Source organism: Microbacterium hominis NBRC 15708, assembly GCF_001592125.1.
Lineage (GTDB): Bacteria > Actinomycetota > Actinomycetes > Actinomycetales > Microbacteriaceae > Microbacterium > Microbacterium hominis.
Genome location: NZ_BCWI01000005.1, coordinates 1 through 57,671 on the forward strand (window position 1 = coordinate 1; position 57,671 = coordinate 57,671).

The 57,671-nt window shown below is 72.1% G+C and carries 49 protein-coding genes; 20 read left to right on the plus strand and 29 right to left on the minus strand.

Going from position 1 to position 57,671, the window contains the following annotated elements:
* Positions 1–47: 47 nt before the first annotated feature.
* Together aspS and MHO01S_RS05615 are read left to right on the plus strand one after the other, a co-directional pair.
* Positions 48–1,403, plus strand: a complete 1,356-nt coding sequence (gene aspS / locus MHO01S_RS05610) for an aspartate--tRNA(Asn) ligase (RefSeq protein WP_060961071.1) — start codon at positions 48–50, stop codon at positions 1,401–1,403.
* Between the two features lie 37 nt (positions 1,404–1,440).
* Entirely contained in the window at positions 1,441–2,241 is an 801-nt protein-coding gene (locus tag MHO01S_RS05615) for a tyrosine-protein phosphatase (RefSeq protein WP_060961070.1), read from the plus strand.
* Here MHO01S_RS05615 and MHO01S_RS05620 read toward each other — a convergent pair.
* The 5 genes from MHO01S_RS05620 to MHO01S_RS05635 form a co-directional block, all read right to left on the minus strand.
* Positions 2,238–2,534 (minus strand): Dabb family protein, encoded by a 297-nt coding sequence (locus tag MHO01S_RS05620; RefSeq protein WP_060961069.1) that lies wholly within the window; start codon positions 2,532–2,534, stop codon positions 2,238–2,240. The genes MHO01S_RS05615 and MHO01S_RS05620 overlap by 4 nt on opposite strands.
* A complete protein-coding gene (locus MHO01S_RS05625) occupies positions 2,531–2,824 on the minus strand; it encodes a glutaredoxin family protein (protein ID WP_174524661.1) in 294 nt (97 codons plus the stop codon). The genes MHO01S_RS05620 and MHO01S_RS05625 overlap by 4 nt, the downstream gene beginning before the upstream one ends.
* A gap of 110 nt (positions 2,825–2,934) precedes the next feature.
* Entirely contained in the window at positions 2,935–3,033 is a 99-nt protein-coding gene (locus tag MHO01S_RS16265; RefSeq protein ID WP_003792170.1) for a 30S ribosomal protein bS22, read from the minus strand.
* Positions 3,034–3,115: 82 nt separating this feature from the next.
* Positions 3,116–3,307 carry a helix-turn-helix domain-containing protein gene (locus MHO01S_RS05630; RefSeq protein ID WP_060961067.1) on the minus strand — a complete coding sequence of 64 codons (192 nt, stop codon included), beginning with the start codon at positions 3,305–3,307 and terminating at the stop codon, positions 3,116–3,118.
* Between the two features lie 132 nt (positions 3,308–3,439).
* A complete protein-coding gene (locus tag MHO01S_RS05635; protein ID WP_060961066.1) occupies positions 3,440–3,847 on the minus strand; it encodes an ArsR/SmtB family transcription factor in 408 nt (135 codons plus the stop codon).
* A gap of 70 nt (positions 3,848–3,917) precedes the next feature.
* Here MHO01S_RS05635 and MHO01S_RS05640 point away from each other — a divergent pair, with 70 nt between their 5' ends.
* The 3 genes from MHO01S_RS05640 (at position 3,918) to MHO01S_RS05650 (ending at position 7,208) form a co-directional block, all read left to right on the plus strand.
* Positions 3,918–5,360 carry a TrkH family potassium uptake protein gene (locus MHO01S_RS05640; protein WP_060961065.1) on the plus strand — a complete coding sequence of 481 codons (1,443 nt, stop codon included), beginning with the start codon at positions 3,918–3,920 and terminating at the stop codon, positions 5,358–5,360.
* Positions 5,353–6,024: a potassium channel family protein gene (locus tag MHO01S_RS05645; RefSeq protein WP_005049780.1), complete on the plus strand. Its 672-nt coding sequence runs from the start codon at positions 5,353–5,355 to the stop codon at positions 6,022–6,024. The genes MHO01S_RS05640 and MHO01S_RS05645 overlap by 8 nt, the downstream gene beginning before the upstream one ends.
* A 188-nt stretch (positions 6,025–6,212) precedes the next feature.
* Positions 6,213–7,208: a hypothetical protein gene (locus tag MHO01S_RS05650; protein ID WP_061781965.1), complete on the plus strand. Its 996-nt coding sequence runs from the start codon at positions 6,213–6,215 to the stop codon at positions 7,206–7,208.
* Between the two features lie 104 nt (positions 7,209–7,312).
* On the opposite strand, the gene proC is transcribed toward MHO01S_RS05650, so the two are convergent.
* The 3 genes from proC to MHO01S_RS05665 all read right to left on the minus strand — a co-directional run bounded on the left by proC (position 7,313) and on the right by MHO01S_RS05665 (position 9,949).
* Positions 7,313–8,146: a pyrroline-5-carboxylate reductase gene (gene proC, locus MHO01S_RS05655; RefSeq protein ID WP_060961063.1), complete on the minus strand. Its 834-nt coding sequence runs from the start codon at positions 8,144–8,146 to the stop codon at positions 7,313–7,315.
* A gap of 69 nt (positions 8,147–8,215) precedes the next feature.
* On the minus strand, positions 8,216–8,887 hold the full coding sequence (locus MHO01S_RS05660; RefSeq protein WP_157553742.1) for a GntR family transcriptional regulator: 672 nt from the start codon (positions 8,885–8,887) through the stop codon (positions 8,216–8,218).
* Positions 8,888–8,953: 66 nt separating this feature from the next.
* Positions 8,954–9,949 (minus strand): ornithine cyclodeaminase family protein, encoded by a 996-nt coding sequence (locus MHO01S_RS05665; protein WP_061781966.1) that lies wholly within the window; start codon positions 9,947–9,949, stop codon positions 8,954–8,956.
* 245 nt (positions 9,950–10,194) lie between these two features.
* Here MHO01S_RS05665 and MHO01S_RS05670 point away from each other — a divergent pair, with 245 nt between their 5' ends.
* The 8 genes from MHO01S_RS05670 to MHO01S_RS05705 all read left to right on the plus strand — a co-directional run bounded on the left by MHO01S_RS05670 (position 10,195) and on the right by MHO01S_RS05705 (position 18,627).
* Positions 10,195–11,121, plus strand: coding sequence for an ABC transporter permease (locus MHO01S_RS05670; RefSeq protein WP_060961060.1), 927 nt, complete (start codon positions 10,195–10,197; stop codon positions 11,119–11,121).
* Positions 11,118–12,044 (plus strand): ABC transporter permease, encoded by a 927-nt coding sequence (locus MHO01S_RS05675; protein ID WP_060961059.1) that lies wholly within the window; start codon positions 11,118–11,120, stop codon positions 12,042–12,044. Before MHO01S_RS05670 ends, MHO01S_RS05675 begins: the two co-directional genes overlap by 4 nt.
* Entirely contained in the window at positions 12,041–13,054 is a 1,014-nt protein-coding gene (locus MHO01S_RS05680) for an ABC transporter ATP-binding protein (protein WP_061781967.1), read from the plus strand. Before MHO01S_RS05675 ends, MHO01S_RS05680 begins: the two co-directional genes overlap by 4 nt.
* Complete coding sequence (locus MHO01S_RS05685) at positions 13,051–13,899, plus strand: ATP-binding cassette domain-containing protein (protein WP_060961058.1); 849 nt, start codon at positions 13,051–13,053, stop codon at positions 13,897–13,899. The genes MHO01S_RS05680 and MHO01S_RS05685 overlap by 4 nt, the downstream gene beginning before the upstream one ends.
* Positions 13,896–15,428 (plus strand): ABC transporter substrate-binding protein, encoded by a 1,533-nt coding sequence (locus tag MHO01S_RS05690; RefSeq protein WP_061781968.1) that lies wholly within the window; start codon positions 13,896–13,898, stop codon positions 15,426–15,428. The genes MHO01S_RS05685 and MHO01S_RS05690 overlap by 4 nt, the downstream gene beginning before the upstream one ends.
* Before the next feature lie 83 nt (positions 15,429–15,511).
* Positions 15,512–16,732, plus strand: coding sequence for an amidohydrolase family protein (locus tag MHO01S_RS05695; RefSeq protein ID WP_082808038.1), 1,221 nt, complete (start codon positions 15,512–15,514; stop codon positions 16,730–16,732).
* On the plus strand, positions 16,729–17,472 hold the full coding sequence (locus MHO01S_RS05700; RefSeq protein WP_060961056.1) for an aspartate/glutamate racemase family protein: 744 nt from the start codon (positions 16,729–16,731) through the stop codon (positions 17,470–17,472). Before MHO01S_RS05695 ends, MHO01S_RS05700 begins: the two co-directional genes overlap by 4 nt.
* Before the next feature lie 42 nt (positions 17,473–17,514).
* Positions 17,515–18,627 (plus strand): alpha/beta fold hydrolase, encoded by a 1,113-nt coding sequence (locus MHO01S_RS05705; protein WP_060961055.1) that lies wholly within the window; start codon positions 17,515–17,517, stop codon positions 18,625–18,627.
* 30 nt (positions 18,628–18,657) lie between these two features.
* On the opposite strand, the gene tadA is transcribed toward MHO01S_RS05705, so the two are convergent.
* The gene (gene tadA, locus MHO01S_RS05710; RefSeq protein ID WP_060961054.1) at positions 18,658–19,125 is read right to left on the minus strand and encodes a tRNA adenosine(34) deaminase TadA; all 468 of its coding nucleotides are present in this window, start codon (positions 19,123–19,125) and stop codon (positions 18,658–18,660) included.
* Positions 19,126–19,210: 85 nt separating this feature from the next.
* Here tadA and MHO01S_RS05715 point away from each other — a divergent pair, with 85 nt between their 5' ends.
* Genes MHO01S_RS05715 through upp form a run of 5 tightly spaced genes read left to right on the plus strand, consistent with a single transcriptional unit; the run spans position 19,211 to position 22,944 of the window.
* Positions 19,211–19,552: a hypothetical protein gene (locus tag MHO01S_RS05715; protein ID WP_060961053.1), complete on the plus strand. Its 342-nt coding sequence runs from the start codon at positions 19,211–19,213 to the stop codon at positions 19,550–19,552.
* Positions 19,553–19,593: 41 nt separating this feature from the next.
* Complete coding sequence (locus MHO01S_RS05720; protein ID WP_218016047.1) at positions 19,594–20,889, plus strand: putative T7SS-secreted protein; 1,296 nt, start codon at positions 19,594–19,596, stop codon at positions 20,887–20,889.
* Positions 20,886–21,203: a hypothetical protein gene (locus tag MHO01S_RS05725; RefSeq protein ID WP_060961051.1), complete on the plus strand. Its 318-nt coding sequence runs from the start codon at positions 20,886–20,888 to the stop codon at positions 21,201–21,203. The genes MHO01S_RS05720 and MHO01S_RS05725 overlap by 4 nt, the downstream gene beginning before the upstream one ends.
* Positions 21,204–21,213: 10 nt before the next feature.
* The gene (locus MHO01S_RS05730) at positions 21,214–22,302 is read left to right on the plus strand and encodes a hypothetical protein (protein ID WP_060961050.1); all 1,089 of its coding nucleotides are present in this window, start codon (positions 21,214–21,216) and stop codon (positions 22,300–22,302) included.
* Between the two features lie 9 nt (positions 22,303–22,311).
* A complete protein-coding gene (gene upp, locus MHO01S_RS05735) occupies positions 22,312–22,944 on the plus strand; it encodes a uracil phosphoribosyltransferase (RefSeq protein WP_060961049.1) in 633 nt (210 codons plus the stop codon).
* Between the two features lie 87 nt (positions 22,945–23,031).
* Here upp and MHO01S_RS05740 read toward each other — a convergent pair whose 3' ends face one another.
* The 3 genes from MHO01S_RS05740 to MHO01S_RS05750 form a co-directional block, all read right to left on the minus strand.
* The gene (locus MHO01S_RS05740) at positions 23,032–24,033 is read right to left on the minus strand and encodes a magnesium and cobalt transport protein CorA (RefSeq protein WP_060961048.1); all 1,002 of its coding nucleotides are present in this window, start codon (positions 24,031–24,033) and stop codon (positions 23,032–23,034) included.
* A 287-nt stretch (positions 24,034–24,320) separates the two neighbouring features.
* A complete protein-coding gene (locus tag MHO01S_RS05745) occupies positions 24,321–24,620 on the minus strand; it encodes a DUF3467 domain-containing protein (protein ID WP_060961047.1) in 300 nt (99 codons plus the stop codon).
* Positions 24,621–24,693: 73 nt separating this feature from the next.
* Positions 24,694–28,299, minus strand: a complete 3,606-nt coding sequence (locus MHO01S_RS05750; protein WP_061781969.1) for a TM0106 family RecB-like putative nuclease — start codon at positions 28,297–28,299, stop codon at positions 24,694–24,696.
* A gap of 100 nt (positions 28,300–28,399) precedes the next feature.
* Here MHO01S_RS05750 and MHO01S_RS05755 point away from each other — a divergent pair, with 100 nt between their 5' ends.
* Positions 28,400–30,460 (plus strand): NAD(+) synthase, encoded by a 2,061-nt coding sequence (locus MHO01S_RS05755; RefSeq protein WP_061781970.1) that lies wholly within the window; start codon positions 28,400–28,402, stop codon positions 30,458–30,460.
* A gap of 79 nt (positions 30,461–30,539) precedes the next feature.
* On the opposite strand, the gene MHO01S_RS05760 is transcribed toward MHO01S_RS05755, so the two are convergent.
* Complete coding sequence (locus MHO01S_RS05760; protein ID WP_060961045.1) at positions 30,540–31,127, minus strand: 4'-phosphopantetheinyl transferase family protein; 588 nt, start codon at positions 31,125–31,127, stop codon at positions 30,540–30,542.
* A gap of 196 nt (positions 31,128–31,323) precedes the next feature.
* Between MHO01S_RS05760 and MHO01S_RS05765 the strand changes: the two genes are divergently transcribed.
* Positions 31,324–32,301 carry a hypothetical protein gene (locus MHO01S_RS05765; RefSeq protein ID WP_060961044.1) on the plus strand — a complete coding sequence of 326 codons (978 nt, stop codon included), beginning with the start codon at positions 31,324–31,326 and terminating at the stop codon, positions 32,299–32,301.
* Positions 32,302–32,304: 3 nt separating this feature from the next.
* Here MHO01S_RS05765 and MHO01S_RS05770 read toward each other — a convergent pair whose 3' ends face one another.
* From MHO01S_RS05770 to MHO01S_RS05845, 16 genes are all read right to left on the minus strand, one after another.
* A complete protein-coding gene (locus MHO01S_RS05770) occupies positions 32,305–35,322 on the minus strand; it encodes an AAA family ATPase (protein ID WP_061781971.1) in 3,018 nt (1,005 codons plus the stop codon).
* 28 nt (positions 35,323–35,350) lie between these two features.
* On the minus strand, positions 35,351–36,499 hold the full coding sequence (locus tag MHO01S_RS05775; RefSeq protein ID WP_061781972.1) for an exonuclease SbcCD subunit D: 1,149 nt from the start codon (positions 36,497–36,499) through the stop codon (positions 35,351–35,353).
* 55 nt (positions 36,500–36,554) lie between these two features.
* Positions 36,555–38,021 carry an MFS transporter gene (locus MHO01S_RS05780; protein ID WP_061781973.1) on the minus strand — a complete coding sequence of 489 codons (1,467 nt, stop codon included), beginning with the start codon at positions 38,019–38,021 and terminating at the stop codon, positions 36,555–36,557.
* Positions 38,022–38,108: 87 nt separating this feature from the next.
* Positions 38,109–41,090 carry an immunoglobulin-like domain-containing protein gene (locus tag MHO01S_RS05785; protein ID WP_061781974.1) on the minus strand — a complete coding sequence of 994 codons (2,982 nt, stop codon included), beginning with the start codon at positions 41,088–41,090 and terminating at the stop codon, positions 38,109–38,111.
* Positions 41,091–41,142: 52 nt separating this feature from the next.
* Positions 41,143–42,645 carry an L-arabinose isomerase gene (araA, locus tag MHO01S_RS05790; RefSeq protein ID WP_060959390.1) on the minus strand — a complete coding sequence of 501 codons (1,503 nt, stop codon included), beginning with the start codon at positions 42,643–42,645 and terminating at the stop codon, positions 41,143–41,145.
* A gap of 53 nt (positions 42,646–42,698) precedes the next feature.
* Positions 42,699–44,318 (minus strand): xylulokinase, encoded by a 1,620-nt coding sequence (locus tag MHO01S_RS05795; protein WP_061781975.1) that lies wholly within the window; start codon positions 44,316–44,318, stop codon positions 42,699–42,701.
* Positions 44,315–45,040, minus strand: a complete 726-nt coding sequence (locus MHO01S_RS05800; RefSeq protein ID WP_060959388.1) for an L-ribulose-5-phosphate 4-epimerase — start codon at positions 45,038–45,040, stop codon at positions 44,315–44,317. The genes MHO01S_RS05795 and MHO01S_RS05800 overlap by 4 nt, the downstream gene beginning before the upstream one ends.
* A complete protein-coding gene (locus tag MHO01S_RS05805; RefSeq protein ID WP_060959387.1) occupies positions 45,037–46,110 on the minus strand; it encodes an ABC transporter permease in 1,074 nt (357 codons plus the stop codon). Before MHO01S_RS05805 ends, MHO01S_RS05800 begins: the two co-directional genes overlap by 4 nt.
* Complete coding sequence (locus MHO01S_RS05810; protein WP_060959386.1) at positions 46,107–47,177, minus strand: ABC transporter permease; 1,071 nt, start codon at positions 47,175–47,177, stop codon at positions 46,107–46,109. Before MHO01S_RS05810 ends, MHO01S_RS05805 begins: the two co-directional genes overlap by 4 nt.
* Entirely contained in the window at positions 47,174–48,757 is a 1,584-nt protein-coding gene (locus MHO01S_RS05815; RefSeq protein ID WP_060959385.1) for a sugar ABC transporter ATP-binding protein, read from the minus strand. The genes MHO01S_RS05810 and MHO01S_RS05815 overlap by 4 nt, the downstream gene beginning before the upstream one ends.
* A 114-nt stretch (positions 48,758–48,871) precedes the next feature.
* Positions 48,872–49,885, minus strand: coding sequence for an ABC transporter substrate-binding protein (locus tag MHO01S_RS05820; RefSeq protein ID WP_060959384.1), 1,014 nt, complete (start codon positions 49,883–49,885; stop codon positions 48,872–48,874).
* 194 nt (positions 49,886–50,079) lie between these two features.
* Positions 50,080–51,099, minus strand: a complete 1,020-nt coding sequence (locus MHO01S_RS05825; protein ID WP_060959383.1) for a LacI family DNA-binding transcriptional regulator — start codon at positions 51,097–51,099, stop codon at positions 50,080–50,082.
* Between the two features lie 97 nt (positions 51,100–51,196).
* Complete coding sequence (locus MHO01S_RS05830) at positions 51,197–51,433, minus strand: LAVTG motif-containing sortase-dependent surface protein (RefSeq protein WP_061781976.1); 237 nt, start codon at positions 51,431–51,433, stop codon at positions 51,197–51,199.
* Positions 51,426–52,502, minus strand: a complete 1,077-nt coding sequence (locus tag MHO01S_RS05835; RefSeq protein WP_223849507.1) for a WxL protein peptidoglycan domain-containing protein — start codon at positions 52,500–52,502, stop codon at positions 51,426–51,428. Before MHO01S_RS05835 ends, MHO01S_RS05830 begins: the two co-directional genes overlap by 8 nt.
* On the minus strand, positions 52,499–56,827 hold the full coding sequence (locus MHO01S_RS05840) for a family 43 glycosylhydrolase (RefSeq protein WP_061781977.1): 4,329 nt from the start codon (positions 56,825–56,827) through the stop codon (positions 52,499–52,501). Before MHO01S_RS05840 ends, MHO01S_RS05835 begins: the two co-directional genes overlap by 4 nt.
* A 44-nt stretch (positions 56,828–56,871) precedes the next feature.
* A complete protein-coding gene (locus MHO01S_RS05845) occupies positions 56,872–57,510 on the minus strand; it encodes a hypothetical protein (RefSeq protein WP_060959379.1) in 639 nt (212 codons plus the stop codon).
* Between the last annotated feature and the right edge of the window lie 161 nt (positions 57,511–57,671).

The window sequence follows — 57,671 nt, forward strand, 5'->3', positions numbered from 1 at the left end:
AGCGAGCGCAGCGAGTCGAAACGCCGCTCCACGTAGACTGATCCCTCGTGAGTGAACGCACCCTCGTCAGCCAGCTGCAGTCCCGCGAAGACGGCACCGTCTCGGTGTCCGGATGGGTGGAGACCGTCCGCGACCAGAAGAAGGTGCAGTTCGTCATCCTCCGCGACGAGACCGGTGCCGTCCAGCTCGTGAACCCCGCGACCCGTCCCGACCCGGCTCTCCTCGAATCGACGGGCGCCGAGCAGGATGCCGCGGCCCTCGCGCTCACCGCGCTGATCTCGGAGCTGTCGACGGGCACCTTCCTGACGGTCACCGGTCAGCTCAAGCACGACGAGCGGGTCAAGCTCGGCGGCGTCGAGATCAAGATCGCCACCCTGGAGATCGCCGCCGCGGCCCTGCCCGAGACGCCGATCGCCGCCGACAGCGGCCTCGACAAGCGCATGGACTGGCGCTTCATCGACCTGCGCCAGCGCCGCAACAACCTGGTCTTCCGCATCCAGACGACGCTCGAGCACGCGATGCGCACCTACTGGATCGAGCGCGACTACGTCGAGATCCACTCCCCCAAGCTCATGTCCACGCCCGCCGAGGGCAACGCCGAGCTGTTCGCCCTGGAGTACTTCGGCGACCAGACGGCCTACCTCGCGCAGAGCCCGCAGCACTTCAAGCAGATGGCGCAGGCCGCCGGCTTCGGCAAGGTGTTCGAGATCGGCGACGTGTTCCGCGCCGACCCGAGCTTCACGAGCCGCCACGCGACCGAGTTCACCTCGATCGACGCCGAGATCAGCTGGATCGACTCCTACGAGGACGTCGCCGCGATGCAGGAGGAGCTGCTGGCCGCCGCGTTCCAGGCCGTCAAGGACAAGCACGGCGACGAGATCAAGGAGCTGTTCGACATCGACGTCGTCGTGCCGACGCTCCCCTTCCCGCGCATCCCGCTGGCCGAGGCCCGCGAGATCGTGGCGGCGCGCGGCTACGACATCCCCCGCACCGACGGCGACCTCGACCCCGAGGGCGAGCGTCAGATCTCGGCGCATGTGCGGGAGACCTTCGGGCACCAGTTCGTGTTCATCACCGACTACCACCCCGAGATCCGCCCGTTCTACCACATGCGCAACCCCGAGACCGGGCTGACGAACAGCTACGACCTGCTGTTCCAGGGCACCGAGATCACCACGGGCGCGCAGCGCGAGCACCGCATCGACGTGCTGGAGGCGCAGGCGCTCGAGAAGGGCCTGTCACTGGAGGGCCTCGAGCACTACCTCGACTTCTTCCGCTACGGCATCCCGCCCCACGGCGGCTTCGGCATGGGCCTCGCGCGCGTGCTGATGCTCATGCTCGGACAGGACTCCATCCGCGAGGTCACCTTCCTCTTCCGCGGCCCCACGCGCCTGGCGCCCTGAACCGGCCCCTCGAACACGCGGGCCTAGGCTGGATGCCGTGGCACACGCGATCGAGGGACTGCACAACTTCCGCGACACGGGTGGGATGCCGCTGATCGGAGGCGGCACGACGCGAGCCGGCGTGCTGTACCGCTCCGCCGCGCTGGACCGGCTGACCGACGCCGGCCTGGAGGCGCTCGCGGACAGCCCGATCGGCGTCGTCACCGACTTCCGCACGCCCGACGAGCGCCGTGCGGCTCCCGACCGGCTCCCGCCGTCGCGCCCGATCGAGATCCTCGAGCTGTCGCTTCTGGAGGGAGCGATGGCCGAGATGGCGCAGCGGGTGCTGGCCTCCGGCGGCGCGGCCGACCCCGCGCTCGTGGAGCACGCGCTCGCCCAGCTGCCGACCCTCGACCAGCTGTACGTGGGCATGCTGCAGCACGGCGCGGCATCCTTCGCCGAGGTGGCCCGCCGGGTCGGCGCCTCCCGCGACGACGAGCCCACGGCCGTGCTCGTGCACTGCACCGCAGGCAAGGACCGCACGGGCGTCACCGTCGCCCTCCTCCTGGACGCCGCGGGGGTCGAGCGCGACGCGGTCGTCGCCGACTACGCCGCGTCGCAGCAGCACCTCGCCGGCGCCTGGGCCGACGGCATGCTGGCGATGATCTCGTCGCTCGGGATGCCGCTCACCCCGGCCCTGCGCACGCTCGTCACCGAGACCCCGCCCAGCGCGATCCGCGCGGCCCTGGACTGGATCGACCGCACGCACGGAGGGGCCGCGGACTACCTCGCCACGGGCGGCCTGAGCGCGGACGGGATCGATGCGCTGCGCCGGAGGCTACGCGGCGGAGCCTGCTAGACCTCGAGATCCACCGCGACCCGGTCGGCGACGACCGCCCGCACGTAGCCGACGACCGCCTGGTGGTCGGGATGGGTCTGGTAGGCGTCGAGTCCGGCCTGGTCGGCGAAGTCCGCGACGAGCGCGACGTCCCAGTTCGCGCCGCCGACGACGTCCGGGCCGACGGCGATCTCGATGATCGAGGGGACCACGCCGCGCAGGGCCAGCAGGTCGGCGGAGATCTTCTGCGCCTGCGCGGCCTTCTCGACGGGGTCTTCGCTCTTCAGCTTCCACGCGACGACATGGCGGATCATGCGGACTCCTCGGGGGTGGGAGGGACGGGGGATGCCGGTGCGGCGGCGTCCTCGAGCGCCGCACGCAGCCGATCGGGCGACAGGCGCCAGTGCGCGTGCAGCCGGTCGTCGATGAGCACCACGGGGATCTTCTCCCACCACTGCGAATACAGCGCGGGGTCGTCGAGGATCGACAGCTCCTCGACCTCGACGGCATCCTCGGGCAGGTCGGCGACCACGGTCTCGACGATCTCCCGTGCGACGTCGCAGAGGTGGCAGTCGGGCTTGGAGATGATCGTGAGGGTGGTCACGGCATCCATCCTGCCCCACTCCGGCGGGCGGGCAGACACGAAGCGCCCGTCCCGGATCGAAGATCTCGGAGACAGGCGCTCGGTGTCGTTTTGCAGCGTGCCGCGACGAATTACTTCTTGTTGCGGCGCTGGTGGCGAGTCTTGCGAAGCAGCTTGCGGTGCTTCTTCTTCGCCATGCGCTTGCGGCGCTTCTTGATGACAGAACCCACGGAAAACCTCACTATGTCAGGGGTCTGGACGCGGATGGCCGCGTCCGGGAACGGGCATCTCGAAAAATGCCCTCGGATCAGTCTAGCCGACGTCGGCGATGGGACGTCGCACGGCGTCGGTGACGGCCGTCTCGGGCACGCGGTAGCTGCGCCCGAAGCGCACCGCGGGCAGCTCTCCGGCGTGCACCAGCCGGTACACGGTCATCTTCGACACACGCATGATGTCGGCCACCTCGGCGACCGTCAGAAAACGCACGTCAGAAAGGTCCGGCATCCCGATTCCCCCACCGATCCCCGATGCGGTGCCTCCGCATTGCTGTGGAACAACATTAGGGTCTCGGTGCGCCGCGTGTAAACCCGTGTGATCCGTGTGACGGATGAGCAGGACGGTGACGCCCCGCACCGCTCAGCGGCCGGGAAGACGCTTGAGCGCGGTGTCCCAGGCGTGCTTCGCGGATGCCGCGGCCCGCCCGACCAGATCGGCGGCGGCCACCGCGGGCTCGGGCAGGGTCGAGGCGCCCGCCGGCGCGGCCACGAGGTCTTCGTCGAGGAACGGCACGAGCCAGTCGTCGACGGCGTCCAGCGGCGCCGGCGACAGGCTGTAGAAACGGTGCTGGCCCTCTTCGCGGACCGTGACGAGTTCGGCTTCGCGGAGCACCTTGAGGTGCTTCGAGACCGTCGGCTGGCTGACCCCGAGCTCGGTGACGATGTGCGAGACACTCGTCCCGCGCTCGCCCGCGGACGCACGCTCGCGCAGCAGCTGCAGGATGTCCCGACGGGTGCCGTCGGCGATCACGTCGAAGATGTCCGCCATGACGATAGGTTAGCCCGCGCCGCGCTCCGGAGTACCATGACAACGGTTCTTGGGCAGAGAGGGGCGGACCATGACGGGCGACACCGTCGGTGCCCGTGCGTGGCGCTCCCTGCGCGCATCGATGAGCGCGGCCTGGGACGGCCTCCGCGACGCGACGACCTCGTCGCCCTCCCGCTTCGCCGTGGGCATCTTCCTGGCGCTCATCCTGCTGTTCACCGCCCTGTTCTCCCTGCCCGCGGCATCCGCCGACGGCCGGGTCACCCCCTTCGCCGACGCGCTGTTCACGGCCGTGTCGACCATCTGCGTGACCGGCCTGTCGACCGTGAACATGGGCACCCACTGGAGCGCGTTCGGACACGTGCTCGTCTACGTCGGCGTCAACGTCGGCGCGATGGGCGTGCTGACCCTGGCCTCCATCCTCGGACTCGTCATCTCCAAGCGGCTCGGCCTGCGGGCGAAGCTGATCGCCGCCGGAGACACCAACCCGCTGCGCGCCCACGGCGGCCCGGTCAACGAGGGCCAGACCGTGCGGCTCGGCGAGGTGGGTCAGCTGCTGGCGACCGTCGCGCTGTCGACGCTCGTGATCGAGGCGGGCCTCGCGGTGCTGCTCTACCCGTCGCTGCTGGCCAGCGGCGTCGACCCCCTCAGCGCCCTGTGGGAGGCGCCGTACTACGCGGCGATGGCCTTCACCAACACCGGATTCGCCCCCAACGCCGAGGGCATCGCCCCGTTCGCCACCAACTACGTGCTGCTCACGCTGCTCATGGCGGGGGTTTTCCTCGGCTCGATCGGCTTCCCCGTGATCTTCGCGCTGTGGCGCCACCACCTGCACGTGCGCCGCTGGTCGCTGCACGCCAAGCTCACCCTCATCACGACGGTGATCCTGTTCTTCGTCGGCGCCGCCGTCTTCCTGCTGCTCGAGTACGACAACCCGAAGACGTTCGGCGGGATGGATGCCTGGGACACGACCTTCCAGGCCTTCTTCCTGTCGGCCATGACGCGTTCGGGCGGCTTCTCGATCGTCGACATCGGCGAGCTGCACGGATCGTCGCTGGTGGTCGGCTCGATGCTCATGTTCGTGGGGGGCGGCTCGGCATCCACCGCCGGCGGCATCAAGGTGACCACGCTCGCCGTGCTCGCCCTCGCCGTCTGGTCGGAGGCGAAGGGGCGCCCGAGCGTGCAGGCCTTCGGCCGCCGCATCCCCAGCGACGTGCAGCGGGTCGCGCTGTCCGTCGTCGCGTGGGGGTCGACGATCGTCGCGGTGTCGACCATCACGATCGCCCAGATCACGCGATATCCGGTCGAATACGTGCTGTTCGACGTGGTCTCGGGCTTCGCCACCGTGGGACTGTCCACGGGCATCACGCAAGACCTCCCCGACCTCGCCGTCTACGTCATGGCGGCGACGATGTTCATGGGGCGTGTGGGTACCGTCACTCTCGCTGCGGCCGTGGCCGCGACGAGCCGATCGCAGCATTACTCGCTGCCCGTCGAAAGGCCGATCGTTGGTTGAGCAGATCCGGAGCGATGCTCCCGTCCTGGTGATCGGCCTCGGCCGCTTCGGAGCCGCGTGCGCCGGCGAGCTCGACCGACTCGATCGCGAGGTGCTCGCGATCGACGACAACCTCGAGCTCGTGCAGAAGTGGTCCGAGCGCGTGACGCACACGGTGCAGGCCGACGCCAAGAACATCGAGGCGCTCAAGCAGATCGGCGCCCAGGACTTCCAGGTGGCCGTCGTCGCGGTCGGATCCTCCATCGAGGCATCCGTGCTGATCACGGCGAACCTGGTCGACCTCAAGGTGCCGCAGATCTGGGCCAAGGCCGTCTCGCAGTCGCACGGCAAGATCCTCGCCCGCGTCGGAGCGAACCACGTCATCTACCCCGAGCGCGAGGCCGGTGAGCGGGTCGCGCACCTCGTCAGCGGCCGGATGCTCGACTTCATCCGCTTCGACGACGACTTCGTGCTGGCCAAGATGTATCCGCCGAAGTTCATCCGCGGCATCGGCCTGAACGAGTCGGGCGTGCGCTCCAAGTACAGCGTGACGGTGGTCGGGGTGAAGAGCCCGGGCAAACCGTTCCGCTACGCCGAGGCCGACACCGTGGTCACCAACCACGACCTCATCATCGTGTCGGGCACCAACAGCGACATCGAGCGTTTCGCCTCCCTCGACCGCTGACCGCGGCATCCGCGCCCGCGAGAAACCATCTGCGGCGCGAGAAACCCTGCCGTGCGTGCTTTCTCGGCTCGCCGGTGGTTTCTCGCGGCGGCGCGGGGGCTCCTCCCCAGGCGGGGGTGGGAAGGGGTGGCGGCGGGGAGGGTGGGGACGAGCGCGCGGCGCCGCGGGTGGCGGGGCATGATCTGCGGATGCCGCACCTGCTGACCGACCGCGCCATCACCCGGTCACCGCTCCCGCTCGTCACCTCCGCCGAGGCCCGCGTGCTGCGGCTGGCGCTGGCCGGTCCCGGCTTCGCGCGGGTGCGCCGCGGCGTGTACGTGGATGCCGCCGCGGCGGCGCGGCTGGCGCCGTGGCAGCGGTACGCGCTGCGGGTGCACGCCTTCGCGCTCGTCCACCCGGATGCTGTGCTGTGCCTGGAGTCCGCCGCGGTGCTGCTCGGCCTGCCGCTGTTCGGCGAGACGCGCGACATCCACGTGTTCGATCCGGACCGCACGGCGTCCCGCCGGTTCGGCGACGTGTGCGTGCACACCAGCACCGACGCGCGGGAGGTCGTGCCGGTCGACGGCATCCTGTGCACGTCGCCGACGGATGCCGTCATCGACCTCGCCCGCGTGCTCCCACCCGCGCAGGCGCTCGCCGTCGTGGATGCCGCGATCTCGCCCCGACAGGGCGGCGCGCTCGTCGTCGACGACCTCCGGGAGCGGGCCGCGTCGCAGGCCTCCCGCCGGGGCGTCGCGCGGCTGGCGTGGGCCTGGGCGCACGCGGACGCGCGGGCCGAGTCGCCCGGCGAGAGCGTGAGCCGCGCCGTCATCCGCTGGTGCGGCTTCGAAGACCCGGTGCTGCAGGCCGAGTTCCGCTACGAGGGGGTCACCGACCGCACGGACTTCCTGTTCCCGTCGAGCCGCACGGTGGGCGAGAGCGACGGCTGGGGCAAGTACGGCATCGGCGACGGCGACGCGCCCGCGGACGCCGCGCGGCGTTTCCGCGACGAGAAGCGCCGCGAAGACCGGCTGCGCCGCGCGGGGCATCCCGTCGCGCGCTGGGAGATGGCGGATGCGGTGCGGGTCGAGCCGCTGGCGACCGCCCTGCAGCGCGCTGGGGTGCGGCTCGTCCGCCCGCGCGACCGCGCCGGACTGGCGAGCCTGCGCCAGACGCCCCGCGCTCTCCCTCACCGACCGTGGTGAGAAACCACAACGGCGACGACACACACCTGCGGTGGTGGTTTCTCGCGCCGAAGGTGGTTTCTCGCGGGCGAGGGGCGCGGGCGCGGGGAGGGGGCGGCGAGGGGTCAGGCGCCGGCGGCCATCTCCTTCGCGCGGGCGAGAGCGGCGTCGGTCGCCTCCGCGAAGACGCCGTCCAGGCGCGCGCCCTGCAGCACCGCGATGGCGCGCTCGGTCGTGCCCTTCGGGCTGGTCACCCGGCGGCGCAGCTCTGCGGGATCCTCGCCCGTGGCGTCCAGGAGCGCCGCAGCGCCGATGAAGGTCTGCTCGGCCATGAGGCGGGCGTCCGCGTCGGAGAAGCCCTTTCCACGGGCCGCCTCGGCGAGCTCCTCGATCAGCAGGAACACGTAGGCGGGACCCGACCCCGAGATCGTCGACAGCGCGTCGATCTGCGACTCCGGGACCTCGATCACCACGCCGCACGTCTCGAACAGTCGGCGCACGAGGGAGAGGTCGTCGGCGGATGCCGCGGCACCGGCCGACAGTCCCGTGACGGCCTTGCCGACCACCGCGGGGGTGTTCGGCATCGACCGGATGACGGCGACGTCCTCGCCCACGATGGAGGCGAAGGTCGCGAGCGTCACACCCGCGGCGAGGCTCACCACGATCGTGCCCGGTCGCAGGACCGGAGCGATCTCGCGCAGCAGGTCCGGGACCATCACGGGCTTGACGCCGATGAGCACGATGTCCGCCGCGGCGGCGGCCGTGGTGTTGGCGGCGGCATCCTCCTCGAGGGAGAGGCTCGTCACGCCGTCCAGCGCTGCCAGCGGCGCGGCGCTGGCCGCCGTGCGGTTGGTCACGATCACGCGGGGCGCCGCGCCCGAGCGGACGAGGCCCTGCAGGATGGCACCTCCCATCGAGCCGGCACCGAGGATCGCGATCGAGGGAAGCGGAGAGGCCATGCCCCCATCCTCGCAGAGGAACCACCCGCCCCGGGAGCCCGCCGCGGGGGTCTCAGTCTCGGAGGGGTCTCAGTCGCGGGGCTCGTTCAGGATGAGCCGCATCGACGGGGCGCGGCCCTTCTCGATGTGACTGAAGGCGAGGCTCTCGGCGAGGCGGGCGTTGCCGTCCGCGATGGCCGCCAGCAGCTCGTCGTGCTCGTGGGACTGCTCCCGGGCGTCGCGGCCGACGCCGGTCAGGTAGAAGAGCCACACGAGCCGTCCACTGACGACGCGGGTGAGGGAGGTGAGCAGGGTGCTGTCGGCCATCTCGACGATGCGGGCGTGGAAGGCGGCGTGGGCCTCGGCGATCGCGAGCCGCTCGCCGCTCGTGACCGCTTCATGGGCCGACGCGAGAGCCCGGTCCAACACCTCCACGGGGGCGCCCCGGCCGGCGTTCTGGGCCGCGAGGCGCGCGGCGAGCGTCTCGAGGCTCAGCCGCACGTCGAACAGCTCGTCGATCGAGCGCCGGTCCCACCCGACGATCCGGGCGCTGCGGCGCGGCGCCGTCGCGAGGAACCCGTCGACGCCGAGCTGCAGGATCGCGGCCCGCACCGGGATGCGCGACATCTGCAACTCGTCGGCCAGGCGCCCCTCGGTGATCGCGGCGCCGTCGGCGTAGCGCCCCAGGATGATGGCGGTGCGGATGCGGCGGTACGCCGTCGCCGCCAGGGAGTCGTCGGCTGCATCCTGCGCCTCGGACATGCCGTCTCCCCTCACGGTGCCGCTCACGGCGATCCCGTCACGGGCGGACCAGGGCGGCACGCGCGCTCATGAGCGGATCGCGACCATTGTGCCAGCGCCGACGACGCTCGCGCGCCCGCACAGCAGGTGCGCCGCGTAGAGGTCTTGGATGCCGAGGCCCACGGAGTTGAAGACCGTGAGCCCGCCGCGGCCGCGGAGGGGCGGAACGTCGAGCACGTCGCCGAGCGGGACCAGATCCGCCGGATCGAGCGCACCCGCGTCGCACGCGCCGCGCACGTTGCCCGATTCGGCGAGGGCGACCGCCGGATCGTCGACCACGACGGTACGCGCGTGGGCGAAGACGTCCGCCTGCACCTCGCTGAACATCGGCCGCGGCGGCGAGCCGACCGCGTTGAGGTGCACGTCGGCGCGCAGCATCCGACGCGCCAGGAACGGCTGCTCCGCGGGCGTGAGCGTGCAGACCACGTCGGCGTCCTCCAGAGCGCCCTCGCGACTGTCTGTCGTCACGGCGGGGATGCCGTCGGCGCGCAGCGCCGCGACGCATTCGGCGGCGCGCGGAGCGCTGCGCGACCACACGCGCAGCTCCGCGAAGGGGCGCACGCGCATGAGCGCGCGGGCGTGCTCGGCGGCGAGCGGACCGGCCCCGATGAGGGCGGCAACGTGCGCCGCGGGATCCGCGAGGACGTCGGTCGCGAGTGCCGTGACGGCGGCGGTGCGGATGCGGGTGAGCGCCCGTCCGTCGATCATGGCGACGCACTCGGCCGTCGCCGCGTCGAAGACCGCGACGGTCGAGCGCTGGGCGGGCAGTCCCACCGACCGGTTGCGCGGGGCGTCGGCGAGCACCTTGACGGCGAACATCCCGAGCTCTTCGGAGATCGCGCTCATCGGCACGACGGTCGGGGCGTCCGCCGTCCGGTCGGCGGCAGCGGGGAGCGCGTGCGGCCGCGGCTGCACGGCGCGTCCGGTGCGCAGCGCCCGGTGGGCCGCCGCCATCGCCTCGCGCATGCCGTCGGCATCCGCGAGCGCCTCCACGTCGTCGGAGGTCAGGGTGAGTGTCGTCATCGGATCTCCTTTTGGTATCCCAAATGTAGAACGAGGCCACCGCGGTCACATCACCCCGACTCCCGCTCACAACACCCACAGGGTCATCGCGATGCACGAAGAACCGCGCAAAAACGGCACAAAAGCACACTCGGAGACCGATCGCGATGCGCGAAAGAGTTCACTGCACCGAAACCGCGGGACACATCGCCGTAACAGAAGTGGCGGATTCTGTATCCCAGATTGATGACGGAGAGGAGAAGCCGATGGCACGACTGGTCGTAGGACGACTGATTCAGGCCCTGTCGACGATCTTCGTCGTCGTGACGATCGCGTTCGCCCTGGGCCGGCTGAGCGGCAGCCCGGCGGCGCTCCTGCTCAGCGAGAACGCCTCGCGCGAGCAGATCGACGCGCTCAACGCGAGCCTCGGCTTCGACCAGCCGCTGTGGAAGCAGTACCTCGACTACCTCGTCGGCATCGTGACCCGCGGCGACTTCGGCGACTCGTACCGTCAGAGCGGCGTGCCGTCGATGCAGCTCGTCCTGGAACGGGTGCCGGCGTCGCTCCAGCTCGGCGCGGTGGGCCTGGTGGCCGGTGTGATCCTGGCCGCCGTCGCGGCCGTCGCCGTCCACCTGACCCGCAGCCGGGCCCTGCGCACCACCCTGCTGACCGTCGGTGCGGCCCGACAGGCCATCCCGGACTTCTTCTTCGGACTGCTGCTCGTGCTCGTGTTCTCCGTCGCGCTCGGGATGCTGCCCTCGCTCGGCAACCGCGATCCGCTCGCGATCATCATGCCGGCCGCCACCATCGCCACGGCGCAGTTCGTGGTGTACCTGCGGCTGCTCGACAACGCGCTGGGCGAGCAGTCCCGACTCGACTACGCCCGCACGGCCTACGCCCGGGGCGAGAGCCGGTTCCACGTGGTGGTGTCGGAGATGCTCCCCAACGCGGTGCTGCCGGTGATGACCATCGCGGGCATCAGCCTCGGCTCGTTCCTGGGCGGTCTGGTCATCGTGGAGAACGTCTTCGCCTGGCCCGGGCTGGGCCAGCTCATGCTGAGCGCCGTCTACGCCCGCGACTTCCCGGTCGTGCAGTCCGGCCTCATCGTCGTGGCCGCCCTGTTCATCCTCTCCAACGCGCTCGTGGACGTCCTGAGCGCTCTGGTCGACCCGAGAGTGAGGCACCTCGCATGACCGCGCCCATCGCTTCGCCGCCCGCGTCGCCCGCCGAGACGGTCACGCCCGCTCCGCCTGCCGACACCGCCGCACGGTTCACGTGGCCCCGCCTGCGGGCGGCCGAATGGGTGGGCATCGGCATCCTCGCCGTCGTCGCCGCCTTCATCCTGATCGTGCCCCTGCTGCCCGGCAGCGACCCCTACGCACAGGATCTGTCCGCCTCCTTCATCCGTCCCTTCACCGACGGCGCGCACCTGCTGGGCACCGACATGCTGGGCCGCGACCTCGCGAGCCGGCTGGCGCTCGGCGGGCAGGTGTCGCTGGGCATCGTGCTGTTCGTCGTCGCCATCAACGCCTTCATCGGCATGGTCGTCGGCATGATCGCGGGGTATGCGGGCGGACGACTCGACAACCTGCTGATGGGCTGGGCGGACGTACAGCTGGCGATGCCGATCATCCTCGTGCTCATCGCCCTGTCCGCGGCACTGGGCCCCAGCGTCTGGCTGATGGTCATCACACTCGCGGCGACCTACTGGGTCGGCTACGCCCGCGTGGCACGCAGCACCGCGATGTCGCTGAAGAGCCGCGACTTCGTGGTCGCGCCGCGCATCCAGGGCGCCACCGCCCAGTGGATCGTGTCGACCCACATCGCGCCGCATGTCGGCGTGCAGGTGCTCATCCTCGCCTCGGCCGACATCGGCGGCGTGCTGCTGCTCACGTCGTCGTTCGACTACCTCGGGCTGGGCGTGCAGGCCCCGACGCCCTCCTGGGGACTGCTCATCAGCGAGGGGCAGAAGTACGTGCGCGAGGCGCCGTACCTCGCCCTGATCCCCGGCATCGCGATCTTCCTCGTGGTGATCGGCACGAACCTCGTGAGCCAGCGCTTCACCGCCGAGCGCGACCTGTCCACCCTCCGCCGACGGAAGAAGGCCCGCGCATGACCCGGGATGTGCTGCTGAGCGTCGAAAACCTGGTCGTCGGCACGCGCGACGCCGACGGACGCGAGGTGCGTCTCGTCGACGGCGTCTCCTTCCAGATCGCCGAAGGCGAGGTGCTGTGCGTGGTCGGCGAGTCGGGCTCGGGCAAGAGCCTGACGATGGCGGCGGTGCTGGGGCTCCTCCACGCCGGCGTCGAGGTGCTCTCCGGACGGGTCGACTACCGCGGCGAGGACCTGCTGGCCGCCGGCGAGCGCCGTCTGCGCGAGCTGCGCGGACGCCGCCTCGCGATGGTGTTCCAGGATCCGATGACCGCGCTCAACCCGGTCAAGCGCGTGGGCGCCCAGATCGCCCGCGCCGTGCGACGGCACGGCGACGGCGTGAGCCGCGCCGAGGCCGATCGGCGCGCCGCCGCGCTGCTGAGCGCGGTCGGCGTGCCGGATGCCGCGGCGCGCGCCCGCGCCTATCCCCACCAGTGGTCCGGGGGCATGCGCCAGCGCGCCGTCATCGCCGCCGCGATCGCCCACGACCCCGATCTCCTGGTGGCCGACGAGCCCACGACGGCGCTCGATGTCACCATCCAGGCGCAGATCATGCAGCTGCTGGCCGAGGCGCGACAGCGCACCGGTGCGGCGATGGCCCTGATCACGCACGATCTGGGGCTGGTGGCGCAGACCGCCGACCGGATCGTGATCATGTACGCGGGCCGCATCGTGGAGAGCGGGACGGTGTGGGACCTGTTCGCCGCGCCCCGCCATCCCTACACGGCCGGCCTGCTCGCGAGCCTGTTGACCTCCGAGAGCGCGGCCGGGCGCGCCTACGCGATCCCGGGCTCTCCCCCGCAGCCGGCGGCACGCCCGCACGGATGCCCCTTCGCGCCGCGCTGCGAGCTGCCCGCGAAGTCGGCGCTGTGCACCGCCGAACGGCCCGCCCTGCGCCTGGTCGCGCCCGATCACGCCTCCGCCTGCCACCACGCGGACGACGTCTCCGCCCTCGCCGAGGAGGTCGCCGGATGAGCGACGCCGAACCCGTCCTGCAGATCGACGACCTGCACGTGCGATTCACGCGGCGCACCGGATGGCGCCGCCGCCACGTCGTCGACGCCGTCGACGGCGTCTCGCTGACACTGCACCGCGGGGAGACCCTGGGGTTGGTCGGCGAGTCCGGCTGCGGGAAGTCGACGCTCGTGCGCACCGTGTTCGGGCTCAACACCCCGGCATCCGGCGACATCCGCATCCTGGGGCATCGCATCGACGATCTGCCCCCGCTGCAGCGCCGGCGGCTGCGCAACCGCGTGCAGCTGGTGTTCCAGGACCCGTACTCGTCGCTGGATCCGCGACTGAGCGTGCACGACATCGTCGCCGAGCCGCTCACGATCGTGGGGCGCTACTCGAAGGACCGCGTCGTCGAGCTGCTGGAGAGCGTCGGGATCGGCGCCGAGTCGCTGCGGCGCACGCCCGCGCAGTTCTCCGGCGGCCAGCGTCAGCGCATCGGCATCGCGCGCGCCCTCGCGCTGGAGCCGGAGGTGCTCGTGCTCGACGAGCCCGTCTCCGCCCTCGACGTGTCGGTGCAGGCGCAGGTCATCAACCTCCTGCAGGACCTGCAGCGCACCCACGCGCTGTCCTATCTGTTCATCGCGCACGACCTCTCCGTCGTCCGCCTCCTCTCCGACCGCGTCGCGGTGATGCGACAGGGACGCATCGTCGAGATCGGCGAGCGCGACCAGATCTTCGACGATCCCCGCCACGAGTACACGCGCACGCTGCTCGCGGCCATCCCGATCCCCGACCCGCGCCTGCGGGCGGATGCCCCACCCGCACCATCCCCTGCCCTCACCCGAACGAACAGAGGAACGTCATGACCTACCGCTCATCCCGTGTCCGCCGCGCGCTCGCCGCGGCCGCCGCGCTCACCGGCGCCGCGCTGGTGCTGTCCGCCTGCGCGGGCGGCTCGGCGTCGACGGCCGAGACCCGCAACCTGACGATCGGCGTCGTCGCGGAGCCCGAGAAGTCGCCCGACCCGATCGTCGACGGCTCGCTGGCCGGCTACAACATCTACTACAACCTCTTCGACCAGCTCACGGTGCTCGACGCCGACGGCACGATCCAGCCGTCGCTGGCCACCGCGTGGACCCCCAACGCCGACTTCACGCAGTGGACGTTCACCCTTCGCGACGACGTGACCTTCCAGGACGGCGAACCGCTGAGGGCATCCGACGTGGTCTTCACCTACGAGACCGTGCTGAACACGCCCGACTCCGACAACCTCGGCTACATGGGCATGCTCGAATCGGTCTCCGCCCCCGACGACCACACGGTGGTCTTCGACCTCAACTCGTCGTTCTCGCCGTGGCCGTCCATCACGACCGCGCAGTCGATCGTCCCGGAGAAGGTCTACACGGCGCTCGGCTCCGAAGGCTTCGCCGCCGCCCCCGTCGGCAGCGGCCCGTTCTCCTTCGTGAGCTGGAAGCGCGGCGTGGACTACGTCCTCAAGCGCAACGACGCCTACTGGGGCGGCGCTCCCCAGATCGACACCCTCACCTTCCAGACGGTGTCCGACGAGGAGGCCCGACTGAACGGAGTCATCTCCGGCAGCCTGGACATCGCCCTGATCTCGCCGAACCAGGTGTCGTCGGCGGAGGGCAGCGGCATCGACGTGCGCTCCCGCGCGGCCAACGGCACCACGTTCCTCGGCGTCAACTCCACGTCCGGCCCGCTGGCGGACGAGCGCATCCGTCAGGCCGTGTGGCACGCGATCGACCGTGACGCGCTCGTCAAGACGGTCCTCAGCGGCCGCGCCGTCGCCAACGACCAGATCGTCGCCGCCAACGTGACCGGCTACGTGTCGGACGCGACGGGACCGGCGTACGACCCCGCCGCCGCCAAGGCGCTGCTCGCCGAGGCCGGGTACGCCGGCGAGGCGATCCCCCTGGAGTACGCGACCAGCGGCCGCATCCCGATGAGCGCCGAGATCGCGCAGGCGATCGCGGGCTACCTGGAGGCGGTGGGCTTCACGGTCAGCCTCTCCGGCATGGACCAGGCCACGCTGTCGAACCGCATCTACAGCACGGTCGACATGAAGGGCCTCTACCTCAACACCTGGGCGCCCTCCACCATGGACGGCGACATGCCCGCCACCAACCTGTTCGCGGGAGGACAGAACGACTACGCGAAGAGCCCGGAGACGGCGGCGCTCGTCGCCAGGCAGCGCACCGTCGCGGGCGACGAGCGCATCGCCGCCTTCCGCGACCTCGCCGAGGCGAACTTCCAGGGTGCGTACATCGTGCCGCTGTTCACCCCCGAGGCCGACTACGCGGTCTCGCCGAAGGTCACCTGGACGCCGCGCGTCGACGGCGAGTACGACCTCGCCGACGTCGCGTTCACCGGCTGAGCGCCGGCGAGGGGGCGGTCCGCCGCCGCCCCCTCGCCCCGCCGGCCTCGCCCCGCTCCTCCCCGACCCCGAAAGGCCCTTCCGTGCCCCTCACTCTGCTCCGCAACGTCCGCCCCTGGGCCGCCGACGCGTCCGACGTCCTGCTCGACGCCGACGCCATCCGCGCGATCGGCGCACCCGGCACGCTGACGGCGCCGGATGCCGTCGCGGTCGACGGAGACGGCGGCATCCTGATCCCGTCGTTCAGCGACGTGCACGTGCATCTCGACTCGACGCGGATGGGGCTGCCGTTCCGCCCGAACACCGCGGGCGACACGCGCTGGTCGCACATCATGAACGACCGGGAGAACTGGCGGTCGGCGGAGCGGTCGGTCGCCGAGCGGGCGACCTACACGCTCGGGCGGATGATCGCGCAGGGGGCGACCCGGGTGCGCAGCCACGCCCAGGTCGACGCCGACTCCGGCCTGGAGAAGTTCGAGGGCGTCATCGCGGCGCGCGAGGCGCACCGCGACCGCGCGTCCGTCGAGATCGTCGCCTTCCCGCAGGTGGGCATCCACCTCGAGGACGGGGTGCCCGACCTGCTCGATGTCGCGCTGCGCTCGGGAGCCGACCTCATCGGCGGCATCGACCCGTGCGAGATCGACCGCGACCCGGTGCGCCACCTCGACACCGTCTTCGACCTCGCCGACCGTCACGGCGTCGGCGTCGACATCCACCTGCACGAGGGCGGCTCGCTGGGCCTTTTCTCCCTCGACCTCGTGCTCGAGCGCACCCGCGCACTCGGCATGGCCGGACGGGTCAGCGTGTCGCACGCCTTCTCGCTCGCCGACCGCTCCCCCGGCGTCGACCGCGCGCTCGAGCAGATCGCGGAGCTCGACGTCGCCCTCACCACGATCGCCCCGAAGGGGTCGCTGTCGGTCCCCCTCGACCTCCCGATCGAGCGGCTGCTGCAGCTCGGGATCCGCGTCGGGCTCGGGATGGACGGCCAACGCGACTACTGGTCGCCGTGGGGCGACGGCGACATGCTCGAGCGCACGTGGATGCTCGCCTTCACGCAGGGGTTCTCCCGCGACGACCTGATCGAGGACTGCCTCGCGATCGCGACCTGGGGCGGCGCGTCGGTGATCGATGCCGACCTGCCGCGCCTCTCCCTCGGCGCGCGCCCGGGCGTCGCCGTCGGCGACCCGGCCGAGCTGGTCGTCGTCCGCGGCGACACCGCGACCGCCGCCGTCATGGACCGTCTCCCGCAGCGCCTCGTCATCCACCGCGGCCGCGTCGTGGCCGAGGACGACGACCTGCGATGACGGCGACGATCCTGGCGGTCAACTGCAACACGGATGCCGCGATGACGGCCGCCATCGCGGCGATCGGCCAGGCCGCCGCCTCGGCGGGGACGAGCGTCGTGGGCGTCACCCCGTCCTGGGGTCCCGCCTCGGCGGAGGGGTACGTCGAGAGCCTCGTCACGGCCGCGGCCGTCATGGACGCCGTCGCGAGCCGCACCGACCCGTTCGACGCCGTCGTGATGGCGGGCTTCGGCGAGCACGGCCGGGAGGGGATGCGCCAGCTCGTCCGCCAGCCGGTCGTCGACATCACGGAGGCGGCCGTGTTCGCCGCCTGCCTGCTCGGGCACCGCTTCGGTATCGTCACCACGGTCGACGCGGCGGTCGCCGGCATCCACGACAGTCTCGCCACGATGGGCATGAGCGGCCGGTGCCGATCGGTCCGTGCCGCGGAGGTGCACGTCTCGGCCATCGCCGACGACGTCGCCCGCACCGCGGACGCCCTCGAGGCGACCGGACGCGCGGTGCTCGCCGACGGCGCGGACGTGCTCGTGCTCGGCTGCGCCGGATTCGCGGGGCTGGACGCCGAGCTGGAGCGCCGACTGGGGGTTCCCGTGGTCGACGGCGTCGCCGCCGCCGTGCGGTTCGCGGAGGGTCTGATCGCCCTCGGCAAGCGCACCAGCACGGCGGGGCCGTATGCACCGCCCCGGGCCGGGAAGGCGTGGCGCGGGCCACGGCTCGGCGCGCTCCACGCGTTCACCTGAAACCCTGTTCATGCACAGGGAGCGGCGGAGTAGGATGCGGTCATGACGCTCCTCGACGGCATCACCTCCCGGATCATCGACACCGATCGGCTGCGCGTCGGCATCCTGGAACGGGTCGGCGACGACACCGCAGCCGCGGCGGACCAGACGGTCGTCCTCGTCCACGGAAACGTGTCGTCGAGCCTGTTCTGGCAGGAGCTCATGCAGGACCTGCCCAGCGACCTGCGCGTGATCGCCATCGACCTCCGCGGCTTCGGCGAGTCCGAGAGCACGCCCGTCGACGCGACGCGCGGCGTCCGCGACTTCAGCGACGACGTGTTCGCGACGCTCCAGGTGCTGGGGCTGGACACCGCCCACCTCGTGGGCTGGTCGATGGGCGGCGGTGTCGTCATGCAGTACGCGATCGATCACCCGGTGCTCTCGCTCACCCTGCAGGCGCCCGTCTCGCCCTACGGCTTCGGCGGCACCCGCCGCGACGGATCGCGGCTCACCGACGACGACGCCGGCTGCGGCGGCGGCGCGGCGAACCCCGACTTCGTGCAGCGGCTCACCGACCGCGACACGACCGACGAGGCGCCGACGTCGCCGCGGAGCGTCTTCCGCTCGGGCTACGTCGCGCCCGGCTACACGAGCGCGCACGAGGACCTCTGGGTCGAGTCGATGAACACCACCTCGACGGCCACGGGCAACTACCCCGGCGACAGCGTCGCGAGCGAGAACTGGCCGGGGTTCGCCGCCGGCAGCATCGGCGTGCTCAACACGATGGCGCCGCGCTACTTCGACACCTCGGGCATCGTCGACATCGCGCGCAAACCCCCGATCCTCTGGGTGCGCGGCGACGCGGACGCCATCGTCTCGGACGCGTCGTTCTTCGACCTCAACCACCTCGGCGCGCTCGGGGTGATCCCCGGCTGGCCGGGTGCCGACGTCGCGCCGGCCCAGGAGATGGTGTCGCAGACCCGCGACGTGCTGGAGGCCTACCGTGCGGCCGGCGGTGCCGTCACCGAGCTCGTGCTCGAGGGCGTCGGACACGCGCCGCACCTGGAGCAGCCGGCCGTCTTCCGCCGGGCGCTGCTGGAGAACGTCGGCTACATCGGCCGTCCGGCAGACCCGGCGCCGCCGACCGAGGCGATCATCCTCAGCTCGTCCGACTGACCGCGCACCCGCTCCCCGCGATCGGGCGGGTCAGCGGCGCGCGTCGAAGAAGTCCCGCAGCAGCGCCCGCGCTTCGTCCTCCAGGATGCCGCCGACCACCTCGGCGCGCACGGGCAGGCGCCGGTCGCGCAGCACGTCGTACACCGACCCGGCCGCGCCGGCCTTCTCGTCCCACGCGCCGAACACGACGCGTCCGATGTGCGCCTGCAGGATGGCCCCCGCGCACATCAGGCAGGGCTCGAGGGTGACCGCGAGCGTGCACCCCTCCAGGTTCCAGGAGCCGAGGGATGCCGCGGCCTCGCGCAGCGCCACGACCTCGGCGTGGGCGGTGGGATCGGCCGTGGCCTCGCGCCGGTTGCGTCCGACGCCGATCACGGTGCCCCCGGCATCCCGCACGACGGCACCCACCGGGATCTCGCCCGCGGCACCGGCCTCGGCGGCGAGCGTGAGCGCGCGACGCAGCGCGCTCTCGTCGTCGACGCGGATCGGCAGGCTCACCCCTTCAGCGTAGGGCGACGGATGGGGAGTTCTCCCCATCCAAGCCCGTCACCGGCAGACCTAGACTCGTGTTCCGGAGGACACGATGGCGGATCTGGAGCTGAACACCGAGCAGGTGCGCGCGGTGGGCGCGGGACTGTCGCGGATCGCCGCGGAGTTCCAGAACGCGAACGTGCGCAGCGACCGCACCGCGGAGGCGGTCGGCCACGACGCACTCGCGGAGGCGGTCCGCTCCTTCGCGCACGCGTGGGACGACACCCGCGAGGAGATGACGTCGTCGATCTCGGGACTCGGCGAGGCGACGACCGCGATCGCCGACACCTTCGAACAGGCCGACCAGGAACTCGCCGCCGCGATGGACGGCACCTCGACGGTCGGCGCCTCGACACCGGCGGGCGGTGGCCGACGCCCGGAGGCAGCATCGTGAGGCCGGCGGACTGGTCGGCGGCCGGCTTCGGGACGGATCCCGTGCCTGGCGACCCCGACGGGGTGCGCCAGGGCGGAGGGAACTACCTCCAGATCGCCGACACCATCGGCGACACGGTGCGCGGGCTGCGCACCCTGGATCTCGGCGGCACCGTGTCGGAGGCCGTCGACGCCCTGGGCGAGACGGCGCGCACGGTTGCCGACGACATCGCTCGGGCCGAGCAACGGTATCGGGCCACCGGCAACGCCCTCGTCGGCTACGCGGCGGCGCTCGCATCGGCGCAGGACGACTCGCTCGCCGCTCTGCAGCGCGCGCACGCGGCGCAGAACGGCGCCGTCGACGCCCAGCGGGAGCGGCGACGCTACCTTCACCTCTCGGAGTCGTCCGACGATCCCGCGGAGGCCCTCCGCTACGAGCGCCTCGCCGACGATGCAGGCATCGATTCGCGCCAGGCCAGCGCCGCCGCAGGCGTCGCTCGTCAGCAGATCCTCGACGCCGCCGCCCGCCGCGACCGGGCCGCGGAAACTGCTCGCGACGAGATCCAGAACACCACCAGCGAGGACGGTCTCAACGACTCCTGGTGGGACGACTGGGGCAAGGACGTCCTGTCCGTCATCACCGATGTCGCCGGTACGATCTCCGCGATCGCCGGCATCCTCGCCCTCGTGGTGTCGTGGATCCCGGTGATCGGCCAGGCACTCGCGGCCGCATTGCTGCTCGTGGCCGGCATCGCCGCGATCATCAACGCGGTCGGCAACATCGTGCTGGCCTCGACGGGCGACCGCACGTGGGGAGAGGCCGCCGTGAGCATCGTCGGCGCCGCGCTCGCCGTCATCGGCCTGGGCGGCGCCGCCCGCGTCGTCGGGAACGTTGCGATGGCGGGCCGTATCAACGCCCAGGCCGCCGCCGAGGTCGCAGCCCGCGGGGGCACCGAGACGTTCGGCGCCCTGACGGTGCAGCAGGCCATCCGGCTGCGCCCGCAGCAGCTCGCCGAGTCGGAGCGTCTCTGGGCGACGCCGGTGGCCGACCTGGCGAAGGGCGACGACGTCTTCCGCCTCTACGGCGACGGCGCTGCACAGACCGGCGCCTCCTGGTCGACGCGGGCCCCGTCCACCTTCGGCGACTACCGCAGCGCCCTGGGCCTTCCCGACGTCAACTCCGCGGAGCGACTCGTCCACGCCACCGTCGACGATGTGGGCGCCGTCGTGCTGCAGCGCCACGCCCTGCCGCTGGACGGGATGCCCGGCGGCGCCCCGGAGTACATCATCGTCGGGGGCGACCTCGCGTCGAAGGGACTGACGAACGTGACGGACATCGTCTGGTCGGTGGCGCGATGAGGGTCTCGGAGCTCTCGTTCCCGGTGGCTCTGCGCCTCATCAATACGGTGGCGCCCTTCGACGGCGTCCGCGTGGCCGCGTCGGACGACGCACTGCACGCGGCGGGGGCCTTCATCGTCTACGACACGGGTGCCGGGCCGCAGTACGGCTACATCGACACGCGCCTGGCCCGCGACGTGCGCGGACGGCGATGGGGCATGGGCCTGCTCTACGACGTCGACCCGACCGCATCCGCGGAGAACGTCCGCAGTCCGCTCGACCGGCGGTTCCGCGAGCGCGCGGAGGTCGAGTTCGAAGGCGCCGGAGAGCTTTAGGCTGACAACCGTGACCGACGATCCGCTCGCGCCGATCCCCACCGCGCCCGCCGTCGACGTGGGCTCGGAGCGCCTCGCCGCCGCCCTGGCGACGAACGATCCGATCGAGATCGGGCGGGCGCTGCGCCACGACGTCGTCGTGATCCCCCTCATGCGTACCCCGGACGGGCAGACACAGACCCTCACGGTGGCCGCCGACGACCCCGACGGCGAGCGCCGCTGGGAGTTGCACCTCTTCTCGTCGTCGCAGACCCTCGCGGCCTGGGCGGCGGGTGAGCGCGACGCGGCGGAGTTCGCACTGCAACGCGGTCCCGGGCTGGTGCCGCTGCTCGACGCGTACGCGCCGCTGCTGCGTCGTGTGGTGTTCGATCCCGCCGGTCCGCACCCGGTTCACGCCTCGGCGGCGGACGTGCGCGCCGCCCTCGAACCGCAACCCGGCGACGACGACGTCGCATGGATCACGCAGCAACCCGAGCGCGGGCTGCGCGCCGGCGAGCGCGTCGTGGGACTCGACCTCTTCCTCGGCGATGACTGGGCCCAGCTCGATCTCACCTCATCCCTCACGATCGACGCCGATGCGAAGGCGATCGTCGACGCCCAGCTGACCGGGCTTCCTCCTGCGCCGGTGCTGCGCGGGCAGCTGATCGCGTGGCTGCGTCAGTCGGCGCGCACGGCGGCCGGCGCCGGCGGGCGGTCGATGGCCTACCTCACCCGTCGAACGACGGATGCCGCGGCGGCCGTGGCGGTCACGGTGTACTGGCAGGAGCTCGGGCCGGCCGGTGCCGACGACCACATGCTGAGCCTGCGAACCCGCCTCGCGGCCGCGACCGGAACGCAGGACGAGCTCGTCACGGCATCCACCGCTGGCGGCCCCCTGCTGCGTCACACGACGCGGCGCCTCGGACCCAGTGAGCTGAGCGGACGCCCTGTGGGAGTGATCGACTACTGGCTGCAGTTCCCCGACGGACGCGGCCTCTGCCTGGTGAGCTTCTCGACGCCGCACGTCGACCAGCTCGACGCCGTGCGCACGCTCAGTGACGCCGTCGTGCTGGCCGCGGCGTGGCAGCTCGCGCCGTCGGACGACGAGGCGGACGCGTAGGCTGACATCATGCGCGTGCACGTTGCCGATCACCCCCTCATCACCCACAAGCTCACGGTGCTGCGCGACGAGCGCACACCGTCGCCGGTGTTCCGCCAGCTCACCGAGGAGCTGCTGACGCTGCTCGCCTACGAGGCGACCCGCGGCGTGCGTGTCGAGGAGGTCGAGATCCAGACGCCCGTCACGACGACGACCGGGGTGCGCATCTCCGAGCCGCGTCCCCTCGTGGTGCCGATCCTGCGCGCCGGCCTCGGCATGCTCGACGGCATGGTGAAGCTGCTGCCCACCGCCGAGATCGGCTTCCTCGGCATGGCGCGCAACGAGGAGACCCTCCAGCCGTACACGTACGCCGAGCGCCTTCCCGGCGACCTCAGCGACCGCCAGTGCTTCGTGCTCGACCCGATGCTCGCGACGGGCGGCTCCCTGGGGGCCGCGATCGACTTCCTGTTCGCCCGCGGGGCGCAGGACGTCACCGCGATCTGCATCCTCGGCGCCCCGGAGGGCGTCGCGAAGATCGAGGAGCTCGTCGGCGACCGCGACGTCACGCTGGTGCTCGGCGCGCTCGACGAGCGGCTGAACGAGAAGGGCTACATCGTGCCCGGTCTCGGCGACGCCGGCGACCGCCTCTACGGCACCGTCTGACCCGCCGCCGACGCCTTCATCCGTCCGCTCCGGTCGCCATCGCCGCCGCGAAGCGGCGCCGCGGGACGGACGAAGCGCGGGTGGCGGTCACAGCCAGCGGCGGCGCTTGAAGATGACGTACAGCACGGCCGGGAACGTGATCATCACCGTGAGGGCGACCGGATAGCCGTACTCCCAGTGCAGCTCCGGCATGACGTCGAAGTTCATGCCGTAGACGGTGCCGATCAGCGTCGGCGCGAAGATGATGGCCGCCCACGAGGAGATCTTCTTGACCTGCTCGTTCTGCGCGAGGTTGACCTCGGTCTGCCGCCGGGCGACGAGCGCCGAGTGCACGGTGAGCGCCTTGTCCAGCACGGCGCGGAACCCGTCGATGCGCTCCGTGACCCGCAGCGCGTGGTCGCGGACGTCGCGCAGCCGGCGCTGCAGCTCGATGTCGACGTGGTACGCCTCATGGCCCCGCTGCAGCCACTCGATGATCGGCACCAGCGGATGCGTCGCGCGCGCGAACCGGTTCAGCTCGCCCGACAGCTCGTAGATGCGGCGGGAGAGCGCGTCGTCGTCGGCGTCGCCGAACAGGTCGTCCTCGATCTCGTCGATGTCGTTCTCGATGCCGGCGACGAGCGGCTCGTACTCGTCGACCACGCGATCCAACACCGCGTACAGGACGGCCTCCGACCCGAGTGCCAGCAGCTCGGGCTGCTCCTCGAGCCGCCGCCGGACGGCGCCGAGGTCGGGCGACTCGGCGTGGCGGATGGTGATGAGGAAGTCGGGGCCGACGAAGAGGTGCAGCTCGCCGATGTCGAGCTCTTCGCGCTCGTCGTCGTAGCGGGCCGGGCGCAGCACCACGAAGAGCGTGTCGCCGTAGCGCTCCACCTTCGAGCGCTGGTGGCCCAGGGCGGCGTCCTCGATGGCGAGGGGGTGCAGCTCGAACTCGGCGGCCACCGAGGCGAGCTCCTGCTCGGACGGCCGGTAGAGACCGATCCAGGCGAAGCCCGCGTGCGCCTCCTGCAGCGCGTAGGCCTCGTCCAACGAGGCCGGCGTCGCGACGCGGACACCGTCCTTGTACACGGCGTTGTCGATCAGGGTCATGTCGGTCCTCCTCCGGATGGCGCGCGGCGCGGGGGTGGCGCAGGCGCGGGTCATCGCGCACCCGTGTCGGGTGGGCGCGGGGTGCGCGCGGCTGACGGCGCGCACGGAAGCGCCGCGGAGGGGCCGGCTCTCAGAGCGAGGTGATGCCGGCGGCGCCCACCGCGGCGCGCCTACTATCGTCTGCCATGGTGTCTCACCGCCTCGGATCGGGGCCCGCCGCGCTCGGATACGCGGTGACGGGCCTCGGTGAGTATAGCCCCCGCGGGTGACGTGACCTCACAGGCGGCTCACGCCTCGGAGCGGCGCCCCGTCTCCTGCTCCCAGAACTCCAGCTGCTGGGTGAGCGCCTTCGCGAGCTCGAACACCTGCTGGGGAGGGATGCGCACCCGTTGGACGACGCGGCCGGGCACGACCGTGACCGGGGCACCCTCGGCATCCACCCCCGCCTGCGGGGGCCGGGCGAGGCAGACGAAGTCCATCACGAACACGTCGGGGGTGTGCCAGACGTTCGCGAAGTCGGCGTACGTGCCCGCCACGATCTCGGGGGGCAGGTCGATCTCGAACTGCCGGGGCGTCTCATCGTTCATGCCGTCCTCCTTCTCGCGGTGCGTCGGCCGCGGCGCCGGGGCCGCCCGCCGGCAGGGACGTCTTCCGGCGAGTCTACGTGCGGTCCGCGCCGACGAGCCGCGCGAACGCGCTGAGGCGGGCGACCCCGTCGGGCGTGCGCGGCAGATCGTCGAGCAGCCCCGTGCCGTACACGACGTAGGCCGTGTGCTCGGCGCGGGAGACCGCGACGTTCAGACGGTTCTGCAGCAGCAGGAACTCGAGGCCCCGCGGTGCGTCCCGCCCGCTGGATGCCGCGAGCGAGACGATCGCGACCGCGGCCTCCTGCCCCTGGAACTTGTCGACCGTGCCCACCGGGACCGTGCCGAACCCGGCCGCGACCAGCGCCGCCTCGACCAGCACCTGCTGCGCGTTGTACGGGGTGACGACGATGAGGTCGTCCGGCTCGAGCGGCCTCGGCGCGACGCCCGCGGCGGCGGTCCATTCGCGGCCGACGAGGTCGCGCACGAGCGCGACGACCGCCTCCGCCTCCTCCGGCGACTGGGTCGCGTTGCCGGTGTGCGCGAGCGCGACCGGCACGACGCCGGGCAGGATGCCCGCGAGGCGGCGCCCCGCGGTCGACGGATGCGCGGCCAGCTTCCCGTCGTACGACAGCTCCGACACCGGCGCCGCGACCTCGGGGCGCATGCGGCGGGTCTGCGCGAGGAAGAAGCCGCGATCCTCCGCGATGACGGCGGCGCCGTCCATGACCCAGCCGAGAGCCGATGTGTCCACCGGCTCGGGGTGCGTGCCCTGGCTCACCTGCGGGAGCTGCTGGGGGTCGCCCAGCAGCATCAGGCGCGGGGCGGCGACCGAGACGGCGATCGTCGAGGCGAGCGAGAACTGGCCCGCCTCGTCGATGACCAGCAGGTCGAGGCTGCCGCGCGGCACGCGTCCGGCGTGGCTGAGGTCCCAGGCAGTGCCCCCGATCACGAAGCCCCCGGGATGGTCGGCGGCGAAGGCGGCGTAGCCGTCTTTGGCGATGGGGGTGAACGGCTCGGAACCGGACGCGGGCCCCTTGCCCTTCATGGCCTTCGCGACGAGCTCGGCCGGCACGCCCGCCTCGACGATGCGCGCGAGCATGTTCTCGACCACGGCGTGGGACTGCGCCACGACCCCGACGCGATAGCCGTGCTCACGCACCAGCCGCGCGACGACGTGCGATCCGACGTAGGTCTTGCCCGTGCCCGGCGGGCCCTGGACCGCCAGGTAGCTGTGGTCCAGATCGTGCACCGACCGCGCGATGTCGTCGACGTCGTCGCGGGGCAGGTCGCCGGCGATGACCGCCCGCGTGAGCCCGCCCCGACGCGTGCGCGGCGGACGGCGCAGCAGGAGGTCGGTCGCGGCATCCCGCGGGAAGTCCGCGGTGCGGGCGGCGCCGGAGTCGATGAGCCCATCGGCCCACTGATCGATCGCGGCCTGCTGCGATCCCGCCTGGGGCGGGGCGGGCGGGGTCAGCGCGAGGGGCAGCTCCTGCCAGGTGAAGCCCTGCACGGAGTTCTCCTCCACGACCACGCCGTCATCGAGCACGTCGACGATCCGCACCGATCGTGCGGCGTGGATCCAGCGCGGACTCGTGTCGATCGGGAACGGCGCGGGCAGCTCGTAGAGCACGAACGCCGAGCCGTCGGCGCTCAGCTTCGTCCCGGGGGCGAGGTCGCCGCGCAGCTCCACCACGCGTCGCTGCACCCGACCTCCCTCCGGGATGTGCCAGTCGCTCAGGATGCGGCAGCGGTCGTGGTCGAAGACGATGACGTCGCGCGTGTCCTCCCAGATCGACACCGGCTCGCGCAGGCGCAGGAAGTGCGTCGCCCAGAACGTCTTCGCCTCGCGCGGGTAGTAGTCGATCGCGGCCGCGCCGAGCCGGAGGGCGAGCACGGCCGTCTCGTCAGGTGCCGCCGCGGATGCCGCCGCCACCGCCATCCGGTTCAGTGCCTCCGCCCGCGGGGAGGGCTCGTAGGGACGCTCCGCGGCGTCGACGTCCGCCGAGGGGACGAGGCGCGCCTCGCGGGCCCGGTCGACGAGCCAGTTGCGCAGCCTGCGCGTGGAGACGCAGTCGTAGCGGTTGTAGTCCGCGAGGTCGTCGAGGATGGCGGCCCCCGCATCCGGCGCCCCCGACTCGATCGCCGCGCGGGCCTCGACGTACTTCACGATCGAGTCGTCGCCGCGCTGGACGTCGCTCGTGCGCACCTCGGCGCCCATGTAGAGCGGCTCCAGCTTCTTGATCGAGTACGAGCGTGACCCCACCCGCAGCGCCCGGCGCACGATCGGGTACAGATCGACGAAGACGCCCTCGCGCAGCAGCGTGTCGACCTCGGCCTCGCGCACGCCGTAGCGGGCGGCCATCGCGAGCAGGTGGGTCGGCTCGTACGGCGCGTAGTGGTAGATGTGCATGCCGGGGTGGGCGCGCCGACGCAGCGCCACGACGTCGAGGAAGTCCTCGAGCGCCCGGCGCTCCTCGGCGAAGGTGTGCGCCCACAGCGCCGCGTACTGCTCGTCGTCGTCGACCCACCCGAACAGGTAGTCGATCCCCCACATCGCCCCGTTCGTCCCCGTCGCCCCGGTCGTTCCGGGGGCACCGTCGGCGGACTCGGTGTAGAGCGGGTCGCCCTCGAAGTCGAAGAACAGGTCGCCGCGGTCGGGGCGCGGGAGCGCGCCGATGGCCGTCGGGAGCACCACCTCGTAGGTCGGCACCGGCGGCAGCTCCGAGGTCGGCGCCGCATCGCCGACGCCGCCGGCCGGGCTCTCGAGCTGGAGTCGGGCCTGCGTGCGCAGGCCCGCGAACGCGTCCCACGACATGCGCGCCGGGGCCTCGCGCGCCGCCGCGAGCGCGTCGATCGTGCGGATGCCGTCCAGGCGCAGCCGATCGCGCTGGACCGGACGCATGCCGGCGACCAGCAGCAGGTCGCGGTGGGCGACGACCTCCGCGTCGCACGTCGCGCACCGGCCGCACGCCACGACGCGCAGGGCGCCGCGGTCGTCGCCCCACGCGATCGCGTCACCGTCGGCGCCGGCGGCCAGATCGCGGTCGGCGATGAGCGCACGCAGGCGCTCGCGCCGCAGGCGGAACACCGGCATGAGGTCGCGCACGGCGTGCGTCGAGGTCGAGCCGTCGCCCAGCAGCAGCTCCACCCGGTCGCTGCGCGCGACGCCGAGACGGTCGAGTTGATCGACGTATGCCGCGAGCTGCATGAGCGCCGTCACCCGCGCGCGGCGGGCGAGCTTGGTGTCCTGCACGACCCACGGCGTGGGCGCGGCGACCGTCGGGTCGTCGCGGACGAGGAAGTCGGCGAAGCCCACGAACTCGTCCGTCGCGAAGACGGCCTGATACACGACGGCGACCGTCGGATCGGCCAGCGCCGCGGTGGTCGCGGCGACCGCGACGGCGACGGCCTCGGCATCCGAGGACCGCGTCTCGGGCAGCTCGACCACGCGGCCCGGGTACTGCGCGCGGTACGCCTCGAGCTGGCGCCGTTCGTGCTGCGTCCCCAGCCGTCCCGCCCGCTCGAGGGTGAGATCGGTGGGTTCCTCCACCGCGGGCACCCGTCCGAGCTTGGCGTCGATCGCCCGGAGCCAGGCGAACTCGCACTCCGCAGCGGCCTTCAGGTCGGTCGCGCTCCAGACGATGCGCGCCCCGCTGCCGCTGTCTTCGATGTATCGCATGTCGCCCTTCCGTCTTCGACGCTAGTCGCAGGCGCCGACATCGTGCACCGCGGGCCGCCGCGCACCCGCCGGAGCGCCGTGCACCTGCCAGACTGGACACGTGATCGAGAACCTGCCGTTCGAGAGCGTCTACCGGCACGGCTTCGCGCGCGTCGCCGCCGCCACGATCCCCGTCGCCATCGCCGACCCGGTGCGAAACGCCGAGGCGGTCATCGATGCGACCCGGGCCCTGAGCGACGACGCGGTCGCCGTCGCGGTCTTCCCCGAGCTCTGCCTCAGCGGATACGCCATCGACGACCTCGTCATGCAGGATGCCGTGCTCGACGCCGTCCACGCGGCCATCGCGACGCTCGTCGAGGCGTCGCGCGAGCTCCGGCCGCTCATCGCCGTCGGCGCGCCGCTGCGCCTGGACGCCCGCCTGTACAACTGCGCGGTCCTCATCCACCGCGGCCGTGTGCTGGGCGTCGTCCCGAAGAGCTACCCGCTGACCTACCGCGAGTTCTACGAAGCCCGGTGGTACGCCGCCGGCGCGGGCGCCCCGGCCGCCACCGTCCTCGCGGGTCAGGAGGTGCCGGTCGGCGCCGACCTGCTGTTCGCCGCGACCGACGTGCCCGGGCTCGTCGTGCACGCCGAGGTCTGCGAGGACATGTGGGTGCCGATCCCGCCGTCCTCGGCCGCCGCCCTCGCCGGCGCGACGGTGCTGCTCAACCTGTCCGGCAGCCCCATCACGGTCGCCCGCGCCGACGACCGGCACCTGCTCGCGAAGGCGCAGTCGTTCCGCTGCAACGCCGCCTACGTGTACGCCGCGGCGGGGATCGGCGAGTCGACGAACGACGTGTCGTGGGACGGCCAGACGATGATCTACGAGTCCGGTGCCCTCCTGGCTGAGAGCGAGCGCTTCCCCGACGGCCCGCGCTCCTCGGTCGCCGACGTCGACCTCGACCGCCTGCGCCAGGACCGGCTCCGGCAGGGGACCTTCGACGACAACCGCCGCGTCAGCGCGCCCGGCGCGCGCACGGTCGCCTTCACCGTCGACCCCCCGGCATCCGACATCGGCCTGCGCCGCGCGCTCGACCGCTTCCCGTTCGTCCCCGACGACGCGGCCCGTCTCGACCAGGACTGCTTCGAGGCGTTCAGCATCCAGGTCTCCGCCCTCGAGCAGCGCATGCGCGCGATCGGCTCGCCCAAGCCGGTCATCGGCGTCTCGGGCGGCCTGGACTCGACCCACGCCCTGCTCGTGGTCGCCCGCGCGATGGACCGGATGGGCCGCCCGCGCAGCGACATCCTCGCCTACACGATGCCGGGCTTCGCGACGAGCGATCACACGAAGTCGAATGCGATCGCCCTCGCCGAGGCGATCGGCGCGTCGATCGAGACCATCGACATCCGTCCGATGGCGACCGCACTGCTCACGGGCATCGGCCATCCCTTCGCCGACGGCGAGCCGGTCTACGACGTGACGTTCGAGAACGTGCAGGCCGGCGCCCGCACCGACTTCCTCTTCCGACTCGCGAACCAGAACGGCGGCTTCGTCGTCGGCACCTCCGACCTGTCGGAGCTCGCCCTGGGGTGGGCCACCTACGGCGTCGGCGACCAGATGAGCCACTACGCCGTCAACGCCGGCGTGCCCAAGACCCTGATCCAGCACCTCATCCGCTGGGTGATCGCCCACTCCGACGGCGACGGGACCGCCCTCACCGACGAGGCGAAGGCCGTGCTGCAGTCGGTGCTCGACACCGAGATCAGCCCCGAGCTCGTCCCGGCGGGTCAGGACGGCAAGGTGCAGTCGACGGAGGACACGATCGGGCCGTACGCCCTGCACGACTTCACGCTGTTCCACGTGCTGCGCTACGGCCTGCGTCCGTCGAAGATCGCCTTCCTCGCCGAGCGCGCCTGGCGCGACGCGGATGCCGGGACATGGCCGCCCGGCTTCCCGGCATCCGACCGCTACGCGTACGACCGCGACACCGTCGTGCGCTGGCTGCGCGTGTTCCTGCGCCGCTTCTTCGGCTTCGCCCAGTTCAAGCGCACGGCGATCCCCAACGGCCCCAAGGTGCTCGCGGCCGGCTCGCTGTCGCCGCGCGGCGACTGGCGCGCCCCCAGCGACGGCAACCCCGCGGTCTGGCTCGCCGAGCTCGACCGGGCGCTGCCGCCCGCCTGACCCCCGGCGCCGTTCATCCGTCCCGTGTCGTCGTGTCGCCCCGCGCGAGGCGACGCGAGGGGACGGATGAAGGCGGTGCTCAGGCGGCGGGGAGCGTTCCGATCGCGACCGTGATGACCCAGCTGTCGCGCGAGGCGTCGACCAGGGTGTACCGCATGTTGCGGTCGGGGATCCACCCCTTGAGCCGCCCCATGTCGAGCCGCACGCGCTCGGGGGCGACGCGCACCCCGCGGCCGTCGGCCTCGAGCACCGCCTGCACGCGCACCCAGTGCTGCAACAGGTCGGGGATGTTGTTCGGATCGAACAGGTGCGAGTGCTTCTGCATCAGCCGGATGTCGGCCTGCTCCGGCGTCATGTCGCGGATGTCGATGCCCAGCGGCAGGCCGGGGTCGCAGATCGCGACGACCGTCGCCGCGCGATAGCTCGCCGTGACGATCGCGATCGGCAGCTCCTGCCCGTCGCGCGAGGCGATGAGACGCGTGTGGTAGCCGAAGCCGCGCGGGGCCTCGCGCTCGATGCGGATCTCGGTCATGTCGCAGCCGAGACGCGCGGCGATGAGCTCCTTCGCGAGGATGCGGCGGCGATCGTGCACGCTCGTGCCGGGATCCCACCCGAGACGCGCCGCAACCGAGGAGGGGGTGTCCAGGAGTACCGAGGTGAGTGTCATGTCGTCCTTCCTTCCCCCGTGCCGACGGGGATTGCCACGCCGTCCCATCTTGACCCACATCGGCCTCCCGCAGGGAGGGGGATGCGGCGTGAGAAAGCCCGCGGAGCGGGGCGCACTCGATAGTGTCTATGTATCCGCGCATCCTCTCCACGGAGAGCCGTGCTGCGCCGTGACGGACAAGACGAAGGAAAAGTGCATGTCGACACCTCCGCCCACCGACCCCGACGGCGCCCCCGGCGACACCCCGGAAGCCGCCGCGTCCGCTCCGGCGGACGACCAGCCCACCCAGGCCTACCCCGCCCCGGATGCCCAACCGACCGAGGTCTACCCGCCGGCCACCGGCGGCTACGGCGACGCGTACGTCGCGCCGACGGCGCCCCCGCTGCCTCCCGTGCCGCCCGCGGCAGCCCCGTACGGCCAGCCCGGATACGGGGCTGCGCCGTTCGGACAGCCCGGGGCGGTGCCGCCCGGCCCCGTCCCTCCGCAGCCGGGACAGCCCGACACCCGGTCCAAGGCGATCGCGTGGACGGCGCTCGGACTGGCGGCGGGCGGAACGATCCTCAGCCTCGTCGGCCTCGTGCCCGTGCCGTGGGTCGGCCTCGTGGCCGTGCTCATCGGCGGTCTGCTGCTGCTGGCGGGCTTCATCTTCTCGATCGTCGGGCTGGCCGGCAAGCGCTACGGCGGCAAGCCGCTGAGCATCACGGCGCTCGTGCTGTCGCTCGTGGGCGCGACGATCGGGGCGTTCGCCCTGATCTGGTCGATCGTGCTTCTCGGCCTCTCCGCGGCCGGGTCGTCGATCGACGACGTGCTGGCCCCCTCCGCGACGCCGTCGGCGGAGGTCACGCCCGGCGCCGGTCTGCCGACCGACGACAGCGAGGCCGACGCGGCCGAGGAGACCGCCGCCGAGCAGGCGTTCATCGCCGACGTCCGCCCGAAGGTCAACGACATCTTCGCCGAAGTCGACCCGACCGCCACGCCGGACGTCATCGAGGAGGTGCTCCCCGACGAGTCGCTCATCATCATCGGCCAGACGCTGCTGGTGACCGGGGACAGCGGCGTCGAAGACCTCGTCCAGCAGACCATCACCAGCATCGGCGCCGATGAGAGCGCCGCCGACCTGCTGCGCACGCTGTACCAGGAGATCCTGGCCTCCGCGAAGACCTACCTGCAGTAGCGCTCAGCGCGCCTCGCGCGCGCTCTCGGCCGAGGGCCGGGCGGCATCCTGACGGATGACGCTCGGCCCTTCGTGCGTCGAGGACACGAGGATCTGGGCGGGCAGCTGCTCCTTCATCGCCTCGACGTGGCTGATGACGCCGACGGTGCGCCCGCCCGCCCGGAGGTCGTCGAGGGTGCGCATGGCGAGCTCGAGCGTCTCGGGGTCGAGGGAGCCGAAGCCCTCGTCGACGAAGAGGGTGTCCAGGCGGATGCCGCCGGCGCGCGAGGTGACCACCTCGCCCAGACCGAGGGCGAGGGCGAGGGAGGCGAGGAAGGTCTCGCCGCCGGAGAGAGACTGGGGTGAGCGCAGTCGGCCCGTGTGCGCGTCGAGCACGTCGATGCCGAGTCCCGATGCCCGTCCGCGGGCGGCGCGCGCGTCGGAATGGTGCAGGGTGTACCGGCCCGACGACATCTCGGCGAGCCGGACGTTGGCGGCGGCGACGATCTCCTCGAGCTCGGCGGCCAGCACGAACGTCTCCAGATCCATCTTCATCGTGTTGGGCGCGCGACCGGCGACCGTGTCGGCCAGGCGGATGACGGCGGCGGCGTCCTCGCCGCTCTCCTGCACCGCGACCAGTGCCGCATCGACCTGCCGCAGCAGATCGTCCAGGCGTGCGGCGACACCGTCCGCGCCGGTGTGCGCGGCGATCGCCTCGGCGCGGGCCGCGTCCGCCGCGGCCGCGGTCTCGGCGGAACGAGCGAGCGCCTCGGCATCGATCTCGTCGCCGACGGCGTCGAGCTCGAGCTCGAGCAGCCGTGCCCGCGTCGCCGTCAGCCGGGCCGCGTGGTCGGCGACCTCGGCGTCGAGCTGCGCGATGCCGGCGTCGTCGAGGAGTGCCGCACGGACCGCGGCGGCATCCGCGAACGGCGACGACGCGAGGCGGGTCTCGAACTCGGCCGTCGCGGCGTCGCGGACGCGGAGCCTCTCATCGCGCGCGGCGACGGCGGCCACGACGGCGCGCGCCCGATCCCGCTCCGCCGCCGTCGCGGCGATCCGCGCGGCGACGCTGTCGAAGCCCCCGCGCCCCTCCACGACGGCTGCCGTCAGCCGCGCGATGTCGCTCTCGAGGCCGCGGAGCCGTTCGCGGGCGGCGGCGAGGTCGTCGGCCACGCGCGCGCGTTCGGTCTCGGCGAGGGCGGCGGTGGCATCGAGCTCGCGGCGGCGGGCGTGGAGCTCGTCGAGCAGGGCAGCGGCCTGCGCCGCCGCGGCGGCCGCGGCGGCGGTGCTCGCGAGCTGCTCCTCGGCCGAGGCCACCTCCAGGCCCGCGGCCTCCGCCCGGGCCTGAGCGAGCTCGTCGCGCACGCGGGCCGCCGCTTCGCGGGCGGTGCCCTCGGCCGCGACGGCGGCGTCGCGCGCGCGCTCGGCGGCGGCGAGCACCTCGTCCGTCACCGGCTCGTCGCCCCTGTGTGCGGGACGGGGATGGGCCGTCGAGCCGCAGACCGCGCAGGGCTCGCCCGGGATCAGAGCGGCCGCGAGCTCCCCCGCGGCCCCGGCGAGTCGCCGGCGCAGCAGGGCGCCGACCTCGGCCGCCGCGGCCTCCGTCGCCGCCGACGCCCGGGCGTACGCGGTCTCGGCGCGGGTCAGCGTGTCCGCGTGCGCCTCGGCGCGGCGTGCGGCGTCGAGCACGTCGCCGAGCCGTGCGCGCTCGGCGTCGAGCTCGTCGCGGCGCGCCGCACCGGCCTCCGCCCGGACGATCTGCTCGTCCAGGGCGGCGCGCACGGCCGGCACCCCCGCGCGCCGCTCGTCGAGGGCGTCGAACGCGGCGCGGAGGTCGGCGACGACGCGCGTCGTCTCGACGTGCGCGGCCGCCCGCTCGTCGAGCTCGCGCTCGTGCGCGGCGGCGGTCTCCCACCGCACGAGGTCTCCGGTGAGGGTGTCGACGAGCGCCGCCACATCGGCGTCGGCGTCTCCCCCGCCGTCGGTCCATCGTCGCCAGGCCGCCGCGGCATCCGCCGCGGCCGTCGCAGCGGCACGGTCGGCGCGCTCCGCGGCATCCCCCGGCGCCCGCAGCAGCGCGGCGGCCCGCGCGTCGGCGAGGCGCCGGCGGTCGGCGTCGACGGCGGCGGAGCGCTCCTCGAGCCCGCTCAGCCTCTCGCGGAGCGCCGCGCGCTCGCGCCCGCGCTCCGCGCGCGCCTGCAGAGCGGCGTGCGCCGCCGCCGCGGCCTCGGAGGCGGCGTCGGCGCTGCGGCGTGCGAGGTCCGCCTGCTCGACGCGGTACTGCGCACGCTGGAGCGCCCGCTCGGCGGCGGCCCGCCGCTCGGGCAGGGGCGCGTCGGCCGCGCTCGCGCCGTCGGCGGGCTCGAGACCGTGGGCGCCGATGAGACGCTCGGCCTCGCCCAGGAGGGTGCGGGCCCGTCCGTCTACGGCCTTCAGTGCATCGGCGGCGTCGCGGCGGCGCTGCTCCAGGTCGTCACGGTAGCGCTCGAAGCGCCGTGTGCCGAAGAGCGTGCGCAGCAGCGTCTGGCGTTCGTCGCCCGGAGCGAGCAGGAACCGCGAGAACTTGTTCTGCGCCAGCAGGATGACCTGCTGGAACTGCGCGGCGTTCAGCCCCAGCACCTCGCCCAGCGCCTCGCCGACGGTGCGCGGCTTGGCGGCGCGGCCGACCCAGGCGCCGTCGACGAGCTCGTCGAGCTCGGCGCGGGCCGGCGCCGTCGTCAGACCGCCGCCGCGCTTGGCGGGACGGTCGTACTCGGGAGCCCGCGTCACCCGCCACCGCCGCGCGCCCACCGTGAACTCCAGCCGCACCTCGGTGGGGTCGGCGGGGTGGGCGTGGTCGCTGCGCAGCCGCTTCTCGCCGCCCTCGTAGCGGGGCACGGTGCCGTAGAGGGCGAAGCTGACCCCGTCGAGGATGCTGGACTTGCCCGTGCCGGTGCGCCCGGAGATGAGGAACAGGCCGTCGTCGTCGAAGGCGTCGAAGTCGACCACCTGCGTGTCGCGGAACGGACCGAAGCCGGTGAGCTCGAGCCGGTGCAGCTTCATGACCGTCGCTCCGCGCGCCGGAGGAGGATCACGCGAACGCCTCGACGCGGATGCGCTCGTCGAGGACGTCGCCGAGGAGCTCGCGTTCGCGCGCCGTCGCGCCCTCGCCCTCCCGCACGTGCGCGAGGAAGGCGTCGACGAGCTCGGCGTCGCTGCGCGCGGCGCGCACGCGCTGGGAGTACGAGCGCCCGTCGTCGCTGCGCACCACGGCCGGAGCGTGCACGACCTTGGCGCAGAACGGGAACCGTTCCTGGAGGCGGCGCAGCGGATCGCGCTCGGGCAGCGCGTCGGTGTACTCGACGCTCACCCACGCGTCCTGCGCCGCGGCGTGCGCGGGAGAGGAGAGGATCTCGGCGAACGGGCCGCGCAGCGTGACGAGCCGGCGCGGCACCGGCAGCGCGAGCCACGTCGCCTCGGCCGCACCCTCGGCATCCAGCTCGACCAGCCACGACCCGCGCGGCTTGTCGCCCTCGCCGAAGCTGTAGTGGAGGGGGGCGCCGGCGTAGCGCACGTGGGGGGCGAGCCGCTGGCGGCCGTGGATGTGTCCGAGCGCCGCGTAGTCCACTCCGTCGAACACCGACAGCGGCACGACGTCGAGCCCGCCCTGCTGGATGTCGCGCTCGAGGTGAGGGGTCGGCTCGACGCCCGCGGCGAAGCAGTGCGCGATGGCGACCGCGCGCCCGCCCCGGATGGCCCGGTCGGCGCGCACCCGCTGCATCGCGTGCCCGAGCACATCGGCGTGCGTGCGCGCCTGGGGCCACGACGCGCGCAGCAGCGCCGGCTCGAGGTAGGGGATGCCGTAGAAGTGCACCGGGCCGTGCGCATCGGACACGGTGATCGGCTCGTCGAGGCGCTCCGGGTCGGTGCGCACGTGGATGCCGTCGCGCAGCAGGCCTGCCTGGAAGCCCAGACGCGCGGCCGAGTCGTGGTTGCCGCTGGTCACGATGACCTGGGCCCCGGTGTCGGCGAGCGCCCGGAGGGTGTCGGAGAGGAGCGTGTAGCAGGCGGCGGCCGGAGCGGCGGAGTCGAAGACGTCGCCGGCGACGATCACGACGTCGACGTCGTGCTCGCGCACCTGTCGCGTGAGCGCCTCGAGCACCCCGCGGAGCGCGTCGAGCGTGGAATGACCGTGGAAGGTCCGCCCGATGTGCCAGTCCGAGGTGTGCAGGATGCGCATGACTCCACGGTAGGCGGAGCCGGCGACATCGCCCGGAAGGCCCGCGGCGGAGCCCTCAGTCCTGGGCTGCGCGGCGTCGCACCCCGAGATCGATGACACCGATCAGCAGGGCGATCGCGACGAAGACGCCCACCGCGACCATCCCGTACGCGTACGCGTTGTGGAAGACCTCGAGCCCGTCGTGCCCCTCGCCCTTCTCCCGGTAGATCGTCGAGTAGAACAGCGACAGGCCGATCGCCGTGCCGACGGCGGTCCCGACGCGCTGTCCGAGCTGGCCGACGGAGCCCGCCAACCCGCCCGCGCGGGTGGGGATGTCGGCGAGGGTGAGCGTCTGGTTGGGCGCGACCACGAGTCCGGCGCCCGCACCGGCGACGACCATGACCGCCGCCATCGCGTACTCGACGACCCCGGCCGGCACCGTGTAGGCGACGACGGCGAGGGCCGCGACGCTGACGAGCACGATCACCAGGCCCCACACCACGAGCGGCCGCCCGAGCCGCGCGACCAGGTTGCCGCCGAACCAGGCGGTGATCGCGCTGGCGACCGCGAAGCCGATCGAGACCATGCCCGCGAACACCGGCTCGGTGCCGACCCCGGTCTGCAGGAACAGCGTCGTGAGCAGGAACATCGCCGGGATCGCGGTGAAGTAGGTCGTGACCACGAGCGTGCCGTTGCGGAAGGACGAGATCGAGAAGAGCGAGAACGGCACGAGAGGCGACCGGCCGGATGCCGCGTAGCGCCGCTCCCACCACGTGAACGCGGTCACGAAGACCACGAACAGCACGAGCGACCACCACCGGCGCGGGTCGTCGCTCGGAGCCCCGGTGGTGAACAGGAACGGCCACATGAGCGTGATGATCGTGAAGGCCAGCAGCACGAGCCCGACGGGATCGAGCTGGAGCCGCCCGGGCGTCGAGCGGCGGGTGCGCGGCAGCAGTCCGAGCACGCCCGCGATCACGAGCGCGCACAGCGGCACGTTGATCCAGAAGATCCACCGCCAGCCGTCCTGGGCTCCGCCGAGCGCGATCATGAGCCCGCCCAGCGTCGGGCCGATCGCCGTCGCGATGCCGATCGTCGCGCCGAACAGGCCGAACGCGCGCCCGCGCTCGGCGCCGACGAAGATCTGCTGGATGGTCCCGAGCACCTGGGGCATCTGGATGCCGGCCGCCAGTCCCTGCACGAGGCGGCCCGCGATGAGCACCTCGATGGTGGGCGCGACGGCGCACACGATGCTCGTGACGAGGAACAGGCTCAGCCCGACGAGGAACAGGGTCTTGCGGGAGCGCTGGTCGCCGAGGCGCCCGAAGGGCACGAGCGCCAGCCCGAACATCAGCACGTAGCCCGAGACGACGATCTGCAGCTGCGTCGAGCCGGCGCCCAGCGCCTTCTCGATCGAGGGCAGCGCGACGTTCACCTTGCTCAGATCGAGGATGGTCAGCGCCGCGACCGAGACGCAGACCCAGAAGGCGCGCCACCGCTGAGCGCTGTCGAGGGGGATGCTGGCCGTTGCGGGACTCGTCACCGTCCCACGCTAGCGTCCCTGCGCGGCGGGGCGGCCGCGGAACGGGAAGAGGGGTCCGCCTCGCGGCGGACCCCTCCCCTCAGGCGATCAGCGGCAGGAGGCGGCCGCCACCGTCGCCGTCTGCACCGTCGACGACGCGTTGCCGGCGGCCGTGGCCGTCACGGTCACGGTGTGCGCCGCCAGCGCGCTCTCGCGCGTGGTGAACGTCGTCGACACGCTCTTGCCGGCCGGGACGGAGACCGTCTTCGCGCCGGACGGGCTCGCGAGCGCCGCCGAGACCGCGACGGTCTCGTTGTTCGTCACGGTGACGACCTCGACCACCTTGCCGAGCACGCAGCGCGTCGTCGCGGCAACGGCGATGCGCGGCCCGAACGAGACGGATGCCGACGTCGACGCGCTGACCAGCCCGTCGCGGTAGCCGTCGTAGTGCGCCGTGACGGCCGTGACCGTTCCGGGCACCTCGACGTGGGCGGCACCGTCGGACAGCGCCACGGTGGCGCTCCAGCCGCCGCCGGAGAAGGTCACCGTGCCGACGACGTCGCCGCCGTCCGCCGCGGCGACGCGCGCCGTGACCTCGCGGCCCTGGGCGCTCAGCGTGGTGGTGGAGGCCACCGCGGAGACGCCGGTCCACGCGTGCATCGCGTCGAGCACACCCTGGGTGACGCTCACGAACGCGCCGTGCCGGGGGCTGGCGGGCAGGCCGCCGGTGGCCCGCACGTTCCACGTCGACCGCTGCGACAGCCGGTCGCTCTGCGTGCTCGAGGCGATGGCGCCGCCGCTCGTGAGGAAGGCCCGGTAGCCGCCCGCGCCGTAGTTGTCGACGAGGAAGACGTAGCCGTCGCCCGTGTTGTTGGGGTCGCCCTCGTTGAGCTTGACGATCTCGGGACCCTCGCCCGCCTGCCCGGTCTCGAGCGAGGTCATGTGCGTGTCGACCAGCTGCCACGTCGTCGACGGGTCGGCCGTCCAGCTCGACGCGGTCGTGGGCGCCGTGAGCACCTTCGAACGCTCGAGGAAGATGTCCTTGCCCGCCTCGAGGGTGCCGGCGGCGCCGCCCTCCTCGTTCTTGGTGAAGCGGTAGTAGTAGTCGCCGATCTTCGTGACGGTCGAGTCGATGCGGGCGTAGCCGGTGTCCTGCCAGCTCGTCGGCGGGTACGTGAAGGTGCGGAAGTCCCGCGTCAGCACGTAGAACATGCGCGCATACAGGTTGTCGCTGTTGGTGTGGCTGGCATCCGAGTACAGCCGCGACGCGAAGAACACGACGTAGGACTGCAGGTCGTCGTCCCAGTACGCCTCGGGCGCCCAGGTCATGCCCGCCGCGGGCTGGTTGACGGTGATGCCCGTGTTCTCACCGTTCGTGCGGCTCCAGGTGACGAGGTCGGTCGACTCCCACACCTCGATCTTCAGGCTTCCCGCCGACTGGGCGGGGCCCCAGCCGGTGCCGCATCCGATGCACAGGTCGGTCGCGACCATGTAGTACTTGTCGCCGTCCTTCGAGCGGAGGATGTACGGGTCGCGCAGGCCCTTCGTGTCGGCGGTGGAGGTGATGACCGCGTTGCCGCCGTTGACGGGCGAGAACGTGAAGAAGTCGTTGCCCGACGTGGCCGCCTGGTAGATCTTCTCGTCGCTGTCGGACTTGAAGTAGGCCGCCGCGTAGCCGGCATCCGGAGCCCAGCGACCGTGCTCGGCGACGGTCACGGTGAAGCTGCGCTCCGCGGTGGCGCCGTTGAGCGTCGCGTGGGCCGTGAGGGTCGCGGTGCGGTCGCCCGCGCCGTAGGCGGGCCGCGCGACGATGCCGCCGCCGCGGTAGGGATCGGCCGCGCCGACCGCCGGTGCCGTGTAGCCGGGGTCGGTCGGCGTCACCAGCGACGCGTCCGAGGAGGTCCACGTGATGGCGGCGCCGTTGACGGCGCCCTTCGTGGCCAGCGGGAGGTTCTCGGTGGTGCGCGACGCGAGCGTGATGGCGTCGAGGTCGGCGGCGACGCTGGGCGCGAGCACCGTCACGTCGAAGGTCAGCGTGCTGGACAGGCCCGTCTGCGCCGTCAGGGTGACGGCCGTGTTCGCGCCGATGGAGCGGGAGACCACACCGGTGGTCGACACGACCGACGGGTTGGAGGAGGACCAGGTCAGGGAGACGCCGTTCACCGTCGCCGGCAGCGTCAGGTTCGACGACACGCTCGAGAGCGAGGCGTTGGAGCCCAGCATCTGCGCGAGGACGTCACCGCGCAGCAGCGCCGACGTGGTCGCGCTCTTCTGCTGCGCCGTCGGCATGCTCGCCGACACGTCGGAGGACGACAGCGCGACGTCCCAGAACTTGACGTCGGAGACGTCCGCCTTCAGCAGCGGGTCGCCCTGGTAGAGCGAGCGGCCGAGGTAGCCGAGCACCGAGCCCGTCGGGATGATCGAGCTGAGCGAGAGCGCGTGCGTGAGCGTGGAGATCTGCACGCCGTCGCGGTACAGGGTCAGCGTGCTGCCCGAGCCCACCATCGTCAGGGTCGTGAAGCCGGGGTTGAGCCCGCCGCCGGCCGGCAGACGGCTCTCGCCGTTGCTGCCGCCGTTCTTGACGCGGATCGCGGACAGCACCTGGTCGGTGTAGCCGCCCTGAGCCGAGCGGGGGCTGAGGAAGATGTGGTTGCCGAGGGCCGTCGTGTTCCACGCGCCCACGCCGTCGCCGATGACCCAGCCGAAGTGGTTCGCGGAGGTCTGCGTGGACACCGTGTACTCGACCGTGAAGTCGTTGTCCGCCGCGGTGATGAGCCCCGACGGGAGGGACGCATAGCCGTCGGCGCGGAAGCGCAGGACGGCGTCGCCGCCCGCGTCGGCGAAGGAGCCGTCCGTGAGGCCCGTCAGCGTCGCGTTGCGCCCGTTGCCGGAGACGTCGAGCAGGGTCGTGCCGCTGTGCGACATGTCGTAGTGCGCGGTCGGGGCGGGCACGCCGGCGGCCGACGCGGCACCGGGGGTCGCGAGGCCGACGCCGGTGAGCGCGAGCACACCGGCGAGGGCGGCCGCGACCGCGCGGCGGGACGAACGCCCGGATGCCGCGGGGGCAGGCGGGAGCAGTGCTGATCTCATCGTCGAGACCTTTCTCTTTCGGGTAGGTGGTGTCGAGGGCGGGCGAGGGGGCTCAGAATCCCTGGGCCAGGCGGTAGTAGGCCTGGTTCCAGCGCAGCTCCTTCTGGAAGCCGCGGACGGTGGTGTCCTCGTCGATCACGAGGAGCTCGGTGCCGGCGATGTCGGCGAAGTCGCGGAAGACCTCGATGCCGACCGCCGTCGTCATGACGGTGTGGTGCGCGGCGCCGGCGGTCAGCCAGCAGGCGGCGCTGGTCGCGAAGTCGGGCGCCGGCTTCCAGATCGCGCGTCCGACCGGCAGCTTCGGCAGGTCGGGCGCGTCGACGTTCTCGACCACGTTGGCGACCAGCCGGAAGCGGTCGCGCATGTCGCTCATGGCGACCACGACGGCGGGGCCGGGGTCGGCGGTGAAGACCAGACGCACCGGGTCGTCCTTGCCGCCGATGCCGAGCGGGTGGATCTCCAGGCGCGGCTTCTGGGTCGTCAGCGACGGCGAGACCTCGAGCATGTGCGCGCCGAGGATCTTCTCGTCCCCGGCGACCAGGTCGTAGGTGTAGTCCTCCATGAGGCTCGCACCGCCCGGCAGGCCCGCGCCCATGACGTTGGCGACGCGGACGAGGATCGCGGTCTTCCAGTCGCCCTCGGCGCCGAAGCCGTAGCCCTCGGCCATGAGCCGCTGCACCGCCAGACCCGGCAGCTGCGTCAGCGCGCCGAGGTCTTCGAACGAGGTCGTGAAGGCGCCGAAGCCGCCGGCTTCGAGGAAGGTGCGCAGTCCGATCTCGATGGCCGCGCCGTCGCGCAGCGACGCGTGGCGCTCGGCGCCGGGTCGCAGCTCCTCGGCGACGTCGTACTCGGCGAGGTACACCTGCACCAGGGCGTCGATGTCGGCGTCGGATGCCGCGGCGACGGCATCCGCGAGCTCGTTCACGCCCCACGTGTTCACCTGCACGCCGAAGCGCAGCTCGGCCTCGGTCTTGTCGCCCTCGGTGACCGCGACGTAGCGCATGTTGTCGCCGAAGCGGGCGAGCTTGAGGGTGCGCGCGGCCTGCCATCCGGCGGCGGCGCGCTGCCACTGCTCGATCTGATCGCGCACGGCGGGGTTGGAGACATGACCCACGACGGTCTTGCGGGCCACCCCCAGCCGGGTCTGGATGTAGCCGAACTCACGGTCGCCGTGGGCGGCCTGGTTCAGGTTCATGAAGTCGAAGTCGATGTCGTTCCAGGGCAGCTCGACGTTGGCCTGCGTGTGCAGGTGCAGCAGCGGCTTCTGCAGTGCGTCCAGGCCCGCGATCCACATCTTGGCGGGGCTGAAGGTGTGCATCCAGGCGACGACGCCGATGACGGAGTCGTCGCTGTTGGCGTCCAGGGCCAGGCGGCGGATGCTGTCGGAGTCGGTCAGCACCGGCTTCCACACGACGCGCACGGGCAGCCCCTCGAGACCGGCGGCGACCGCCTGCGACTGCGCGGCGACCTGCTGCAGCGTCTCCTCGCCGTACAGCCCCTGGCTGCCGGTGACGAACCAGACGGTGTAGTTCTCGAGAGTGGTGGAGAGGGTCATGATGTCTTTCCGGTCGTGGGGACGGGGGTGGGCGGCCGCGAAGGGGCGCGGCCTCAGAGAGCGGTGACGGCCGCCGCCTCGACGGCGAGGCCGGCGCGGTAGCGGTCGAGATAGCGGGCGAATCCCGCGACGTCCGCGGGATCGGGGTCGACGACGGCGGCCGCGGCATCCGCGAACACCACGGCGTCCAGGTAGGCGCCGAGGCCTTCGGCGGCGCGCGCCGCGACCGCGCGACGGAAGGCCGCGAGCACCGCGATGCCCCACGCCCCGCCCTCGGATGCGGTGTCGCCGACGGCCACGGGGGCGTCGAGGGCGACCGCGAGGAAGCGCTGCGCGACGCCGGCGGTGCGGAAGACGCCGCCGTGGGCGTACATCCGGTCGAGGGCGACGCCCTCCCCGTGCAGCACCGTCATGCCCAGGGCGAGGGTGCCGAACACGCCGTAGACCTGCGCGCGCATGACGTTGGCCAGGTCGAACGTCGATTCCGGCGTGCGCACGAACAGCGGGCGCCCCGCCGTGAGGCCGGCGATCGGCTCGCCCGCGAGGTGGTTGTAGGCCAGCAGTCCGCCCGCGTCGGCATCGCCCTCGAGCGCCTCGCGCAGCAGGACCTCGAACACGGCGTCGTCGTCGAGGGGCGCACCGGATGCCGCCGCGAACCGGCGGAACAGGCCCGCCCAGGCGGCGAGCTCGCTGGCGCCGTTGTTGCAGTGGACCATCGCGACCGGGTCGCCGGCGGGGGTCGTCACGAGATCGAGCTCGTGGTGACGCCCGGCGAGCGGCCGCTCCAGGACGACCATGGCGAAGATGCTCGTGCCGGCGCTGACGTTGCCGGTGCGCGGCGCGACCGCGCCGGTCGCGACCATGCCGGTGCCGGCGTCGCCCTCGGGCGGGCAGAACGGCACGCCCGGCCGCAGCGCGCCGCGGGGATCGAGCAGCGCCGCGCCCTCGGGGGTCAGCGACCCCGCATCGGCGCCCGCGGGCAGCACCTCGGGCAGCAGGGAGCGCAGCGGCGGGAGGGCGGCGCCCTCGCGCGCGATGAGCGCGTCCACGCGCGCGACCAGGCGCTCGTCGTAGTCCGCCGTGTCGGCGCCGATCGGGAACACGCCCGAGGCGTCTCCGACGCCCAGGACACGCCGACCCGTCAGGCGTTCGTGCACGTGACCGGCCAGCGTCGTGACCGCGGCGAGCCGCGCCACGTGCGGCTCGCGGTCGAGCACCGCCTGCCGCAGGTGCGCGATCGTCCAGCGCAGCGGGATGTTGACGCCCAGCAGCTCCGACAGCTCCGCGGAGGCCGGACCCGTGCTGGTGTTGCGCCAGGTGCGGAAGGGCACGAGCAGCTCGCCGTGCGCATCGAAGGCGAGGTAGCCGTGCATCATCGCCGAGACGCCGATCGCGCCCACGGTCTCCAGCCGCACCCCGTACCGGCGCTCCACGTCGGCGACCAGGTCGGCATAGGCGTCCTGCAGTCCCGCCCAGACGGCGTCGAGCGGATAGGTCCAGCGGCCGTCCTCGAGGCGGTTCTCCCACGCGTGGGCACCGACGCCCAGCACGGTCGCCGGCGCATCGGCGTCGACGAGGCAGGCCTTGATCCGGGTCGAGCCGAACTCGATGCCGAGGCTGGTGCGACCGGCGCGGATCGCCTCCGCGAGGACGGTGTCACCCGTGGTGGTCATCGCCGTTCGTCCGTTCCCTGCCCGTAGACGTTCTGATACCGGTTGTAGAGCGCGTCGATCTTCTCCTGCGGGATCGGGATGAGCTCCCCCGCCTGGCGGGCGATGTGCACGGTGCGGGCGACGTCCTCGCACATCACGGCGGCCTTGACGGCATCCTTGGCGTTGACGCCGATGGTGAAGGGACCGTGGTTCTGCATCAGCACGGCGCGGCTGCGGTGGCCCCGCAGGGTCTCCACGATGCCGCGGCCGATCGAGTCGTCGCCGATGATCGCGAAGGGGCCGATGGGGATCGGTCCGCCGAACTCGTCGGCCATCGCCGTGATGACGCAGGGGATCTCCTCGCCGCGCGCCGCCCAGGCGACCGCGTAGTCGGAGTGCGTGTGCACGACACCGCCGACGTCGGGCATGTTCCGGTACACGTAGGCGTGGGCCGCCGTGTCGCTCGAGGGGCTGCGGTCGCTGCCCGGCGTGCCGGGGACGACGGCGCCGTCGAGATCGCAGAGGATCATGTTCTCCGGCGCCAGGTCGTCGTACGAGACCCCGGAGGGCTTGATGACGAACAGGTCGCTGTCCGGAACCCGTCCCGACACGTTCCCGCCCGTCCAGACGACGAGGCCGTACCGCACCAGCTCGCCGTGGAGGGCGGCGACATCGGCGCGCACCGCATCGATGCGCTCCTGCAGCGCGGCGTCGATCACGACCGCGCCCTCGTGCCCGCTCATCCGCTCCTCCGCTTCGTGAGGACCCGCTGGAGCAGGACGAAGGCCAGGAGGATGCCGCCGGTGATGATCGTCAGGTACTCGGGCTTGATGGAGCCGTCCTTCGTGATGATCATCCACAGCGCCGCGAGCACGAGCGTTCCCACGACGGAGCCGAGCACGTAGCCGACGCCGCCGGTCAGGAGGGTGCCGCCGATGACGACCGCCGCGATCGCATCGAGCTCCCAGCCGATGCCGGTGACGTTCTGCGCCTTGCCGCCGACCTCGGCCGTGTAGACGACCGCCGCGACGCCGGCCAGCGCGCCGCTGATCACGTAGATCCAGACGCGGGTGCGGGCGACGGGCAGGCCCATCAGCTGAGCGGACGACTCCGCGCCGCCGATCGCGTAGACGGTGCGTCCGGTGCGGGTGCGGTGCAGGAAGAACACGGCGGCGATCACGATGATCACGGCGACGAAGAAGCCCGGCGTGAGCACGAGGTCGTTCGTCTTGACGCCGTCGATGAGCTTGAAGTCGGTGGCGAAGAGGCGGATGGGCGCGTCGTCCGGGGCGTGGACGGGCACCGTCGAGAGCATCGAGGCCAGTCCACGTGCCAGGAACATCATCGCCAGCGTCGCGATGAACGGCTGCACGTTGAAGTACTGGATCAGCACGCCCGAGACCAGTCCGAACAGCGCACCGAACACGATCATCAGCACGATCGCGAGCCAGCCGTTGACCCCGATGCCCATGAGCATGACACCGGCGACCGAGGTGAAGGCGACGACCGCGCCGACCGAGAGGTCGATGCCGCCGGAGAGGATGACGATCGTCATCGCCACGGCGAGGATGATCGTCGGCGCGAAGCTCACGAGCAGGCTCGACATGGTGCCGAGGTGGAAGACGCGGCCGTAGGCAAGCTCCGCGTACACGAGCATGCCGATGAAGAGCACGACGGCGGCGAGGGTCGGGATCAGCGACTGGCTGCGCCCCCAGAGGCGCGACCAGGCCGTGCCCCGGGGCGTGGCGATCGCCGCGGTGCCGCCCGCGGGCTCCGGCGCGGTGCGTTCGCGGGTGGTGGACGCGTCGCTCATGCGACGACCTCCTTCGGCTGCGTGGACTCGGAGAGGGGGGCCTCGGGGGTGCGCGAGCGGTCGCCGCGACGCAGCACGAGGGAGCGGATGCGCTCGGACTGCAGCAGCACGAGGGCGACGATGACGATGGCCTTGAAGGCGGGGGTCGCCGCCGCCGAGACACCGAGGAAGAGCACCGTCTTGTTGAGGGTGGCGATCAGCAGGGCGCCGACCGTCGACCCGACGATCGAGAACTTGCCGCCCGCGAGCGAGGTGCCGCCGATCACGACCGCGAGGATCGCGTCGAGCTCCATCTGGTAGCCCGTCCCCGACACGTCGACGGTCATGACCTCCGACACGGTGAACAGGCCGCCGACCGCGGCGAGCGCCGCCGACAGCACGTACACCGAGATGAGGATGGGCCGCGGACGGATGCCGGCGAGGCGGCTGGCCTGCGGGTTGATGCCGATCGACTCGATCATCAGCCCGAGCGCGGTGCGGCGCATGACGAGCGCCACCAGGATCACGATGGCGATCGCGAGCACGAAGCTCAGCGGCAGCCCGAGGAACTGGCCGTTGGCCAGGGCCCGGAACGGCGCGTTCTCCGCGTTCGTGTTCTGCCCGCCGGTGATGACGCGGGCGATGCCGCGGCCGGCGAGCATCATGACGAGCGTGCTGATGAACGGCTGCAGGCCGATGACCGCCACGAGGAAGCCGTTGACCGCGCCGAGCACCACGCCCAGCAGCACCGCGAGCCCGATGGCGGCGAACATCGCCCCCACCGAGGTGGGCTGGCCCAGGCCGCTCAGGGTGACCATGGCGATCGCACCGCCGACGGCCATGACCGAGCCGACCGACAGGTCGATGCCGCTGGTCGCGATGACGAAGGTCATGCCGAGCGCGATCATCACGATCGGCGCCGACACCCGCAGGATGTCCAGCACGTTGCCCGAGAGCTGACCGGTCGTGGGGTTCACCCCGACCGCCAGGTAGGACGGGTCCTTCAGCGTGTTCAGGGCGAGCAGCAGGACGATGCCGACGATGCCCCAGAACCACGGTGTGCGCACGAGCGCCCTCAGACGGTTCATGCCTGTTCTCCTTCGACCTCGTCGGCGAGGGCGTCCGCGCGGGCTTCCGCCGCGGCATCCGAGTCGGCGGCGATGATCGAGACGATCCGTTCCGCGGTGACGTCGGGGCCGTTGACGACCTCGCCGACCTTCTGGTGGTCCTTCATGATGACGATGCGCTCCGAGAGGCGGACGACCTCCTCCAGCTCCGAGGAGATGAAGACGACGCTCATGCCGCCCTCGGCGAGCTCGGCGACGGTCTCCTGGATGTCGGCCTTCGCGCCGACGTCGATGCCGCGCGTGGGCTCGTCCAGCAGCAGCAGCTCGGGGTCGGTGGCCAGCCAGCGACCCAGCAGCACCTTCTGCTGGTTGCCGCCGGAGAGCAGACGGATGGGACGGTCGGGATCGTTCGGCCGCACGCTGAAGCGCTCCATGTAGGTCTTCACGAGGCGGTCGACCTCCCGCGCCGGCACGCGGCGCAGCCACCCGCGCTGGGCCTGCACGGCCAGCATGATGTTCTCGCGGATGCTGAGGTCGCCGACGATGCCGTCGTCGCGGCGGTTCTCGGTGGAGTAGGCGATGTGGTGGGCGAGGCCCGAGACCGGAGAGGTGATGCTCGCCTTGGCGCCCTTGAGGCGGACGCTGCCGGCATCCGGCTTGTCGGCGCCGACGATCAGGCGGGCGAGCTCCGTGCGGCCGGAGCCCAGGAGGCCCGCGAAGCCGACGACCTCGCCCTTGTGGATCTCGATGTCGGTGGGTGCCAGGGCGCCCTTGCGCGCGATGCCCTCGGCCGCGTAGACCGGGGTCGCGGTGCGGTCGCGGTCATCGACCTGACGGTTGGAGCCGAGCGCGCGCAGGGCGCCGAGGTCCTTGCCGATCATCTTGGAGATCAGCTCGGTGCGGTCGAGGTCGCGCTTGAGGTATTCCCCCACGAACCGGCCGTTGCGCAGCACCGTGATCCGGTCGCTGATCGCGTACACCTGGTCGAGGAAGTGGGAGACGAAGAGGATGGCGACGCCCTGGTCGCGCAGCTGCCGGATGACGCCGAACAGCGTCTCGACCTCGGCGGCGTCCAGGCTCGAGGTCGGCTCGTCGAGGATGAGCACCTTCGACTTGGTGACCATCGCGCGGCTGATCGCGACGAGCTGCTGGAGGGCGATCGAGATCGACTGCAGCGGGGCGCGGGGGTCGAGGTCGCCCAGCCCCATGTCGGTGAGGACCTCGCGGGCGCGGGCGTGGGTCTTGCGCCAGTCGATGCCGAAGATCGAGCGGGTCTCGTGACCGAGCATGACGTTCTCACCGATGGTGAGGTTCGTGCAGAGGTTGACCTCCTGGTACACGGTGGAGATGCCGGCGGCCTGCGCCGACGCCGTGCCGGAGAAGCGTCGCTCCTCGCCGAAGACGAGGATCGAGCCGGAGTCGATCTGGTAGACGCCGGTCAGCGCCTTGATGAGCGTCGACTTGCCGGCGCCGTTCTCGCCCATGAGGGTGTGGACCTCGCCGGGCAGCAGACGGAAGTTCACGTCGTCGAGGGCCTTGACGCCCGGGAACGTGATCGACGCGCCGCGGACTTCGACGATCGGGAGGGGTTCGGTCACCACGTGCAGACTTCCTCGTTGAATGGGTGGGTCACCACTGCGGGTGGATGGTGGGACGGGGACCGCCGCGGGCGGCGATCCCCGTCCCCGTGTGTCGAGCGGGCTCGGTGGCGCGGCTTAGAAGCCGAGGCCCTCGTCCAGGGCCGTCTGCGCGGCCTCCGGCGAGTCGAACGTGGCGCTCTTGACGATGATGGTCGAGTCGACCGTCTCGCCGGCGAGAGCCTTCTTCACGGCGTCGACAGCGTCGGTGCCGAAGAAGGGGTTGTACTGCGCGACGAAGCTCAGGTCACCCTTGGCGAGGGCCTCCAGGGCGCCCTTGGTGCCGTCGATCGTGGCGATCTTGACGTCGGTGCCGGGCTTGAGGCCCGCCGCGGTGACGGCCTGCGCCGCGCCGATGCCCATCTCGTCGTTCTGGGCGAAGATGAACTGGATGTTGTTGTTGTTGGCCTTGAGGACCGTCTCGATGACGGACTTGCCCTCGTCGGTCTTCCAGTTGGCGGTCTGCGCACCGACCTTGTTCCACCCGGACTTGCCGGAGATGGCGGCGTCGAAGCCCTCGTTGCGCTCGTTGACGACGGACAGGCCGGGCACGCCCTCGAGGACGAAGTAGTTCGCTCCGCTCGGGAAGGTGGTCGCGGCCCACTCGCCCACCGACTTGGCGACCTGCGTGTTGTCGGGCGCGATGCGGGTGACGTAGAGGTCCGACGGGGCGTCGACGCCGCGGTCGAGGAGGATGACCGGGATCTCGGCCTCCTTGGCCTTCTTCAGCTCGTCCTCCCAGCCCGACGCCTCGGTCGCGGTGAGGAGGATGACGTCGACCTCGTCGTTGACGAAGGTCGAGAACGCGTCGAGCTGCGACTTCTGGTCGCTGGGGCTCGCGGCGGGGGCGTACTTGAGGTCGAAGCCGGCGTCCTTGGTGAACGCGTCCTTGATGGCCTGCTCGTTGGCGTTGCGCCAGCCGCCCTCGGGACCCACGGCGACGAAGCCGACGGTGATGGTGTCGCTGCCGGCGGCGGCGCTACCGGTGCCGGCAGGCTCCGAGCCGCCCGAGCATGCGCTCAGCCCGACGACCATCGCGCCGGCGGCTGCGACCGTGAGCAGTCCACGGAATCCGCGCTTGCTGATGTCCATTCTTTCTCCTCCTTGAGAGTCCTCCGCGACGATTGCGGAGGATGTGTGTGGTGCCCCGGGGGGCGCATGGGATGCTGCAGGACGATTGTGCGCGCTAACAATTGGCGAACACAAGCCCGGATCGCGGTTTCCGCGACTTTCGTTACCTGTTTGTTACCGCGAACACGCGCGGCACGCGGCGGGCGTCGACGGGGTCAGCGCGCGGGGGGCGCCGTGGAGGCGCGCAGGACCAGCTCGGGGGCGATCAGGGCGTGCATGGCGGTGTCGTCGCCGTCGATCGCCGCGATGATCAACCGCAGCGCGAGAGCGCCCAGCGAGGCGAAGTCCTGACGCACCGTCGTCAGCGGCGGCAGGAAGTGGCGCGCGTCGGGAAGGTCGTCGAACCCGATGACGCTGACGTCCTCCGGCACGCGCAGACCGCGCTCCACGAGCCCGTGGACCGTGCCGAGCGCCATCTGGTCGTTGGCGGCGAACACGGCCGTCGCGGCGCCCAGCTGGCGCGAGCGCCCGATCTCGTAGCCGCGGTCCGACGTCCAGTCCCCCGGGACCATCGGCCCTTCGGGCAGGCCCGCCGCCTGCAGCTCGTCGCGCCAGCCCTGCCAGCGGGCGCGGGCGTCGTACCAGTCGAGCGGGCCCGCGACGTGCGCGATGGTGCGGTGCCCCAGGCCGACGAGGTGCGCCACCGCCATCCGCGCGCCCGTGTACTGGTCGACGGCGACCGTGTGGAGGTGGGGGTCCGGCTCGGCCTTGATGACGAGGGTCGGCATGTTCGAGCTGTGCTCGCGGAAGAGCTCCAGCGCGGAGGAGCGCGGCGCGATGACGCACAGGGCGTCGATACCCTGCGCGACGAGATCGCTGATGCCGGTCGAGATGGTGGCGGCATCCTCGTCGGACGTCGAGAACACGCTCACCGAGTACGCGCTCGCGCGCGCGGCCTCCTCGATCGCACGCAGCGTGCTGTTCGGGCCCCACTGGACGGGGCTGTCCACGAGCACGCCGATGCGCATGGACCTGCTCGTCGCGAGAGCACGCGCGATCGAGCTGCGGGTGTACTGCATCTCATCGATCGCCTGCAGCACGCGCACCCGCGTGGACTCACGGATGTTCGGATGCCCGTTGAGCACCCGCGAGACCGTCATGTGTGAGACGCCGGCGTGGTTGGCGACGTCGTAGATGCTCGGTTTGGCCCATCCGCGACCGTTCTGGTCAGCCATCTGCGCCCCTCCCCTGAGAAAGCTCCGCATCGGCCACCTGCCGGCGCGACCGTTCCGATGGAGTCGTCACGCGCTCGGGAGCGGATGCCTCATCGTTTCACACTCCATCCGGAGCGCCACCGCCCGACGCGCCGCGCCGGCGCCGGGAGCGCAGCATCAGCGCCGCGCCGGCGAGCACGACGGCCACGCCGACGAGGCCGAGCTCGATCGGCGGGGTGCCGCCGGTCGCGGGAAGGGGTGTGCCGGGGGCGGGCAGCGGGGCGATCACGACGTTGACGTTCACGCCCAGGCCGTTCGGATCCGCGACCGGGTCGAGGGGGATGTCATCAGCCACGGGGGGCCTCCTGGTTCAGGTCCGCGGCCGCCGCGCGACGGCCTTCCTCGTGCGCCTGGGCGACGAGCTGATCGATCCGGCGGCGCGATCGTGTGCGCCCCCAGAACAGGGCGAAGACGAGGAGGGCGATGCCGAGGAGGACGATCGCCTGGGGGGCCGGTAGCGCCCACAGCGACGCCTCCGCCGACGTCGGCGCCACGGCGGGGGTGTCGCCGGCGATGGTCACGGCGCGGGGCACGAGCGAGACGGTGGCCGGGACGTAGACCAGCGGCCACACGCCGTCCACCACCACCCGCATCGTCCGCCGGTCACCCGGCAGCAGCTCCGTCGCCGACTCCCCCTCGGCGGGGAACGACACGGTGCGATCGCCCACCGAGACCGTGCCGGCCGCCACCAGCCGGGTGTTGCCGGCGTTGGCGACGTCGAAGGTCACGACCGCCGTCCCCGGCCGCAGCGGGTTCCAGTCGATGTCGTACGAGGCGGCGGTCGCGTCCAGTGCGGCGGCCGGAGCGATCTCGCCCGTCACCCGCGTGAGGACCCGGAAGCCGACACGGCTCTCCACCCCGACGCTCGCCCCGCCGTCGGCGCGCCGCACCGACAGGACGCTCGCCGTGATGCCCGCCGCGTGGTCGCCCGGTTCGGCGGTGGCGGGCACGGCGATCGTGAACGGGACGACGACGGTCGCACCGGCGGCGACCGTCACGCTCTCCGGGACGGATATCCAGGTCCCTGCATCCACCGAGGCCGTGCCGTCGGCGAGGATGTCGAAGCGCCCGGCGGGGGTCGTGAACCCGTCCGCCGCGGTCAGGCGGAAGGTGACCTCGGCATCCCCGACGTTGCGCACGGCGAAGTGGTCCTCGACGCTCTGGCCGGGGTCGAGACGCACGTCGACGGTGCGACGGCCGTCGGGACCGGAGGCGTCCGCCGGCACGACCGACCACCGCACGTCCGGCGCCGCGTCGTCCGCGTGCGCCGGAGTCGGCAGCAGGATGCCGCCCACGAGCGCGGCGAGCCCGAGTGCCGCGGCGGCGAGCGCCGCCGCGGCACGGGACCCCGTCCGCGTACTCACCCGCACGCCTGTGCGGCGTAGGCCGCGGTCTGCGGCGCCGCGACGTCCGACCCGCTGCGCGCGGTCACCGACACGGTGCCCGCGGTGGTCGCGGCGGCGCGCGTCGAGATGGCCCACGTGACGGTCGCCCCGGCGGCGATCGACGAGTAGGCCTTGCTGCCGAACGCGGTGGTCACGTCCGCGGAGATCGCGGCGCTCTCGAGATTCTTGGTCTGCACGGTGACGTAGACCTTACCGGCGACGCAGCGCGTCGTGGCGGACACCGAGATGCGCGGTCCGACCGCGACGGTCTGCGGCGCGACGCTCTCCAGCGTCGGGGTGATCGTCTTCATCAGGCCGTCGGGACCGAACTCCACCCGATCGATCGTCGTCTCGCGGTGCGTGCCGTCACCCGACGGCATTGCGAACCGGTGATACGCGATGTACCAGTCGTCGGTTCCCGGGACGTTGATGATGGAGCTGTGCCCGGTGCCCTTGATGCCGAGGGACAGGTCCTTCTGCAGGATCACGCCGCGGTAGGTCCACGGCCCGTTCATGCTGGTCGCGGTCGCGTAGCCCACCCGGTAGTTCTCCGAGCCGGTGTCGTCGATCGAGTAGGTCAGGTGGTACAGCCCCTGCCGGTAGTTGAAGAAGACGCCCTCCCGGAAGTCGGTCAGCCCGTTGATGCGCTGGTACGTGCCGGGCTTGATCGACACCATGTCGTCGGAGAGCTCCGCGAGCACCGGGCTCCCGTTGCCCCAGCCGAGGTAGTACTTGCCGGTGACCGGGTCGTGGAAGGCGGCCGGGTCGATCGCCTGACCCGACGTGATCGCCTCGTTGTTGAGGATCATCGCGGTGGTCTTCGCCACGAACGGCCCGGTCGGGCTGTCGGCGACGGCGACCCCGATGGTCTTGCGGTCGTACGTGGGGTTGTGCCCGGAGAAGTAGAAGTAGTACTTGCCCGCGCGCTCGATGATCGTCGGCGCCCACGCGTTCCCCGTCGCCCACGGCACGGTGCCGTTGACGCCGTCGAGGGTGAGGATCGGCTGCGCCGAGCGCTCCCAGTCGACGAGGTTCTTCGAGTTCCAGACGTAGAACGTGTTCCCGCCCCAGCCCGGCACGCCGTCGCTGGTCGCGTAGATGTAGTACGTGTCGCCGAAGACCGCGATGTTCGGGTCGGCGTAGAGCCCGGGCAGCACCGGGCTCGCGACGACGCGCGCCTCGATCGTCCAGGCCGTCGTCGCGCCCGTTCCGGTGGTCACCGTGTAGGTGACCGGCGACGACAGGTCGACCGTCGTGCCGCTGGCGGGCGACACCGTGGCGGTGGACACGGTCGTGAACGTCGGCGCGAGGTGGGTGAGGTCGGTGCCCTTGACCACCGGAAGGATGACGCGGTGCGCCGCGGCGTCGACGATCGGCGCCAGCTTCAGGGCCTCCGGCTGGGCGAGCGAGACGTCCAGCAGCCGGTCCTCGATGCCCGCGTTGGCGAGGATCTCGGTCTGCGACAGCGCGCGGTTGTAGACCCGCACGTTGTCGTAGGCGCCCTGGAAGTAGCCGTCCGCGCTGTAGAGCGATCTGCCGAGGTAGCCGACCAGATCGCTGCCGAGCTGCGACACCGTGGCGCCCAGGGCCGTGTTCTCCCCGAGCAGCGCGCCGTCGGCGTACACCCGCATCGTGCTCTTGTCGAAGACGAGGTCCAGTCGATGCCACTGCCCGGCACTCACGCTCCCCGTCACGGCCGACTCCGCGGTCCACGAGTTCTGCGTGATGGCCGTGCGCACGTCGCCGCCGCGCAGGCGCAGGAAGGCGTACCGCGTCGAGTCCGTTCCGAACGCGAACGTGAAGAAGTTGCCGCTGGATTTCTCCGACTTCACGTCGAGGGACACGGTCATCGTGTCGCGCCCGTCGAAGAAGCCGGTCGGGAAGGAGGCGTAGCCCCCGCTGGCACCCGTCAGACGCAGCACGGCGCCCCGGTCGGGGTCGTCGACGACGGCCGCCGTGCCGTGCGCGGTCAGGTCGGCGTCGCCGACCTCGTCCGCCAGTGAGCCCCCCGTGAAGGAGTACTGCGCGATGGGGCCCTGCTGCGGCTGCTCCGGCGTCGTCGCGTCGTCGCCGTACGCGGCGAGGAGGCGCGCCTCCTCGGCGGCGGACAGACGCAGCACCGAGCCGTGCCGGAACGGCTTGTCGAACGAGTACTGGTCCGCGCCGGTGCCGGCGCTCAGCTGCGTGAACGACAGGCTCGCCAGCGACGGGGTCGTCTGCGCGTAGTACCCGTTCTGGTCGCCCATGACCGCCCAGCCGCCCTGGGGCAGCGGGTAGACCGTGAGGCCCTCCATCGAGGCGCGCAGACCGTGCGCGGCGGCATCCCCGCGCTCGATGACGCGGGTCCAGGGGCCGTCGAGGCTCGTGGCGGTGTCGACGACGGTCATCCAGTCGGACGTGGAGAAGCGGTAGTAGGTGTCGCCCTCCTTCGCGATCGTCGAGTCGATGATGTTCGGACCGGACTGCCCGTCGCCCTTGTCGTTGAGGGAGGTCCAGATCACCGGCTCGGTGAAGGTCACGAAGTCGCGCGTCTTGGTCAGGTACATCCGCAGCGCCCAGTCGGACGTGCCGTTGTCGGTGCGGTCGCGCGCCGCCCAGTACACGTAGTACTCGCCGGTCGCCTCGTTGTAGGTGGCCTCGGGCGCCCAGACGCATCCGGCGTCGTCGAAGCCCGCGAACACGATGCGCTGGTCGCTCCAGGTCACGAGGTCGGTCGACTCCCAGACGACGAGGTTCTTGCTCGCGTTCAGCTGGTCCCATCCGGAGCCGCCGGCCCCGCCGCCCTCGGCGTGGAGGTCGGTGCCGATGATCCAGTACTTGTCCCCCTCCGGCGATCGCACGAGGTGGGGGTCGCGCACGCCGAGGTCTCCGGCGAGGTTGGCGAGGATGGGCTTGTCGTCGTTGAGCTTCGACCAGTGCAGACCGTCGGTGGAGTGCCCGAAGAAGATCTTCTCGTAGCCCCCGCTCGTGGCGAAGTGGGTCCACAGGTAGCCCGCGGAGTAATCGGTGTCGAGGTTCTGCGGAGCCGCGGTGACGGTGACGTCGATCGAGCGGACCGCGCTCGTGCCGGGCACCGTGGCCGTGAGGGTGACCTGGCGGGTCGTCGCGCCGCGCGTGACGACGCCGGCGGCGGCGGCGCCCTGCGCGGTGGTCGTGATGATGCCGGCCGGCGACGCCGACCAGGCGATCGTGCTGCCGTTGACCGCGCCCGCCGCGGGCAGGGTGATGTTGCCGCGGATGTCCTGCGCGTCGGGGATCGAGAGGGCGTCGAGGTCCTGCTGGGCGCGCGCCGTCGCATCGGCCGCCGCCGAGACGGTCGCCGCGAAGGCGCGGGTGGCGGATGCCGCCCCGCGCGTGATCGTCGCGGTCAGGGTGACGGCGGCGGGAGCGCTGCCCGCGGCGGGGCGGGTGACCGCGCCGGCGGGGGTGATCACGGCGGGGTCGCTGGACGCCCAGGCCACCTGCGAGCCGTTGGGCCCCGTCGTCGGCAGGGTGAGGTCCGACGTCACCGCGCCGAGGTCGCCGAGGGCGAGCGCGGCGCGGTCACGGGCGACCCGCACGTCGTCGGAGGGCGCGAGGGCGGCCGCCTCCGTCGAGGTGAGGGCGTGGTCGTAGATGCGGACGTCGCGGAGGCTCCCGGCGAGGGTGCGGTCGGCGGTGTACACGGACTTGCCGAGGACGTTCGCGGCCGTGAGGCCGCCGCCGATGGATGCCGGGGTGAGGGTCACACCGGACTGCTGGGCCACCTGCACGCCGTCGAGGTAGAGACGTGCGGTGTCGGTGGCGTCGTCCAGGGTGTAGGCGATCGTCTTCCAGACGTCGCGGGGCAGGTTCTGGCCGCTGGAGACCGTCTGCTCGGTGCTCCAGTTGCCGCTGGCGATGCTCGCGCGGTAGCCGTTGCCGCTGGAGAAGAGGTAGCCGTTGCCCACCCCGCCGGCATCCGTGTTCCCGAACCCGTAGATGAAGTAGGGCGTGCCCTGCTCACCGCGGATCAGCACGTCCGCACTGATCGTGATGGACGTGAGACCGGCCAGGAGGTTCGCCGGCAGCGCGACGTGATCGTCGACGCCGTCCAGTCGCACGCCCTCGCCCCCGGTCAGGGTCGGACCGCCCACGTAGCGGCCGTCGCGCGCATTGCCGGAGGCGTCGCGCGCGACGGTCCCGGAGGTGTCGTCCAGCGGGTAGTGGGCGACCAGTCCGGTCGCCGCGGTCGCCGGGGCCGCCAGGCCCACCACGCCCGCGACGGACATCGCGAGGGTGGTGGCGGCGGCCAGGATCCTGATTCGGGGCGTCGTGCGCGTCATTGCGTCTCCTGGGGGTGAACGGGGTGGAGCGGGGGTGAGGGGTGTCAGTCCACCTGGTCTTCCCAGAGCGTGAGGGTGATCGTGCCCGCGTAGGCGCCGGGGGTGACCGTGCTCGGGACCTTCAGGAAGAGGTCGGCGCCGGCCGTCCAGCTGCCGACGCTCGCGGCGCTCTGCGAGTCGAGGCTCAGCGCGAGCAGCTCGTTGCCGACGAGTCCGACGTTGTCGGCCGGCACGTTGGGCGTGGGGGCGTCGAGGACCGTGTTCACCTGAGCGCCCTCGCCCACTTCGCCGTCACCGGTGTCGGTGATCAGCTTCGGCGCCCAGCCGAGGTGACCGGCGTCGATGCTGTTCGTGCCGTCCGTCAGTGCGCTGGACTGGCCCGTGACGTACCAGAACACGCCCTCCGGCACGCTCTGACGGTCGTCGGTGACCGTGACGTCGGGCAGGGCGCCGTTGAACTGGCGGATGCCGGCGTCGCCCGACGGAACCTCGGTCAGCGAGGTCGAGCCCGATGCGACGCTCAGCGTGAGGGCGCCGACCGCGTCGATCTGCACGTCGACGCCGACCTCCTGGTTGCCCACCGCGTTGTCCTCGGCGGCGAAGGCGGCTCCGGCGCCGCCGATCAGCAGCAGCCCTCCGACGACACCGGCGGCGGTGCGCGCGAGCACGACGTTCTTCTTCATTGCTTGACTCCCGTTCTCAGAGCGGCCTCTGCGCCGCGCCGGATGCTGTCGGCCCGACGGTGGGCCTCGACTCCGAGAAATGTTAGCGATAACGGTTAGCGGAAACAGTAACGCTTTGATAACGCCGTCGCGGCGCGACCGACGGCCCCGACCACGCCCCC

Coding starts and splice junctions, on each gene's coding strand:
- MHO01S_RS05620 (WP_060961069.1), bottom strand. CDS start 2,534: ATGATCCGCCATGTCGTCGCGTGGAAGCTGAAGAGCGAAGACCCCGTC.
- MHO01S_RS05630 (WP_060961067.1), bottom strand. CDS start 3,307: ATGCCGGACCTTTCTGACGTGCGTTTTCTGACGGTCGCCGAGGTGGCC.
- MHO01S_RS05635 (WP_060961066.1), bottom strand. CDS start 3,847: ATGGCGGACATCTTCGACGTGATCGCCGACGGCACCCGTCGGGACATC.
- MHO01S_RS05640 (WP_060961065.1), top strand. CDS start 3,918: ATGACGGGCGACACCGTCGGTGCCCGTGCGTGGCGCTCCCTGCGCGCA.
- MHO01S_RS05650 (WP_061781965.1), top strand. CDS start 6,213: ATGCCGCACCTGCTGACCGACCGCGCCATCACCCGGTCACCGCTCCCG.
- proC (WP_060961063.1), bottom strand. CDS start 8,146: ATGGCCTCTCCGCTTCCCTCGATCGCGATCCTCGGTGCCGGCTCGATG.
- MHO01S_RS05660 (WP_157553742.1), bottom strand. CDS start 8,887: ATGTCCGAGGCGCAGGATGCAGCCGACGACTCCCTGGCGGCGACGGCG.
- MHO01S_RS05665 (WP_061781966.1), bottom strand. CDS start 9,949: ATGACGACACTCACCCTGACCTCCGACGACGTGGAGGCGCTCGCGGAT.
- MHO01S_RS05670 (WP_060961060.1), top strand. CDS start 10,195: ATGGCACGACTGGTCGTAGGACGACTGATTCAGGCCCTGTCGACGATC.
- MHO01S_RS05675 (WP_060961059.1), top strand. CDS start 11,118: ATGACCGCGCCCATCGCTTCGCCGCCCGCGTCGCCCGCCGAGACGGTC.
- MHO01S_RS05680 (WP_061781967.1), top strand. CDS start 12,041: ATGACCCGGGATGTGCTGCTGAGCGTCGAAAACCTGGTCGTCGGCACG.
- MHO01S_RS05685 (WP_060961058.1), top strand. CDS start 13,051: ATGAGCGACGCCGAACCCGTCCTGCAGATCGACGACCTGCACGTGCGA.
- MHO01S_RS05690 (WP_061781968.1), top strand. CDS start 13,896: ATGACCTACCGCTCATCCCGTGTCCGCCGCGCGCTCGCCGCGGCCGCC.
- MHO01S_RS05700 (WP_060961056.1), top strand. CDS start 16,729: ATGACGGCGACGATCCTGGCGGTCAACTGCAACACGGATGCCGCGATG.
- MHO01S_RS05705 (WP_060961055.1), top strand. CDS start 17,515: ATGACGCTCCTCGACGGCATCACCTCCCGGATCATCGACACCGATCGG.
- MHO01S_RS05715 (WP_060961053.1), top strand. CDS start 19,211: ATGGCGGATCTGGAGCTGAACACCGAGCAGGTGCGCGCGGTGGGCGCG.
- MHO01S_RS05725 (WP_060961051.1), top strand. CDS start 20,886: ATGAGGGTCTCGGAGCTCTCGTTCCCGGTGGCTCTGCGCCTCATCAAT.
- upp (WP_060961049.1), top strand. CDS start 22,312: ATGCGCGTGCACGTTGCCGATCACCCCCTCATCACCCACAAGCTCACG.
- MHO01S_RS05740 (WP_060961048.1), bottom strand. CDS start 24,033: ATGACCCTGATCGACAACGCCGTGTACAAGGACGGTGTCCGCGTCGCG.
- MHO01S_RS05745 (WP_060961047.1), bottom strand. CDS start 24,620: ATGAACGATGAGACGCCCCGGCAGTTCGAGATCGACCTGCCCCCCGAG.
- MHO01S_RS05750 (WP_061781969.1), bottom strand. CDS start 28,299: ATGCGATACATCGAAGACAGCGGCAGCGGGGCGCGCATCGTCTGGAGC.
- MHO01S_RS05760 (WP_060961045.1), bottom strand. CDS start 31,127: ATGACACTCACCTCGGTACTCCTGGACACCCCCTCCTCGGTTGCGGCG.
- MHO01S_RS05765 (WP_060961044.1), top strand. CDS start 31,324: ATGTCGACACCTCCGCCCACCGACCCCGACGGCGCCCCCGGCGACACC.
- MHO01S_RS05770 (WP_061781971.1), bottom strand. CDS start 35,322: ATGAAGCTGCACCGGCTCGAGCTCACCGGCTTCGGTCCGTTCCGCGAC.
- MHO01S_RS05775 (WP_061781972.1), bottom strand. CDS start 36,499: ATGCGCATCCTGCACACCTCGGACTGGCACATCGGGCGGACCTTCCAC.
- MHO01S_RS05785 (WP_061781974.1), bottom strand. CDS start 41,090: ATGAGATCAGCACTGCTCCCGCCTGCCCCCGCGGCATCCGGGCGTTCG.
- araA (WP_060959390.1), bottom strand. CDS start 42,645: ATGACCCTCTCCACCACTCTCGAGAACTACACCGTCTGGTTCGTCACC.
- MHO01S_RS05795 (WP_061781975.1), bottom strand. CDS start 44,318: ATGACCACCACGGGTGACACCGTCCTCGCGGAGGCGATCCGCGCCGGT.
- MHO01S_RS05800 (WP_060959388.1), bottom strand. CDS start 45,040: ATGAGCGGGCACGAGGGCGCGGTCGTGATCGACGCCGCGCTGCAGGAG.
- MHO01S_RS05805 (WP_060959387.1), bottom strand. CDS start 46,110: ATGAGCGACGCGTCCACCACCCGCGAACGCACCGCGCCGGAGCCCGCG.
- MHO01S_RS05810 (WP_060959386.1), bottom strand. CDS start 47,177: ATGAACCGTCTGAGGGCGCTCGTGCGCACACCGTGGTTCTGGGGCATC.
- MHO01S_RS05820 (WP_060959384.1), bottom strand. CDS start 49,885: ATGGACATCAGCAAGCGCGGATTCCGTGGACTGCTCACGGTCGCAGCC.
- MHO01S_RS05825 (WP_060959383.1), bottom strand. CDS start 51,099: ATGGCTGACCAGAACGGTCGCGGATGGGCCAAACCGAGCATCTACGAC.
- MHO01S_RS05840 (WP_061781977.1), bottom strand. CDS start 56,827: ATGACGCGCACGACGCCCCGAATCAGGATCCTGGCCGCCGCCACCACC.
- MHO01S_RS05845 (WP_060959379.1), bottom strand. CDS start 57,510: ATGAAGAAGAACGTCGTGCTCGCGCGCACCGCCGCCGGTGTCGTCGGA.